The sequence below is a fragment of the Paenibacillus sp. FSL W7-1279 genome (assembly GCF_037969845.1).
GTDB lineage: Bacteria > Bacillota > Bacilli > Paenibacillales > Paenibacillaceae > Paenibacillus_AQ.
On the sequence record NZ_CP150215.1, the window covers coordinates 2,421,545 to 2,479,215 of the forward strand.

Sequence of the window (57,671 nt, forward strand, 5' to 3'; positions counted from 1 at the left end):
AACTAGAGCTGCCCGAGACCGGCGTGTGTGGAATTAGCAGTACTCCGAATGCCAACGATTGTTGTATGCCTGCTGCCTCATCTACTTCGGAATGCAATTAATATGAAGGGGTTATATACATGATGAATTTATTGAATCGTGAACTTATACAGGTTGTAATAGACCATGCACTTCAAAAGGATCTACTTCGGGGTCATTTCGGTTTAGAAAAAGAAAATGTACGGGTCGAACAAGATGGAAAACTTGCATTGACACCCCATCCAGAAGCCTTTGGGAATAAGACGGATAACCCTTATATTCAAACTGATTTTTCAGAGAGTCAAATCGAGCTGATAACCCCCGCGTTTGAGTCGATTGAAGAGACTTATTATTTCATGGAAGCCTTGCAAGACATTGTTTCTGTGGAATTAGAAGGGGAATATTTGTGGCCAAGCAGCAATCCTCCCATGCTGCCCGAAGAGAAAGAAATTCCTATTGCCAACATGAGCGATCCCATTGCGGACGACTATCGAAGTGAACTGGCGGATAAGTATGGTCGTAAAAGACAGTTGTTAAGCGGAATTCATTATAATTTCTCGTTTGATGAGAAATTTCTTGCAAAACTATATAATACCCAGGTGCTGCACAAAGACTTTAAGGAGTTCAAAGATGCAATTTACTTTAAAGTAGCCCGTAACTTGATGAGGTGCCGTTGGCTGCTTATTTATTTAACAGGGGCAAGTCCTGTTTTTGATAATACCTATATTGAGCAGTGTGTTAAATTAGCGAATACCCATGATAATAAAAGTTATTATTTTCCGATCATGAACTCACTTCGGAACAGTATGTGCGGCTATCGGAATGATAAATCGTATTATGTTTCTTTTAATTCGGCCAAAGAGTACGTTCATGACTTAAACAGGCTGATTCAACAGAATGAATTACTGAGCGTAAAGGAATTTTACAGCCCCGTCCGCATAAAAACCGAAAAGGGGATCAACCCCTGCCAGGAGCTTGTGGAAGATGGGGTAGCATACTTAGAGCTTCGATTTATGGATATCAATCCACTTCACAAGATTGGAATAAGTAAAGAAATGATGCACTTTATACATTTGTTTATTCTCTTTATGCTGCTTAAAGTAGATGAATCCTTCCATGAGGAAGATCAAAGGATAGCTGAAGAAAACCAAGATCAGGTGATTATGGAAGGTATTAAAGGTTATTTAAACGAGCCGGAATATAGTCAGTTCACGATGGAGGAAATGGCACTCGCTGTTATCGATGAGATGAAGGATATGGTGAAGCTCTTGTTTCCTAAGAATGAGGATTATCAGCACATTCTGGACAGTGAAAAGCAAAAGATTCTTCATACGGAGTTGAATGTTGCACATAGGGTGAAGTCTGACATTCAAAAATCATCCTATCTGACATACCATTTGGAAAAGGCGAAAACATACGCTCAGGACAGTATGCAAAACGGATACCGTTTTGCAGGGTATGAGGATCTCGAATTATCAACTCAACTGCTCTTAAAGGCAGCGGTGAAACGTGGCATACGCTTTAAATGGATGGATCGGGATGAGAATTTTGTATTACTATCAAAAGGTAATCATCAAGAGTATGTGAAGCAAGCTACGAAAACTTCCCTGGACTCCTATAGTACGGTGTTAATAATGGAAAATAAGGTGGTTACGAAAGAAGTCCTCAAACAACATGGAATTCGTGTACCGTCAGGGGAAGCGTTTCAGAGCTTGGATGAAGCCATGTCCACCTATGAAACCTACCACGGCACTCCCATCGTGATAAAGCCCAAATCAACCAATTTTGGATTGGGCATTACGATCTTCAATCGAGATTATTCGAGAGAGGATATGAAAAAAGCGTTTGAAATCGCATTTACTCACGATCAAACGGTTCTTCTTGAGGAATTTATGACAGGAAAAGAATATCGCTTTCTGGTCATGGGTGATCAAGTTGTAGGGGTCCTGCATCGTGTGCCTGCAAATGTCGTCGGTGACGGTGTTCACACGATCGAACAGCTTGTTCATGAGAAGAATAAAGACCCACTTCGAGGTAAAGGGTATAAGACGCCCCTTGAGAAAATTCAGTTAGGGGAAGCAGAAGCGATGTTTTTGAAAAATCATTCTATGAGTTGGAACGATATACCCCAACAAGGGGAGGTTATCTATCTGAGAGAAAATTCGAATATTAGTACGGGTGGAGACAGTATCGATTTTACGGATGAAATGCCAAATAGCTACAAGGAACTTGCCATTCAATCAGCTAAAGCTGCAGGAGCGACCCTATGTGGTGTGGATATGATGATTGATTCTTTGGAGGAAGAAGCAACCGATACCAATTACAGCATTATAGAAATCAACTTCAACCCAGCGATTCATATCCACTGCTACCCTTATATCGGAAAGAATAGAAGGGCAGATGAAAAGATTCTGGATTTATTGTTTGGTTAGTTTCGATTACGGCGATGTAAGTTGATTCCATCGGGAAACGTGTCGCAGGAAACCAGGGATGCACGCTGGTGTTGTTGAATGAGAAATTATTGGGAGTTGAGTTTACACACTTGAAATCAAGGGCGATTTCGATTAGCATATAAGCATTAACTTATATGGTTATGATTCGGTCGAAGTGATCTTTTAAGGAAGGAGGGGGCCTTATTGGAGCAAATGAACGAGATGGCCGAGAAACTCAAATTGCTTGGAGATAAAACTAGGCTTACCATGTTGACGCTCCTTAAGGAAAGAGAATGGTGCGTTTGCGAGTTTGTAGATATTTTTGATATGTCACAACCTGCAATCAGCCAGCACTTAAGAAAGCTTAAGTCTCAAGGGATCGTTAATGAAGCCAGACGAGGCCAATGGGTTTATTATTCATTGCATGTTGCGGATAAGCCATATATCCAAGCCGTGTTAAATGAGATGCCAAGTGCTCAAGAAGTACTGTCTTCCTTAAATAGGGAAATTAAGTGTGCTTGTGATTAATCATGCTAATAGGGATATTTAGCATAAAATTGAGGGATGTAAACTATTATCTCTGCTCATTATATAAGAATATAGTTATATATTGATTCTTGAAAAAACATTTATTCTAGTTCAGCGTGTAATTGGAGGGTTTGAACATTGGTTTCTGTTGTTCTGGCTAGCATCATTTTTCTGGTCACGTTAGTTTTTGTCATTTGGCAGCCTAAAAATCTATCCATTGGATGGTCGGCATGCGGGGGGGCAGTACTGGCACTGCTCGTTGGAGTCGTCGACTTTCAGGATGTATGGGATGTCACTCAGATCGTGTGGAATGCAACGCTCGCCTTTGTCGCGATCATTATCATTTCATTGATCTTGGATAAGATCGGTTTATTCGAGTGGGCCGCCTTACATATGGCGAATGCTGCTCGAGGAAACGGGATCCGGATGTTTGTGTACGTATCCGTTCTTGGAGCTGTTGTCGCCGCTTTTTTCGCAAATGACGGTGCGGCTCTGATCTTAACTCCGATTGTGCTGGCTATGGTACGAGCGCTGAATTTCGACGAAAAGAAGGTATTCCCCTTTATCATCGCAAGCGGCTTTATTGCGGACACGACCTCTCTTCCGCTTGTGGTCAGCAACCTGGTGAATATCGTATCGGCCGATTTCTTCGGAATTACGTTTACCGAATATGCGAGTCGTATGTTGGTTCCCAATCTGTTCTCTTTAGCAGCGAGTGTCCTGGTGCTGTATCTGTTTTTCCGCAAAAGCATTCCGCGAAAGTTTGACGGCACCCAGCTTAAGCATCCATCAACGGCAATTCAAGACCCTGCCATGTTCCGTTTATCCTGGATCGTGTTGAGTGTGCTCCTTATCGGTTACTTTGTGTGTGAATTTGTTGGTATTCCGGTATCGATCGTAGCTGGCGTTATCGCGATTTTCTTCCTCCTGATGGCAAGAAAAAGTCCGGCTGTGCAAACAAAGGAAGTACTCCAAGGTGCTCCTTGGGCCATCGTGTTTTTCTCCATCGGCATGTATGTGGTCGTATATGGCTTACGTAACGCGGGTCTTACGGATCTTCTGGCCAGTGTCATTCAGAGCATAGCGGACCAGGGACTGTTTGCGGCAACGATGGGGATGGGATTTATCGCTGCGATAATTTCCTCCATCATGAACAATATGCCAACGGTGATGATTGATGCACTCGCCATCGATGCGACAAACACGTCGGCTGCTATCAAAGAGGCATTAATTTATGCGAATGTTATTGGCGCCGATTTAGGTCCCAAAATCACGCCGATCGGTTCGCTGGCCACCCTGCTGTGGCTGCATGTCCTTTCGACCAAAGGCGTGAAGATTAGCTGGGGAACCTACTTTAAGACAGGGATCATATTAACCATCCCAACGTTATTTATAACCCTCCTAGGTTTATATATCTGGTTGACCATACTTTAATTCAAGCGATAGGGGAGAGACACGAATATGGAAAAAAAGACACTTTATTTCTTGTGCACAGGCAACTCATGCCGCAGCCAAATGGCGGAAGGATGGGCCAAGCAGCATCTGGGTGATGATTGGAATGTTTACAGCGCCGGCATCGAAGCTCACGGCCTGAACCCTAATGCCGTCAAAGCGATGAATGAGGTAGGTATTGATATTTCGAAACAAACGTCCGATGTCATTGATCCGGAGCTGTTAAATCAAGCCAACCTGGTGGTCACCTTATGCGGTGATGCTGCCGATCGTTGTCCGGTGACACCTCCGCATGTTCGCCGCGAGCATTGGGGATTCGACGATCCTGCCAAGGCACAGGGCACCGATGAAGAAAAATGGGCTGTTTTTCAGCGTGTTCGCGATCAAATCGGCGAGCGTATTCAAACATTCGCTGAAACCGGCGAGTAATATAACAGGATTTTGAGCCGGGAGCTTTCCCGGCTTTTTTCCATGAAGGCTCTTTGAAGGCCTATTGAATCACGGCGCGCAGAGCTTGAGCGAACTTGGATATTCCGGAGGGGATATTCTCAGCCCTGGCACGGCCATATGTGAATCGCACATATCCGGAAGCTGAACCGTACACGCTTCCCGGCGCAAAAATAACGCCATTTTGAATGGAGGTTTCCAGCAGCTTGCTGTCATTCACTTCCGGTACGATTTTGCACCAGAGATGCAAGCCGCCCTCCGGTACATGAAAATGAACCAGGCCTTGCAGTTCTTTCTGAAGGGCCTCTATCAGTAAATCCCGCTTGTATAGTAGGCTCGCTCTCAGCCTGTCCAGGTGGGGGGCAAAATAGGATGAGTTGAGAAATTGGCCGGCTAGGCTTTGGGGCACCACGCTCAGTCCGAAATCCATTTGCTGCCTGGCGTCTGCGAGCCGCTCCACAACCGTGTTCGGGGCAACCATCCAGCCTACTCGGAGGCCGGATGCAGCTATTTTCGAAAGTGACCCGATGTACAGCACCGACCCGACGGAATCGACGGATTTCAAAGGGGCAGGCGGCGGACATTGGTAGGCGGTTAAACTGTAGGGGTCATCCTCCACGATGGGGAGCCCGAGTTCACTTGCAACATCAAGCAGCTGCGACCTTCGTTCTTGGTCCATCACGGTGCCTGTCGGGTTCTGATAATTCGGATTAATGAAGATCATCTTAATCCGGTGTTTCTTGTACAGAGAGCGAAGGTCCTCCGGCTGCACCCCTCGTTCATCAACCGGGAGCCTGAACAATCGGAGCCCTGCGGATTGAAACATCGGCAGCGAATAACAATAGGATGGATCCTCGATGGCCACAGCGTCACCAGGTGACAGCAAGCACTGTGTAATGAGATACAGCGATTGCTGGGATCCTGACGTAATCAGTATGGACGATTCGGTAGTATGAATCCCGCGATACTTTTTGAGATAGGTAACCAATGCTTGTCTGAGTGGACCATATCCTTGCGGATTGTCATAACCGAAATAGGACAGACTGGGTTTCTGGCTCATCAACGTATTCATTTCTTGGATCGGTGCCAAATCCCCGGCGAGCTCCCCGCTGGCAAAATCAATCAAAGAAGGATCATGCGCCAACGCTTCCCGAATCCGGCGGAGAAAAGGGGGGTTAGGCAGAAAATTTCCTCCCTCAGCGTAACGGCGCCAGTTCGGCGTATGCTTCGGCGTGGCGCCCCACTTGGAACTGCTGACCCGCGTACCGCTCCCGGAACGGCTCTCTATGATTCCCAGCGCCCGAAGCTCCGAGTAAGCCAGAACCACGGTGCTTCGATTAACTCCGATTTGCTCCGCCAGTTTTCGCTCGGAGGGGAGTAAGCTGCCTGGAGGAAACTCACCGTAAGATATTCTTTGCTCCAAAGCATCAGCAATTTGCTGATATAGAGGTTGTGTGCTGTTGCGATCCGGCTTCCACACCTTCCTCATCCTTTCATGAACATATTCAGCTGTTTCTGTCTGTAATGTTAATCATATCACTATGCTTAAATGAAGGGTTTTCATAATTTCATCATTACGATGACAATCTTGATCCATTCATTTGATAAAATATGGATGGTATCTTCGATTATCAACACGCCAATTTCTTGACAAAGCACACAAACTGGAATAAAGTATAAGTTATCTAATCGTAATTATTACGATTTAATAATGGAAGAAAAGGGGGGGCTTAATATGCGAGTGACGGTAACACTGGCATGCACGGAAACCGGCGACCGTAACTATACAACGACCAAAAACAAGAGAAATCACCCGGAGCGGATGGAATTGCGCAAGTATTGTCCGCGCTTGAAGCGAGTGACGCTTCATCGGGAAACCCGTTAAAAAAGTATCCTAAGCCGGACTTATCGTCCGGCTTATTTGACTTCAAGCGAAATGAGACTACACTTAAAAGTAGCAGAATGTTGCCATGCGAGCGAGGGGGACGTATATGAACCAGGAACGACATGATTCCAGCGGTGAGCTGCTCCTGAGCACACATACCCCGGAACAGTGGAGGCGGAGAAGGCAGGAGCTTAACGAATGGATCAACAGACCCAAGGTGCGCAAACAGCCCAAACGGACGCGGTTATTCGGCGATACTTCTGTCGATGAGCAGTTATATCCGATATTGATCCAACTGCAAAAGGCAGGATTGGAGACCGAGTTTTCCTGCGCCGGCGTAAGCCCGCTGGATGAACCCGTTGATCATTCCCTGTATGCCTACCTGACGTTTTTCGCGAGTGGTCCTGCGGAGAAGTTCGCGAACATTCTGATGGGAAACATGAGACATCGAGCGCTGATTACCTATGAGCCTGCCCGTCAACGCTATGACGTGTCATCGTTTTTTATCGGACATAACCGTTCCTTCTGTCTGCTTCTGCAGCACAGTGCGGATCGGTTACTAATATAAGGAGTCGTGATCGAATGACGAGAAGCATCATTGAATGGGATGCGGGCGAATGGACAACCGAACCGGTATCGGTGACAAAAGAAGGGTACCATCTGAAGGTAGAGTCGAGAGAAGGCAGTGATTATTGGGAGAAAACCTTGTACGGATTTCAACGCGACAGCGGGCATTCACTGCTTACCTCGTGGGATCACGATGCGGCCATGGAGGTCACTTTTGAATTGGATTCCTTTACAGAACTTTACGACCAGGCTGGGATTATGCTTATGAACGCTCCGGGACAGTGGATCAAAGCAGGGATCGAGATTAATGACGGAATCCCGCAGCTTGCCACTGTCGTCACCGATGGATATTCGGATTGGTCGCTCGCGCCGGTGCCGGAGTGGGTTGGCGAGCGTGTCACGATCCGTGCCTCGAGGCTGAATGATGCAGTCATCATCAGGGCAAGAACCGGCAAGCATCCTTGGCGAACCGTCCGCGTTGCCCCATTCCCTACCGGGACAGAATGTCAGGCCGGACCTTTTGTTTGCTCGCCGACCCGTACCGGACTGAACGTAACATTCACGCATTGGGTGAGGACGGAACCGGATAGCGACATCCATGTCGACCCGCCTATTGAAGCTGAAGTGTAGGAATATGTGCGGGTTTTGGTCGAATCAAGGAACTGGAATAGCGATAAAGAGACTTCACCTGAATGTCGTTACCGGGTGAGGTCTCTTTTATATGCCGGTCCTCTGTATCAATTGCCACAGCGGGCATGCTGCGTGTATTGATATATTGAAGGTGGACACACGAACCTGCGAAATATTGATCACGTCCAGCAAAGGGGATACAACCATATGCCAAGCAAAGAAAGTGTTGCTATTAAAGAACGGTTGACCGCAGAGGGATTTCATCATAAATGGGAAAATGCCGGAACGATTCGGCAATATATCGAAACCTTGCCTCCGTATCCTGCACTTTCAGAGGAACAGGAAGGATTGGAAACCCGTTGTTTTCACAGCGGATCCGGCTTGAGTATGAATTATTATATATCGCATGCCGCGATGGAACAGGGGACCATCGTTTATATGCACGGCGGTGCTTATATCGAAGAGATTCTTCCACCCCATTTCGCTTTTGCCAAACAGTGGACGAAGCGAACCGGATTCACCGTCATCATACCGAATTATCCCACCGTCCCGGCTATAGATGCGAAGAAGCTGACGGGGCTGATGCGCGAATTTTACAAGTACATCTGCGCCCAGACGGGGAGTCCGGTATTTCTAATGGGTGATTCGGCAGGTGGAGCGCTGGCTCTCGATATGGCCCAATCGGTAAAAGGAACGCCGCTTGTCCCAAAGGGATTAATTCTGCTCTCGCCATGGGCGGATGCAGCCACGGACAACCCCCAGATTGCCGCACTCGCTATACCGCAGCGTGACGTCTTTCTACAGCCGGCCGGACTCGGAGAGGTCGGTAGGATGTATGCAGGAAGCCTTCCTGTGGACGACCCAGCGGTCAGTCCTTTGTTCGGCGAGATGGGAGGCCTTCCCCGCACGGTCATCCTTGTCGGAACCGATGACTCCTTGCTGCCGGACGCTCGTTTGCTGCGCGATAAACTGGTCCGAGAAGGTGTTAATGCCGAGTATTGGGAATACGAGAACATGATGCATGTGTGGCCTCTGTTTCCGATGCCTGAAGCCGAAGAAGCACTGGAGCGGATGCATCAATGGGTGGCGTGCAATGGAGGCAAGCCCTAATGGAGGGTGAAGGACCATCCAATTGGATGGTCACAACTGTCGCGCAATTGGATGGTGTGCATTAGTCGATTGTTCATTATAATGAGGCAGAAATGACAAATGAATGATTATTACGGTTGATCCTGATGCCTCAGGTTCTATAATAGAATGTATATAATGAATAATCGAATGGGGTTGTTTGTGGTTGGTTATGTATATTATCGTCATCGCACTGGCATTAATTGGAGGAGTTTCCACGCTTCTTGTAGGATTATCTCAGGAGAATAAGAAGGCAAACCCGAACTATGAGCGGAAAACAAAAACCAATCTCACGAAGCTGCTCATCATTTATCTTGTTTCGTTAATTGCGTTTATTGTGATATGGATGATGTTTAGATAATTGTAGAGGCCGTAACCTGGAATGATGACCGGGGAGCGGCCTTTTTTATTCCGATAAAGGACTTGCGGGTGAAGCCGACGAAACATGATGCTTGCCAGACTGTCCCGGTATTATGTTTTATTCATGATGATCATTGGAACCTGGGTCCATTTGATGTATTCTGGAGACATCAGCTCAACGGAAATTGTGATCATTGCTTACTTTCAGATGCGAGCTGTGTTCACTTCAGGATGGTTTATGAATGGATGAGAAGAAAGGACATCATCACTAATCGATAAGGGAGGTCTTAGGATTACATGGCATTAAACATAGGAATGATCGGCACAGGCTGGTTTAGCAAAGTACATGCGGATATTCTGTCCAATATGGATGGAGTGAATGTTGCGGCTTTTGTCGGGACGAGCCAAGAGAAAGCGGAAGCAGCGGTAAAGAACTACGCCACGGCCAGGGCATATAGTGATGTTGAGCAAATGCTGGATAAAACCAAGCCTGATGCGGTTTATATCTGCGTTCCCCCGTTTGCGCATGGCGATATCGAATCCCAGCTTGTGCAGAGGGGTATTCCATTTCTGGTAGAAAAGCCGCTTGGGACAAACCTGGCTACACCCAAACAGATTCTGCATGGGGTGAAGAAGGCTGGATTATTGACATCGGCCGGGTATCATTTTCGTTATACGGATGCAGCCATGAAGGCTGCCGAGATGCTGGATAGCCGGAAGATCGGGATGGCACTTGGCTACTGGATGGGAGACATGCCGCAGGTATACTGGTGGAGACAGCAGGAAGGCTCCGGAGGGCAATTTATCGAGCAAACCACCCATATGGTTGACCTGCTTCGCTGCCTGCTGGGAGAAGTGGATGAAGTGTATGCGGCGTTCGCCCATAGAGCCATGCAGGACATTCATGAGGGAGTAACGGTACACGACGTGGGTACCGCGACGCTGAAATTAAGGAGCGGGGCGGTGGCAACGATCTCCAACACCTGCATGCTGCCGGAATCGGATAAGGTAGGCTTGGCCATCTATACGGAGCAGGGAGTCATTGACATTCAACCCGATAAACTCATCGTCAAGGAAAAAGGAAGAATGACGGAAATCCGCAATGCAGCTAATCCTTATCTTCGAGAGAGTGAAGCTTTCATCCATGCGCTGCGCACAGGCGATGCTTCCGGAATCTTATCGACCTATGAGGATGCCGTCAAAACGATGGAAGTTACCTATGCGGCTTTGCGGTCAGCCGAAACGGGAGTACCGGTAAAGGTCGGGGAATGATCATCAACCCCTCACCGCGGTCTGTCTGAAAAGTACGTCGATCGACGTTGTTCTTATGTTCGTCGACCAGATTCATAATGATTGCATTAGGGATGTCCCATGAGATCTTCAGGTCTTATGGGACATTTTTTTTTTGTTCAAAAAGCGCTCCGTGCACGAATCGTTCCTTTCGAAGGGGTTTTTCGGGCGACAAGCCATCAACAAGGGAATTCTCTTAGGAATATAGGTGTTTCCCTAATAGGAACCGGGGAAGAAGCCACCCATAATAAAGCTATACGAAGGACGGCACATTGATTCCCCAATCATTGTCATTCAAGCAGAAGGAGTTGAACTGTCCTATGAAACGAAAGTCGGGGCTGAAGTTCTTCAAGAGGATGGAAAGCTATTCTGACAATTGGTCCGTTCTGGAGGAGAAAAGCAGGGAATGGGAGGATATGTACCGCAAGCGCTGGTCGCATGACAAAGTGGTGCGGACAACGCATGGCGTGAACTGTACAGGCTCCTGCAGCTGGAAGGTTTTTGTGAAGAACGGGATCATCACTTGGGAAAACCAGCAGATTGATTATCCTTCCTGCGGGCCGGATATGCCGGAATTCGAACCGCGCGGATGCCCGCGCGGAGCTTCATTTTCCTGGTATGAATACAGTCCGCTGCGAGTGAAATACCCTTATATGCGCGGCCGGCTATGGCATATGTGGAAAGAGGCCTTAAGCCAACACAGCGATCCGATCGCCGCTTGGGCCAGCATCGTCGAAGATCCGGAGAAATCGAAGTCCTATAAACAAGCACGGGGTAAAGGCGGTCATGTCCGTGTGTCCTGGCAGGAGGCCACGAAGCTGATCTCCGCGCAGCTCATTTATACGATCCGCAAATACGGGCCGGACCGCATTGCCGGTTTCACCCCGATTCCGGCCATGTCGATGATCAGCTATGCTTCAGGTGCCAGATTCATTTCTCTGCTCGGCGGCGAAATGCTCAGCTTCTATGACTGGTATGCGGACTTGCCGCCGGCATCTCCACAAATCTGGGGAGAGCAGACCGACGTGCCGGAATCCAGCGATTGGTACAATGCCGGTTACCTGATCATGTGGGGCTCAAACGTACCGTTAACGCGGACGCCGGATGCCCACTTCATGACGGAAGTGCGATATAAAGGCACCAAGGTTGTGTCGGTCGCGCCGGACTATGCCGAGAACGTCAAATTTGCCGATAACTGGCTGGCTCCGAATCCCGGAACGGATGCGGCCATTGCGCAGGCCATGACGCATGTCATTTTAAAAGAATTCTATCATGAGCGCCAGGAGCCGATGTTCCTGAATTATGCGAAACAATATACGGATATGCCTTTCCTGATTCTATTGGATGAGTTTGAGGGGGGCTACAAGGCGGGACGCTTCCTGCGGGCAAGCGATCTGGGCGATGCCTCTCAGCATGCCGAGTGGAAGCCGGTGATCATCGACGAGAATACCAATGAAATCACGGTTCCGAACGGCACAATGGGACAGCGCTGGGAGCAGGATAAGAAATGGAACCTGATCCTGGAGCGCGAGGACGGCTCGGTCATTGCGCCGGCGCTGTCCGTGGAGTCTCAGGGTGGGGAGTGGCAGACGATTTCCTTCCCGTTCTTTGACAACAACGCTAACGGTACCTTCAAACGCCTAATTCCGGCGAAGACCATTCAGCTGGCGGATGGAACGGAGCGTCTGGCGGCAACGGTATACGATCTGATGTTGAGCCAATATGGAATAGGGCGGGCAGACAGCGGGCTGGGTGTAGACGAATACAAGGATGCGGATTCCTTCTATACCCCGGCCTGGCAGGAAAAAATCACGGGTGTGAAACCATCGGTCGTCGTCCAGATTGCCCGGGAGTTTGCGCAGAATTCGCTGGAGACCGGGGGACGCTCGATGATCATCATGGGCGCCGGGATTAACCACTGGTTTAACAGTGACACGATCTACCGTTCCATTTTGAATCTGGTCATTCTAACGGCGTCTCAAGGCGTAAACGGCGGCGGCTGGGCGCATTACGTCGGCCAGGAAAAATGCCGCCCGATCGAGGGCTGGTCCACGGTCGCCTTCGCGAAAGATTGGCAGGGACCGCCGCGTCAGCAAAATGCGACCTCGTTCTTTTATTTTGCGACCGACCAATGGAAGTACGAAGAAATGGGGGCCGATTCGCTGAAATCGCCAACGGGCGGGGAAATCCGTTACCAGCACCCGGCGGATTACAACGTGCTTGCCGCGAGACTTGGGTGGCTTCCATCTTACCCGCAGTTTAACAAAAACAGCTTGAAGTTTGCGGAGGAGGCAGCACAGCTGGGGAAAACCACCCATGAGGACATTGTGAAGCATACGCTTGCGCAAATCGTCTCTGGAGATACCAAGTTTGCGGCCGAAGATCCCGATGCGCCTGAAAACTTCCCAAGATCCTTGTTCGTATGGCGCTCGAATCTGATCTCAAGCTCGGCCAAGGGTCAGGAATACTTCATGAAGCATTTATTGGGCGCCTCGGACAGCCTGCTCTCGACGCCGAATGAAGAGGATAAACCGGAAGAAATGGTGTGGCGCGAAGAAGTCGAAGGCAAGCTGGACCTGCTTGTTGCGCTGGACTTCCGGATGACATCAACGCCGATGTACGCAGATGTAGTCCTTCCTGCAGCGACCTGGTATGAAAAAACGGACTTGTCTTCAACCGATATGCATCCTTTCGTGCATCCGTTTAACCCGGCAGTAGATCCGCTCTGGGAATCACGGTCGGACTGGGATATATACAGAACGATTGCCGAGGTCTTCTCCGACATGGCAAAGACCCATCTTCCGGGAATATATAAGGACCTGGTCACCACTCCGCTCTCTCATGACTCCATAAGCGAGATCGCCCAGCCATACGGTGAGGTGAAGGATTGGCGCAAGGGTGAAATTGAGGCCGTACTTGGCAAAACAATGCCCAATCTGACGGTGGTTGAGCGGGACTATACGAAAATTCACGACAAATATATTACGCTCGGTCCGAACCTGGCTACAGGCAAAGTCGGAGCGCACGGCGTCAGCTTCTCGGTCGCCGAAGAGTATGAAGAGCTGAAGCGTTTGAACGGAACGTATTACGACGACACCATCAAAAACGGCCTGCCCAAACTTCATACGGCAAGAAATGCGGCGGACGCCATTTTGAATCTGTCTTCGGCCACGAATGGCAAGGTATCGCAGCGAGCCTGGGAATCGGCGGAGCAGGACACCGGCGTGCAGCTAAAAGACATTTCCGCGGACCGCGCTGCAGAGCGCATCACGTTCCAGAGCATTACGGCGCAGCCGCGGGAAGTCATTCCGACGCCGGTATTCAGCGGATCGAACAAAATGGGAAGACGATACTCCCCGTTCACGACGAATATTGAACGGCTCGTACCTTTCCGCACGCTGACCGGCAGACAGCATTTTTATATCGACCACGAAATTTTCCTGCAGTTCGGCGAAGCGCTGCCGGTGTATAAACCGACCCTTCCGCCAATGGTATTCGGGCCGCGCGACAAGCAGATTACCGGGGGAAAGGATACACTCGTGCTCCGATATCTGACGCCGCATGGCAAATGGAACATTCACAGCACCTACCAGGATAATCTGCACATGCTGACGCTGTTCCGCGGAGGCCCGACGGTATGGATTAACAATGATGACGCAGCGGCGAACGACATTCAGGACAATGATTGGCTGGAAGTATACAACCGCAACGGCGTTGTCACCGCCCGCGCCGTTGTCAGCCACCGGATGCCGAAAGGCACGATGTACATGTATCATGCGCAGGATAAACACATCAACGTGCCGGGCTCGGAGATTACGAAGGATCGCGGCGGCAGCCACAACGCGCCGACGAGAATCCATGTAAAGCCGACCCAGATGGTCGGGGGCTATGCCCAGCTCAGCTATGGTTTTAACTACTACGGACCGATCGGCAACCAGCGGGATGTGTACGTGGCTGTCCGCAAAATGAAAGAGGTGGATTGGCTTGAAGATTAAGGCACAAGTCGCCATGGTCATGAATTTGGATAAATGCATTGGCTGCCATACGTGCAGCGTCACCTGCAAGAGCACCTGGACCAACCGTCCGGGCGCGGAATACATGTGGTTCAACAACGTGGAAACGAAGCCGGGCATAGGCTATCCGATCCGCTGGGAAGACCAGGAGAAATACAAGGGAGGCTGGACGCTGAAAAAAGGCAAGCTGCAGCTGAAATCCGGCAGCAAGCTGTCCAAAATCGCGCTCGGCAAAATTTTCTACAATCCGGATATGCCGGAAATGAAAGATTACTATGAGCCGTGGACGTATAACTATGAGCATCTGACGAATGCCGGGGAGAAGAAGCATCAGCCGGTGGCCCGTCCGAAATCGGCAGTAACCGGCGAGACGATGAATCTGGAATGGGGTCCGAACTGGGAAGACGATCTGGCGGGAGCCCATGTCACCGGCCCGAAGGATCCGAATATCGAAAAAATCGAGGAAGAGATTAAATTCAACTTCGAGCAGGCGTTCATGATGTATTTGCCCCGCCTGTGCGAGCATTGCTTAAACCCGAGCTGCGTAGCGTCCTGTCCTTCCGGTGCGATGTACAAGCGGGATGAAGACGGCATCGTCTTGGTGGACCAGGAAGCCTGCCGCGGCTGGCGATACTGCATGACCGGCTGTCCGTACAAAAAGGTGTATTTCAACTGGAAAACGAACAAGGCCGAGAAATGCACCTTCTGTTTCCCGAGAATTGAAGCCGGTCTGCCTACGGTATGCTCCGAAACCTGTACAGGACGTATCCGGTATTTGGGCGTGCTGCTGTACGATGCCGACAAGGTACAGGAGGCAGCATCCACGCCGGACGAGAAGGATCTTTATCAGGCCCAGTGCGATCTGTTCCTGGATCCGCATGATCCGGCAGTGATCGAGCAGGCGCGGAAGGACGGATTAACCGAAGAATGGATCGAAGCTGCCCAAAATTCGCCTGTCTATAAACTAGCCATTGAATACAAGCTGGCCTTTCCGCTCCACCCGGAGTACCGGACGCTGCCGATGGTTTGGTACGTACCGCCGCTCAGTCCAATCATGAACTATTTTGAAGGCAGAGATTCGATCGAGAATCCGGACATGATTTTCCCGGCAATTGAGGAGATGCGCACACCGATTCAATATCTCGCGAATCTGCTCACGGCAGGGGACACGGTGACGGTGAAGGATGCCTTGCAAAAAATGGCGATGATGCGTTCTTATATGCGCGCGCAATCGTCGGGGGCTGAGTTTGATGAGACACGGTTAGCACGGGTTGGCTTGACCGCCTACCAAATGAAGCAGATGTACCGTCTGCTTGCCATCGCGAAATACGATGACCGGTTTGTTGTCCCGACTTCGCATAAGGAAAGCCATATGGATGTTTACCGTTCGCAGGGTTCCGAAGGTTTTAGCGCAAGCTGCGGCGGTTGCGGACCGGAAGGACTGCAGGGCAAAACGGGCAAAGAGCTGTACGAAGAAAACTTCTACGGGGGGATCTGGCGTGATTAATCTCGGAAAGCTGCATGATTATAAACATGTTTTCGGTTTTTTCGCTCAGCAGCTCACGTATCCGGAAAAGCTGGATTTCCACCCGTCGGTTATGGAGGAGTCGCTTGACTCCTCTGACCCGGCCTATGAATCCATCAGAACGTACTGGACGACCATGCATGAATACAGCATGGAAGAGATTGAAGAGCTGTACGTCCAGACCTTCGACTTTCAGGCGAAATCCACATTGTATATGACCTATTATAAATTTGAGGACGGCAGGGAACGTGGCCAGATGCTCGCCAAACTTAAAGAGACGTATGAGATGTTTGGTCTGGGCATCGCGGGCTCGGAACTATCGGATTATCTCCCGCTGATGTGCGAGTTTCTATATGCAGCGAATTGGCAGGGGCGCGAGAAGGAAGCTGGAGAGAGCCTGGATTTGATGCTGGCTGTCATGGAGGACGGCACTTATCATCTGCTGAAAGCTTTGGAGAAATATAAGAGTCCGTATCTTTATCTCATTCAAGGCCTTCGCGCGACGTTCAAAGCATGTTTCAATCAGGAGGAGGCGGCTCATGAGCATGATTAATCAGTTTCTGTGGGTCATTTTCCCCTATATCTGCCTTGCCGTGTTTATTGTCGGTCATATTTACCGTTACCGTACGGACCAGTTTAACTGGACGGCCAAATCCAGCGAGTTTATCGAGAAGAAACATCTCAAGCTGGGCAGTCTCATGTTTCATTTAGGCATCATTCCTGTTATCGGAGGGCATGTTGCAGGCTTAGCTATCCCTCAATCCTGGATGGAGTCACTGGGGATCAGCGACCATATGTATCATATCGGGGCGGTGTATATTGGAAGCGCATTTGGTTTTCTAACGCTGGGAGGCATGGTATTGTTAACCGCCAGGCGGTTCACCATTCGTAATGTCCGAAAACTCAGCACCGCTTCGGATATGCTGGTTAATGTCCTTCTGCTGTTTATCGTATTTATGGGGATGTACAGCACGCTGGTCACGAACGCGGTGCAGCCGGAATTCAATTATCGGGAAACGGTCTCCGTGTGGTTCCGTGGATTGTTTATGCTCCGTCCGGATGCTTCGTTGATGGTGAACGTGCCGCTGTCGTTTAAAATTCATATTCTGGCCGGATTCGGCATTTTTGGCTTATGGCCGTTTACCCGATTGGTGCATGTGTGGAGTGTTCCGTTGAATTATGTGGGGAGAAGATATATTCTGTATAGAAAGCACCGTAAATTTGAATCGTAGAGCGGAAGAAGGCTGTTGGGCCTTCTTTTCTACGTCAGAGGAGTAATGGAAATGAAGAATCAGCCGATCTTTAATTACCAAAGTGAAATGGATAAGCTTCGAGCCCGGTTTCAATTCGATTTCGTGTCCATGGCGTTGGTGCAGCCGGCTGAAGACCGATTTGTTTTGACCTGGCAGTATGCCTCGGGAAATATAAACGAGAGGTACAAGCGTATCGTTTTACATTCCGGCAAAGGCATCGCGGGAATGGTATTTAAGACCGGAAAACCGATGCTGATTCAAAACGTGAATGCCGATATTGAATCAAGGGACTTGTATAATTATCCAATTATCGTTGCAGAGCAGTTGAAAAGCCTTGCCGCAGTACCGCTGTGGGAAGGCTCTCGCGTCAAGGGGGTTTTGCTTGTGGGATATCGCAAGGAAAACGTGCTGGATCCAAGGTCCTTTGAGTCGTTTCAGGAAGGAATGGGAACGGAATTTGGTGCTTTTTATGCCAAGGAGGTATCACAGCCTTGATTCAGATGACGGATGAGCATTTAAGCGAATTGCTTAGAAGCATGTATCAGAATAGCATGGAGGCCATTTTTTTTATCGACGAAAAGGGCAGCGTGGTGGCTATGAATCCGGCTGCGGAGAACATCCTTGACATTGATGTGATTGAGAGGATGCAGTCCGGTGCGGATGGTTCCTTCTGCCAGACCTGCAAAGGCTATACCGATGAACAGGATCTTATAACCTGCTCCACATGCTATTTAGATTATCCGCATGGGGAGTTTTCATCGTTCCAGGTCTATCTTAAGACGCGCGGCGAAGGCATCGTTCCCTATGCGGCCAGTTACCATATCATCGATGAAGCCCGCGGCATCCGGGTGATGATGCTCCTTGACCTGACGAAGCAGCAGAAAACACAGGAAATGCTGCAGCGGACGAATATGCTGAAATATGTCATCAAGGCACAGGAGGACGAGCGTAAGCGGATATCCCGCGAGCTCCATGATAGCGTGGCTCAAGAGCTGCTCAGCTCGCTGGTCGACCTGCGTGTCGTTAAATATATGGATGTAGGCGAGGATGTGCTCAAGAAGCTGCATCAGACCGAGGTGTCTTTAACCCGGCTTCTGGATGATATCCGGCATTTATCCGTTGAACTCAGACCTGCTTCATTGGATGATTTGGGGCTTGAGGCTGCATTCCGCTCCCATTTTAAATGGATCGGGAAGAATTACGGAGTGCTTGTTGAGTTCTCTGCGGAGTTAGCGGCAGCCCGCTACGGCAGCGAGATTGAAACGGTTGTGTACCGGGTATGTCAGGAAGCGGTGCTGAATGCCATGAAATATTCAGGAACGGACGAGGTGCATGTACGATTATGCGAAGTGAACGGCTACCTTCAGCTAACCGTTCGTGACCGTGGAGTTGGGTTTAATATGGTCATTGATGAAGCCAAGGGAACCGGATTGGGGCTGTACGGGATGCGGGAACGCGCGGAGCTCGTCGGGGGTCAGTTTATTTTGCTGTCCGCTCCCGGTGAGGGTACGACGGTTCAGCTCAACATTCCGCTTACGAATGGTGACGACAAGCCGGAGGTGAGGGTTACGTGAAAATTGTGATTGCGGATGATCATGCCGTGGTCCGCAGCGGATTTTCCATGATTCTGAATTACCAGGAAGACATGGAGGTTGTCGCGACGGCGGCAGACGGTATGGAGGCTTACACCATGGTGGCGAAGCATCGGCCGAATGTGCTGTTGATGGATTTAAGCATGCCCCCCGGCGAAAGCGGACTGATTGCGACCGGCAAGATCAGCAGCGAATTTCCGGAAACGAAAATTCTGATTCTAACCATGTATGATGATGACGATTACCTGTTTCATGTTTTAAAAAACGGGGCTTCAGGTTATGTGCTCAAAAATGCGCCGGATGATGAATTAATCTCCGCCATCCGCATGGTGCATAAGGGAGGGACCTATATTCATCCCCAGATGGCGACTTCCCTGGTTCGGGAGTTTATTAAGAAAGATAGTGAGAGCGCGGAGCAGGATCCGTTTAACAGCCTGTCCAAAAGGGAGATTGAGATCCTGCCTCTAATCGCCAAGGGCTATGGCAATAAGGAGATCGCGGAAAAACTGTTCGTATCGGTCAAGACGGTGGAGGCGCACAAGGCCAAAATTATGGAAAAGCTGAATTTGAAAAGCCGTCCGGAGTTAGTGGAATATGCGCTGAAGAAAAAATTGCTGGATTTTTAGTCTTACCTATACAACAGGGCGCAATAAAGGGTCATTGCTTAAAGGAATAGGGAAGTTCCCCGGTGAGATTCAGGGAACTTCCCTATTAGCATTGTGAATAGGTGCACGTACAATAGGAGCTGGGGATCAATATGCCATTCATTACGCTTTAGAAAAGGTGATGGAAATGATCAAAAAGGTGCAGCTTCCGCTGCAAACAATGAATCTGGTGCTTGGCTTTATGGTATGGGTCATCATCTCCGCGCTCTTGCCGTTTATTCGCGAGGATATCTCCATTACGGCCGACCGCCTCGCTATTCTGACGGCTATTCCGGTGGTGCTGGGTTCGGTCCTCCGGATTCCGCTCGGCTATTACGCCAATGTGGTGGGAGCACGAATTGTTTTTATCGCCAGCTTTATCCTGCTGCTGTTTCCGGTTTATTTTATCAGCTCGGCTACCTCCTTTACGCATTTGGTAATCGGCGGCTTGTTCCTTGGGATCGGGGGGGCCGTATTCTCGGTCGGCGTGACCTCGCTGCCTAAATATTATGCGAAAGAGAAGCTCGGACTCGTAAATGGGATATACGGAATGGGCAACATCGGCACCGCCATTACCACGTTTGCTGCACCGGTCATCGCGACTCAGATCGGATGGTCCAAAACCGTCCAGCTGTATTTGGTTCTGCTGTTGATCTTTGCCGTGCTAAATGTAATCTTAGGCGACCGTAAAGAAATCAAAGTGAAAACACCGATCATGGAACAGATCAAGGGTGTATATAAAAATGAAAAATTGTGGTTTTTCTCTCTTTTTTATTTTATTACATTCGGTTCGTTCGTAGCCTTTACGGTGTACTTGCCGAACTTTCTGGTTACCCATTTCGAGCTTGCGAAGGTGGATGCCGGGATGCGGACGGCAGGGTTCATTTTGGTAGCAACAATATTACGCCCTGTAGGCGGCTGGCTTGCAGATAAGTTTAAACCGCTGTTCTTATTAATGGGCGTATTCATAGGGCTCACGGCTGCGGCCATCCTGTTGGCATTCTCTCCATCCATTGGCTTGTATACGGCCGGCTGCTTAACCATTGCCGTTGGTGCCGGGCTTGGAAACGGGGTTATTTTCAAACTCGTGCCCCTTTATTTCAACAAGCAGGCCGGCATTGTGAACGGTATCGTGTCCATGATGGGCGGTCTTGGCGGATTCTTCCCGCCGCTGATGCTTTCCTTCATCCATTCGGCTACGGGGCAATATTCCATTGGGTTCATGGCTTTATCGCAGGTTGCGCTGGCCAGTTTCGTTATTGTGGTATGGATGTACTATCAGGACAAACTCTCCGTACAATCCGAGGTGTTTAACTCCACCGGCCAGGGGATATTGGTTACGGATCGGAGCGGAAAGATCAATGCCGTCAATCCGGCATTCACGAAGTTAACGGGATATTCAGAGGAGGAAGTACTTGGCAAGAATCCGAGCGTATTGAAATCCGGAAGACAAACACCTGCGTTTTATCAGGCGATGTGGTCTGAAATCATGGAACACGGGAGCTGGCAGGGGGAGATTTGGAACCGCAGGAAGAACGGAGAAGAGTACTTGGAACTGCTAACGATTAACGCGGTAAAGGACGAATCGGGTGACATCGTTCAGTATGTGGGCACCTTCAGCGATATTACTTATCATCCGCCTGGCCGTTGTTCGAATGGCTGAAGTTATGGATCGTACCGGGTATGAGTCTATGGATTGGAGAGGGAGAGACACATGAAAAAGACGAGGTTTGTCATACCACGGGAGCATGGTGGCTGGGCCATGGTCAGCGTACCCTATATCATAGGAATGGCGGCCGCCAAGCCGGCGCTTCTGCACCTTCCGCTATTTTTGGCGTGGTTAGGTTTATATATGGCATCCTATCCGTTTCTGCAATCCTTAAAGAAAACATCCCAACGTAAAACATGGTTATCCTGGGGGATCGTTTATGCCCTTATCGCTATTGCGTTTCTCATTCCGGTGCTTGTCTTCAAACCGATGATGCTCTGGTTTGCACCTGTGCTGCTCATCCTGATCATGGTGAATGTTTGGCATGTCCTTCAGAAATCGGAGCGTGCGCTGTTAAATGATATTTGCGCGATTCTGCTGTTCTGTACCGGAGGCGCCGCTGCTTATATGCTGGGAGGCGGTGGTTTCGATCCGATCCTTGCCGCCGTCATTGGGTATAATTTCCTTTATTTTACGGGGACCGTGTTCTTTGTCAAATCGGTCTTCCGTGAACGCAAAAACAGCCGCTGGACCGTATACGCAAAATTGTATCATGCTGTGATGTTGGTTCTGCCGATCATCTTCGGGAATCCATGGATGTGTCTGCCATTCTTATTTCCGTTCATTAAGACGTTACTGTATTCCGGAAAAATAATGAAACCGATGAAGGTCGGAATCATCGAGATTGTAGGTTCCGTCCAGTTTTTATTGCTGTCCATCATTTTGATGTAGTCTGCCGTTTTCATAAAAATCGATTCCATCGTCCATTCTGTTATAATAAGTGAAGGTATACAGAAGGGAACGATGTTAATGACATATACAGCGCAGCAGGTGGCCGAATGGATGGTGGAGGAAATCCGGTTTACGGGTAATTTGTATCAGACGGAGGCCATCCGCTATGTACGCGAGAACTTCGGGGAAGAATTTGTTTTCGTGAACGAAAACGGAAACGCCTCGCTGTCCAAGGACGTGAAGAAGGCATTCCGCAAACTGCATGGCGGACGGATTGCTTGGGATCGCGACGGATTCATGTGGGCGTGGACGTAGTCTTGTTGAGAAAAAATAATAAGGACAGAGACCGCTTAACGGCCATCCTCCCTTTCATAATGAGAACAGCTGCCTTGAAACCAGGGCAGCTGTTTTTCTTCATGACTTATTTAATTCGGTGAACCGTGAATTGTCCGGTTGAAGCGTGCAGGGTCTTCGCAGCCTGCTCTGGGTCCAGCTGGCGATGCCGCTCTACCGCATAACGGAACTCATAGAAGCCGCCAAGCGTCGCTTTGAAGTTGGTTTCCCAGTAGTTGGTCAATATCCAGGCATACGTGGAAGGACGGCTGTCCGCCGGCTGCATGGTGTGGAGCTGACGAGGCGCATGCTCCAGCGTTCCCAGCTGTACGAGCGGCGTGTCCGTCATGGACAGGGCCAGCGCTTCCCGGTCTATAGCCGAGTGCCAGAATATTCCCTCTTGCACACTGGTGTAATCCAGGCAGCTTCCGGGAATTTGATCCTTCCAAGGCCGGAAATGACAACCGGCTTTTTCCACGTATAACTCGGCTTCAGTGCCCATGGAGAACGGCAAAGCCACATAGACATTTTCCGGCAGCCAGACGCTGTCCTTGTGGAAGCGGACGGACACCTCGACCCGAGGCTGGTTGGCAAACATCTTGATGTGGAGGGCATAATAGCTGAGTCCCTTCACGTCGAACACCAGCTCGACCAGGGCAAATAGCGGTCCGTTGTCCAGCACGGTGACTCGGGTCAAGCGTCCGGTATCCCGCTGGACGTTCGTGCCCTTCCGGTTGCGTCCCATGCGGCGGCGGGTTGAGCATATTTCGGACGGATTAAACTCATCCTGTGCCGGCGTTACCTCGTAGATGGGGGTGAAAGGCGCGTGCTCGCGTGCGCCGTCTAGCAGGTCTGCTGAGCGTGTCTTATCGATCCAGGCCGTAATGCCTTCGTTCATCTCCCATTCGATCCGGAAGGATTCGGATTCGATCGAACGCTTGCCCACCACAATCGGATAAGGAGTTATGGGCTGTGACTGGATGTCGGCGATTCCTTCGCACGCAATCGGTTCGGTGTTGCGCGCAGTCACCATGTTCCCGGAAGCGGAGAGTGCATCCGGTGTTTCGTGCGGATGGATGTACAAGATCCGGGACTCATCCGGTTCAAGCGAGAGCTGCGTAACAAGCGCCCCCGTGTGTGCCAATTGGTACGGTAGCGCCTGCCCGGTCGTTTCGTCGATGAGCTCGAACTTTTTCTTCAGGATCACGTGTTCCCAGCCATCCAACGGAATGGCGACCTGCAGCGTCGCTGCGGCCGGTTCCGTATTGATCACCTCGTAGCGCAGGGGACGATGGGGAGCGAGCAGCGCGCCTTGACGGGCTACGAGTGCTTTATCCAGCGCCCGGTAAGCCATCTTGCTGGCTTCCGCCGCATAGGCCTGCTTCCGCACCTCGAGCATTTGCACCTGCGGATGCCATGGCTCATACACGGAGGAATGATAGCCCCATGTATGCTCGGCATACATGGTCAGCGCCTGTGACGTTTCCTCGACCTCGGCCAAGCTTGCCGCACCATGGACCGGATCTAGCCGCTTGACTTTGCGAAGCGTGCGCTGGGCATCCCGGTAAATCTGGGTATGCATTGCTGTTGAAGCGACCCCATCAGTCCACCAGTCCGGCCAATCCCCCCGGTGTACCGGAAGCGCGGACAGGTCCTCCTGTTTCAATGCCGCAAAAAATTCGGACAGCGTAGCCATCTTAATGGTGATTTGGTCGCCGTATTGTTCATTCCATTTCGTAATCCACTCCGCGATATCCGCATTCGGGGATGCATTGTCCGTGCCCAGGCCGGAGACCATGACCGGAACGAAGGAATACGGATAGGACTCCTGCTCAAGATTCCATAAATACCGGTTAATCCGTATAGCAGCGATCTCGTTATGACGTTGTTCAGGCTCCATCAGGTTATGCTGAAGCTCGTCCTTGATGATATATTTGCCCAGTGCATCAGGGCAGAACCCGAGCTCGTTGCCAAACATATAATGTTCGCCGTTCCAGACAAGCAGCCTGCCGCCATTCGGACTTTCCCACCAGAACGGGGTTTGTTTGCGGCCCAGCGGATACATGCCGTGATGCGTATGGATACAGGAAAACAGATGCTCGATGTTATTTTGCAGCAGGCTTTCGGCATACCCCCAGCTGTATCCGTTAATGTCGGCGGTCATGGCGCTGTCGATCCGATGTCCGAAGGACTCCGCGAACTTTTGCGCCTTGCCGTGATTCCGCAGAAGGAGGTCGAAATCCGGGAGCTCGGTCATATTGAGATAGGTTCCGGACAGTTCGATGTCGCCACGCTTTACCGCTTGTTGAAAAGCTGCTTTTTCCGCCGGGGTCGCTGCTTCGAGAAATTTTTCTACGGCCCAGAAGGTCTCGCAAGTCCAGCGGAACGATTCCCATTCCGGGCGCTCCCCGCGTTGTGCGGCTTCCGTGATGTCTAGTGCCTGGCGGATAAAATCAACATGGTACTGCTCGATTCTCTCTTGGCGTTCCGTGTAGCCGATATCCGTGTGGGAATGATGGATGACATAGATCGTCCAGGGACGGGCGGGTCGATGACCGCCTTGGGTGGATAGGTTCATATATTAGTGACCTCCTATAGATTAAAATGGGGAGCGGATGCATGATGATCCGTATCCTCGAATAGCTTCTCAATGCCGTTAAACACAGCCGCCGTTCCGTCTGCGAGAGCGTGAACGGGAACGGCGTGCCTGCCCAAAGCGAGCATGATATCCTTTTCCCATAAGGGCAAGCTGCCCGAGATTTGCCCGCCCAGCACTAGGCGGCTCGGTTTGAACACGGATAAATAAGGTAGGAGCATTTCTCCCAGCTCGCTGCCATATTCGCGGAATACATCCTGAGCTTGCGCGTTACCGCTCTTTGCAGCTTCAGCGAGGTCGGCTACGTCGAACCCGTCAGCCAGGAGTCCCCGCTCCGAAGCCATGTTCAGAATGCCCCTTTTCCCGAAATAGCTGTCCACGATATGATCCCGGTAAGGCTCCGCAAACAGCATTCCGCTGCTTGGGATACCGTGCCTGCCGGCTACGATTTGACCATTCTCCACAAAGGCAGAGCCGAGGCCCGTACCGAGCGTAAGGCATAGGAGACGGCGTTCCGATGGGAACCGGGTGGAGGCCCCAAGGCCGAACATGAAGGCATCATTGCCGAACCGGATATCGGCGGCGGTCAGACGGTTCATCGTGACACCCGGGAAGGATGACTTGAGTCTCTGAAATTCGTAGCGGAGCAGATCCCGAACCGATTGCTTGAACAGAGCGTCATATTTGCCTAGGCCTTGAAGAAGCGCAATGCCTTTTGCATAATCGAAGGGCCCCGGAAAAGCGAAGCCGATCCGGATTGAATCATGATAATCCAACGGCCGGAAGGCCGAAGCGTGATAGTTGATCAGATCATGACAGGCTTGGGCGAAGCTGGAAATCGTATCCGCCGCGGCTCCGTGCGATTCCGAAGGCCGGGTTATGAACGAGCCGGGGATTGGCAGCCCGTTCACGATGAGCGCTCCCTTCAAAGCGGTGCCGCCGGCATCAAGCGCGATGGTGATGGGGGCAGGGGAGGGCACGCTTTCTGGATCGGCGCTATCCTTGCGGTTCATGCAAATTCCCCGCTTTCTGTTGGCCGGGAAGGCGGAAGCAGTGGAGAATCCCAATCGGGATTGACCCTCGCTGCAATCAATGCGCATGGGGATCCGGACAGATTCTCCAGTCGGTATTCGCCTAAACATGCCGGAACAATGTAAGATTCCGCATAGCCCCATTCAACGGCCGCACTCTCGTCCGCTGCCGGCACGAGGCGGACACGTTCGCCTTCCACGAGATTGTACATGACGAATTCTCCTTGGGTGTCCGCTTTCCACGTTTCCTGCAGATTCAGCCTGCTGACCTGGAACAGAAGATCTTCCCGTTGACCCAGCAGTTCCTCCGAGCTGCCCCCTTGACGGCTTACGACGGTTGGCCGGGCGATAAGCCCGCTTTCTACCGCAGGCGTATTCATGGCGTCATTAATATTGTGGCGCGCATGCTCAGGGTTCATCGGGCGCGGTTTGCCATCGGCGTCCAGGCGCAGATAATCGTAGATCTTGAACGTGAACCACCAGGTGGTCGAGGAAATTTCCAGCACCAGATTATCCCTGCCGGAGCAGTGGACCGTGCCCGGTGGAATGAGGTAGAGATCCCCTGTTTGCGAGTTGTACTCGTTAACGTAGTCGGAGAGCTCAAGCGGCTCTTCCCGAAGCTGGGCGTCTTCCACTGCTGCAAGCAGCCGTTCGCCGCTTATTCCTTCCTTCAGCCCGAGATACACCTTGGCTTCCGGGGCATTGCGCATGATGTAGTACGATTCTTGCTGCGTCATATGCTCATTGAACTGCGACTCTGCATATTCCTGCAGCGGATGCACCTGAAGCGACAGCTCGCCGCCCTGCATCGTATCCAGATAATCAAACCGGATCGGGAAGTAGTCGCCGAACAGCCGGACATTACGCCTTCCCATAATCTCTTGAGCCGCTGCTTCCATGAGCAATGTGAACGGAACCTCGAAGGTGATATCCTGCACGCGCAGCAGAAGCGTGTTCTCGGGAGCGATAGGCTCAAAGCTCCAGGCGCAGTTGGGCCATTCGTCGGGAAGACCGCATAATTCCTTAAGATATTGACCGCCCCATATTCCCGGGGCAAAAAACGGCTTGACCCGAAACGGCTGCCGACTTGCTTTGCGCAGTACGTTTGCCAAGGCGGCAGCCGGCAGCCACACCGGCTCTTCCGGACGATTTAAGTCCATGTAATACGCTTGGTTGTCGGAGTGTTGGGCATGGGTATGATGGGCTAACCAGTCGCGACGGTAGGTCTCCCAGACGGGCCATTCGAGAAATAAACAATTCTTGTAAGTCTCAACCTTGTCGAAGGAGCTGCCCAAGCCGAAGCTGCCCATATGCTGGGCATGGCGCCGCTGCTGGTTCTCGCGGGAGTAATCGGCGTAGAAACGAAGGTCGGGGGTCCGGCCTTGAAGCAGCGAAGCGCCGGGTCCGTGCAGGACGTATATGCCGCGCATCGCGTCAAATGCATGCGCATTTTTATTCAAGGCTGGCCGTGCGTCCTGTTGAAAATATTGAATGGGGCGGACATCGGTTGCTTTATAGCCGAATGCCCGGTTATCCGTAAGATAAGGAGCCATCTCGGCCCGGAGCTCGGCTTCGGGTTTGACGTAATCGGACGTGGAATCGCATGCGAAGGCGATGCCTTCTTGCTCACAGGCTTGCTGAAGCTTGGCCAGCAGTTTATCGAAATCGGCGCCGTGTGTTCCGTCAAGCGTAATGAAGATACTGCTTTTTTCCTGTGATTCATGCTGGGAATTTTTTTGTTTATAGGTCGACAGGATAAACGAGCACCATGCGTCGGTCCCATTCTTCATAAATTGGGGTTCGCTGCCAAAGTCCAAGTGGTTGATCGGGTGTGATTGAAAGGTCGTTGCAGGTTTCATGGATAAATGGTTCCTCCCTTCCGGAATGTCGGTTACGACTTCATTGTAGGAGGAAGGGGAGGATCCGTCTTTATAAAAAGAGGAAGTGTTTTTGTACGATCAGGACATCGACGTCTCTAGTCGCTAAAGCTCGGAGTCGTAACGGCCTTCTGAAAACTGGGAACGCCGGAAGCGGGCCGGGGTTACGCCGAGCTTGGACGTAAACACCCGGGTGAAGTAGTGCACGGACTCAAATCCGCAGGAGACGGCAATTTCTTTGATCTGCCGGTCTGTATTCAGAAGCAGGTGTTTCGCTTGCTGCACGCGCTGCTCCTGCACATAATGAACAAAGGATTGATGTCCGTATTTACGGAACAGCCGGGTTAAATGACGGGTCGTAACGTGAAGATGGCCAGCCACCCGCTCCAGCGAGAGCGGCTCGCCCAGATTATCCTGGATAAACAATTCGGCCTGATGAAACATCGAAGCTCCTTCTTCGCGTGCTCCAGGATCGGAAGGTTCTTGGTAGAAACCGGGACCGTGGGCAGCCAGAATCGATAATATGAGTGAAGCTGCCAAGCTGTTCAGCATATGCGGCGGGTGCTGCTTACCGCCAGAGCCCGACTGAAACATTGATAGCAGCGAAAGCCACAAGAGTCCGGACGCTTGCCCGGCATCTTCCTGAAGCACCGGAATGCCTTGGATGGCTAACCTTCGGAAAGCAGCCGTATGGAGATCGCTGTTTGCTGATTCATCCAGTTCAAAGGCAACATAACATAAGGCCAAGCCCTCCCTGCTCTTAATTTGGTGCTGGATGCCCGGCCTTGAGAGAAACAGGGTGCCTGGATGAAGATGGAACTCTGTCTCGTTTTCGATATACGAGCCGCAGCCTGTCAACACGTAACAAGCTTCAAAAAAAGAATGCTTATGCTCCGTATTGTCGTAGTGGCGCGGCATAAATCCCCAGTAGTGGATCCGGACGCTCAGTTCCTGCTGTTCAATGGAGTTCAGGGTTCGGTTTAATATGGAATTGGCCCGTTTGAATAACGGGATGAAAGTTTCGTCATCGATTTGCATGGGAGAGGGTGCTCCTTCTCGGAATTGGCATATATCTCTGCCAAGAATATAGGACAAAATGGGACTTCTAGTCACTCTCTATTTTATATCACAGATAGGTTTTATTGAAAAAATGGGTAAGTGATGTCATGCATAGACAGCTACACAAGTTCTTCATAAGTAGCTGCTATGCTATGAACATTCAATATAAGAGAGGAGTTCATCATATGTCAGCTAAGAAACGATGGAAGCCGCTTATTCTGGTTGCGTTGGCATCCCTCATCCTCATACTGGGTGCCTGCGGTAATACGAAGAGTGCAAACCCCGATAACAACGAAAACACGGAAGCCACCGGGAACATGGATGGCATGGATCATGGCAGCATGAACCATTCCGGCTCGGGCGAGATCCCGGAAGGGTTGAAGGCGGCAGAGAATCCGACCTATGCGGCCGAGACCCAAGCGATCATTGAATCCGATCACATGCCCGGAATGAAGGGGGCAAAGGCAACGATTGTCGGGGCGTACGATACGACGGTGTACACGATATCGTATACGCCGACGAGCGGCGGACCCGAAGAGAAGGATCATAAATGGGTGATTCATGAGGAGCTGAAGGATGCCGGGAAGGAGCCCTTGGAACCCGGAACGGAAGCTGTCGTGAATGCGGATCATATGGAGGGCATGAAGGGAGCCACTGCCGTTATCGATTCCGCCGAACAAACGACGGTCTATATGGTGGACTTCACGACGACAACCGGCGAAGAAGTCAAGAATCATAAGTGGGTGACGGAAAGCGAGCTGGCCCCCGTACAATAGAAGTTTTATGAAAAAAAGAAAACAATCGTTCTCTATATCATGAGAGCGATTGTTTTTTTATGCATATGGCCGTACGGCTCAGCTTTCTTTGATCTGCTTCAGAGCGTCCGTCACTTCCGGATATCGAAACTGGAAGCCGTGTCGCAGTGCCTTGGCCGGAAGGATACGCTGGCCCTTTAGCAGAATGAGCGACATTTCGCCCAGGATGGCTTGGAGCATGAAAGCAGGCAGGGGGAGCCAATGCGGACGGTGATAGACCTTGGCGATGCTCCTGCCGAGTTCATCATTCGTGACCGCATGCGGGGAAGCCGCATTCACGGCTCCGGATATGGCCTCGTGCCGGATGCAATAATCGATCAAATCCACGATATCGTCGATATGTATCCAGGAGAGCCATTGCTTGCCGCTGCCGATCTTACCGCCAACGCCTAGTTTGTAGGGCAGCAGCATTTTGGGAAGGGCTCCGCCTTTACCGCCCAGAACAACGCTGATGCGCAGCTTAATTAACCGGTCAACCGGGATGCGGTCGGCCGCTTGCTCCCATTCCTGCACAACCTCGGACGGGAAATCCATAATCGTGGCTGGGCTTTCCTCATCAAAGGTTTCAAACTCGGATGTGCCGTAAATGGCCATCGCCGAAGCTTGAATGACCACCGGAGGTTTAAACGCCAGGCGGTCCATTAGCTCGGCTACGGAGGAGACGGTTCGTTGTCTAGACTGAAGGATTCTCTGCTTGCCTTCCTGCGTCCAGCGCTGACTCAGGGAAGAGCCTGCAAGGTTAACGAGGGCATCCAGACCCTCAAACCGCTCGGGATGGGACTTCATCTCATCCCAGGTCAGATAGGATATAGACCTGCTGGGTTTGGGATTGTCCGGTTTCGATCTTGTGACGATGATCATGTCATGCCCGCCCTGCTGCCAACGCGTGCACAATGCCTCTCCAATGAAACCGGTGCCTCCGCAAATGGCTATTCTCATGGTCGAACCTCCTTGCAAAAGTTATCATCAACCCTGACAAAACAAGGCTAAGAATCGTTGCCCCTCATCGATTGAAATGAGCGGAGAAGGATACTGGGATGCGTTTCTTACCTGATGCTAAATCCAGTATTATACAATCCATTATACTGGAAATGCGGTATGATACCATTAGATGATATTTCTTTAGTTTGTTCATAATTCGAATCGGTAAGGAGTGCGGGATGGGACTTATAGAGAAATTTCAAACCTTGATCATTATGGGCGCGGTGGCGATTGGGCTGGCAGTGGGACAGCTGCCGTTCGCCGCAGAGTATGCGGAATACACGATCGTTCCTTTTTTGCTGCTGATGTTATATGGATTGTTTCTGACGATACCGCTGCGGCAGCTGCGAAAGGCGTTTAAGAACATCAGGTTTCTGGGAGCGAGCACGCTCATTAATTTTATATGGACACCGCTGCTAGCCTGGGGACTCGGTGCTGTCTTTCTGTCGGACCACCCGGCGCTTTGGATCGGATTCATCATGCTGATGGTGACCCCCTGTACAGACTGGTATTTGGTCTTTACCTCGATTGCCAAGGGAAACGTACCCTTGGGTGCTTCGGTGCTTCCTATAAACCTGATCCTACAGGTGCTGCTGCTTCCGCTGTATTTGCTCTTGTTCTCCGGCACGATCGAAACGATTTCGATGGCAACGCTGATCGAAAGCGTGCTGCTTGTGCTCGTCGTTCCGTTCACGCTTGCGCATCTCACCCGTTTCATTCTGAGAACCAGGAAAGAGGTGCTGGAGCACAAGGTGATGCCGTTCTTCGGCAGGGCCCAGATTGTCTTTCTGAGTCTCGCCATTGTTGCGATGTTTGCGTCTCAAGGGTCATACTTATTGAATAATATGGACATGGTATATATCCTCATTGTTCCGATCCTGATTTATTTCACGATGAATTATATGCTGGGCAGTGTGGTGGGCAGCATGCTGCGTTTCACCTATGAGGATTCGGTCAGCCTCCATTTAACGATCATTGCCCGGAATTCCCCGGTAGCCCTCGCGATCGCCGTGACGGCCTTTCCGGACCAGCCGGTGATTGCCCTTGCCTTGGTCATCGGACCGCTGATCGAACTGCCTGTGCTTGCCGTTGTATCCCAGCTGCTGTTAGTAACAAGAAGAATGAAACAGAAGTCGGTTACCTGACGGTGCTCAGAGCCGCACGATCAAAGTTGCGCGGCGGCTCGCAGTGTCAGGATAAGCTGCAGGGCTTGGAATAGAGAAGAACCGGAAAAACAGTTTGTTGCACCCTCATGCTGGAGTCAGGGGTGAACAAACTGTTTTTTTGTGCACATGCCATCGGTATCGATTCCTCATGCAAACGCCTGCCTTACGATCTCGACGGCCTGGTCCAGTTCCGCTTTGGTGATGATGAGCGGAGGGGCGAAGCGGATAATGGATTCATGGGTTTCTTTGCAGAGCAAGCCGAGATCCTTTAATTTCTCGCAGTAGGTTCTGGCTGGGACGTTAAGCTCCATGCCGATAAATAGGCCTCTGCCGCGCACTTCCTTGATATCGGGGTGCCGGATGGTTCGAAGCTGCTGAAGGAAATATTCGCCGAACTCCTTGGAGTTGCCTTCCAGCCCTTCCTCCAGGAATACATCCATGGAGGCAATGGCCACCGCGCAGCCGAGGGGATTCCCGCCGAAGGTAGAGCCGTGGGACCCCGGCTCGAATACACCGAGGATATCGGCGTCCGCCGCCACGGCAGAGACGGGGAAGACGCCGCCGCCAAGCGCTTTTCCGAGGATGTACATATCCGGCACGACATCCTCCCAGTCGCAGGCAAACCGTTTCCCCGTCCTGCCGAAGCCGGTCTGGATTTCGTCCGCGAGCAGAAGGATACGATGCTGCTTGCACAGCTCCATTGCGCCGCTCAGGTATCCGTCAGGAGGGATGACAATACCGGATTCTCCCTGGATCGGCTCTACAAGAAAGGCGGCCGTATTCGGTGAAATCGTCTGCTTGAGCGCTTCCAGGTCGCCATAGGGGATGACTTTGAAGCCCGGCGTGAACGGGCCGAAGCCTTCCCGATATTCGCTGGAGGAGGAGAAGGACGTGATGGTGATCGTGCGTCCGTGAAAATTGCCTTCGCAGACGATAATTTCGGCCTGATTGGCCGGCAAACCTTTCTTCCGGTAAGCATAGCGGCGTGCTGCCTTGAGCGCCGTTTCAACAGCCTCGGCTCCCGTATTCATGGGAAGGATCATATCTTTGCAGGTGATAGCAGCCAGCTTCTCGTAAAACTCGCCCAATCGGTCATGATGGAATGCGCGCGAGGTCAGAGTCACCTTATCTGCTTGTTCCTTTAAAGCCCCGATAATACGGGGGTGACAATGTCCTGCGTTCAGCGCCGAGTAGGCGCTTAACATGTCGATATACCGCTTGCCGTCCGAATCCGTCACATGGATGCCTGCCGCTTCGGCAATGACGATGGGGAGGGGATGGTAGTTTCTCGCACCGTACTTTTCGGCTTTCTCGATATGCGGGTTTGAAGGGTCCATAGCGTTACCTCCTTGGGAGTCTAAAGAAACCTAAACGGCAATGGCACTGTATACCGCGCAAAAAAAGGCCTTTCTTCATCAAGCATGAGGACGCATCACAAGATGCTCTCGCCAAGCATGGAGCCGATTAAGCCGACAAGCAGCCGGGACGTTGTCTGTCCGCGGTCCAGCAGCGGGTTGTTCTCCACGAATTCGGCCGAGGTCAGAATGCCGGATTCCGACAGCATCTCCATGGCCAGATGCGCTTCCCGGTAACTGAGTCCGCCTTGAACCGGCGTTCCCGTTCCGGGCGCGATTTTCGGATCGACACTATCGATATCGAAGGAGAGGTGTACGCCATCCGTGCCCGTTGACGCGATGCGGATGGCTTCCTTCATGACGCTGAACATGCCCATGCGGTCGATATCCTGCATCGTGAAGCAGGAAATGCCTTCCCGGCGGATGAAATCCCGTTCGCCTTGGTCGAGGGAGCGCGCGCCAATGAGCACCACATGTTCGGGCTTGATCGTTGATTTTGCGCCGCCGATCGATGTTAGCCGCGCATCGCCTCTTCCCAAGCTGACAGCCAGCGACATGCCGTGGATATTGCCGCTTGGGGTCGTATCGGGTGTGTTGAGATCGGAGTGGGCATCGATCCAGATGACGCCCAGGCTTCGGTAGTGCCGGGTAAGCCCGGCAAGCGTGCCAATTGCAATGCTATGGTCACCGCCAAGGACTAGCGGGAAGACACCCGATTCTGCCAGGGCAGAAACATGAGCGGCGAGCTGCTCGTTAATCGTTAGGACTTCTTTCAGATGTTTTAATTGAGGATGGTGCGTTCCACCCTTATGTTCGGGGAGTCCAGCAAGCTCATCAACCTGATAGGATATTCCGAGTGCGTCAAGCTTGCGCTTCAGGCCGGCTCCGAAAATCGCGTCTGGTCCCTGGCTTGCGCCGCGGCGGGTAGCACCCCGGTCAAACGGCACCGGGACGATGGTTACGGTGGACGGAAGATTGTTCATCATAGGCTCACCTCCACTTTGTATCAGTGTATTCAGGAGCCGGCTGCGTGACTTGGGCAAACCCCTATACAAGCTGATCAATATGGAAGGTTTTGGATCTAAAAAAACACCCTTAATGCATGATTCATGGATTGTCCGCAGAGGGCCCCATGATTCAGCATGAAGGGTGTGGAATAGGTGCAATTCGATTTATGATTCAGCGCATGCTTACGCGGCATGCGCGACGTTTATTTTACCGTCTTATTATAAGTCTCGATCTTGGAGCTAATTTCCTGAGCGGCTTTGTCCAGTGCTTCCTGCGCCGTTTTTTGACCATTCAGCACTTCCTCGATGGCCGTTTCCGTCAGCTGGCGGGCTTCAGGGAATACGCCCATGACAGCCCCCTGCGTTGCGAGATTGGCCGTCGTTTGATGCAATTGATCAACGGCCGTCTGGAATTGCGGATATTTCTCCAGGTTTTCTTTTACGAGGGTCTCTTCGTAAGCTTTGGTCGTGACCGGGAAGTAACCCGTGTTGACATGCCAGTAAGCTTGCGTTTGCGGCTCGGCCAAATACTTCATGAATTCCCAGGCGGCCTGCTGCTCTTCTTCCGATTTGTTGTTCATCAGCCACAGGCTTGCACCGCCGATGATAACGCCGCCTTCGCCGCCGTCAGCCGGTTTAGGGAGGAAAGCCGTACCGACTTCGAATTTGCCTTCCGCTGCGCTGACGATCCCGCGGAGGGAAGCCGTCGAGTCCAGCGTCATGGCGATTTGACCCGCTGCGAATGCTTTTTTGGTATCGTCCGTTTTACGTCCCAGGTTCAGCAGGACCTTATCGTCCAGCAATTGCTTCCACCATTCCAGCGTCTTCACGGCAGCGGCGTTGTTGACTTGCGAAGCGGTGGCCGGGGACGTGCGTCCGTTGCCGTTGTTCAGCAGTTCAACACCTTGGTTCGCGAGGAATTGCTCCATGAACCAGCCGTAGATCGCAAAGGATGCGCCGGTTTGGCCGTCTTTCGTTAGCGTCTTGGCCGCTTCCGCTACCTCTTCGTAGGTTTTTGGAGGATTTTCCGGATCCAGTCCCGCCGCTTTAAAGGCATCTTTGTTGTAGTAAAGGATCGGGTTGGAGGAGTTAAATGGCATCGAGTACAATTTGTTGTCGAATGTATAATAATTTTTAATGTTCGGTTCCAAGGAGGAAATGTCGTATGCTTCAGCATCCATGAAGTCCTGAACCGGACGGATCGCCTTGGTATCCATCATGAAACGACTGCCGATCTCGTACACCTGAATCATGGTCGGGCCGCTGTTCGATCCCAAGGAGGCCTTCAGCTTGTTCAAGCTTTCATCGTACGTTCCTTGAAACACGCCCTCAACCTGAATATCCTTGTGGGCGGCATTAAAATCGGAGATCAGCTTGTCCGCGACGGTCCCGAGCTCACCGCTCATGGAATGCCACCATACGACCTTAACGGGCTCTTTGGCTGGCTCGCTGCCGGCGGCAACGGTCGTTTCTCCAGCAGCTGGCGTATTGCTGCAAGCGGCGCTGAGCAGCATGAAGCAGGAAAGCAGGAGCAGCGCGAAGGACCTTTTACCAAAACGTTTCATGATCGGTTAATCTCTCCCTTTTGAAAATATAGTATGGTTTTGATCTATCAGAAATTGCGCGGCCCGTTTCTTACCAGATAACCGGCACGCAAGGCTGATCCATTAAAGCCCTGGCATATGGGCCAGTTAGCCCTTCAACGCACCTGCCGTAATGCCGCGGACTAGCGGCTTCAAACCGAGTGCAAGCAGCAGCAGGGAAGGCAGCAGCAAGAGGAGCACGCCGGACAGTATCAGATTCCATGAGTTCATCTCTTCGAACTGCAGCATCCCGATCCCGATCTGGACGGTTCGCATCTCGACGCGGTTTGTTGTCAGGAGCGGCCACAGGTACATGTTCCAATGGTTCAGGAACGAGTACACGCCCAGCGTGGCGATTCCGGGGATGGATAACGGCAGGACCATGCTCAGGAAAATGCGGACATGTCCGCAGCCGTCCACGCGGGCCGCTTCAAACAGCTCCTTTGGCAGCTGAAGGAAAGCTTGTCTGAGCAGGAAGGTTCCGAAGGCCGTTGCCAGGAATGGAATGATAAGCCCTTGGTAGGTATCCAGCCAGTTCAGGCTTTTGACCGTCAAATAGTTCGGAATCATGATCACTTCCCACGGAATCATCATCGTGGCGAGAAAGAGACTGAACAGCAGCGTTTTTCCCGGGAACCGCAGGAAGGCGAAGGCGTATGCCGCCAGACTTGCGGTCACGATCTGACCTGCCATGATGGCAATGGAGACGACAAGGCTGTTCCCGATAAAGGTAAGGACAGGGATCGTATCGACCACCTTGGCGAAATTGGACAGATTGATGGCTTCCGGAAGAAGAGGCGGCGGATAAACAGCCGATTCAGCCTCGCTCATCAGCGATGTTGACAAGGTGTACAGGAGCGGAAAGGCAATGACCAGCGAACAGAGAAGCAGCGCGATGTAGATGAAGCTTTTGGGCATGAGTCGCATGTTCATTGGTAATGCACCTTCTTCTCCACGAATTTAAATTGAAAGATGGTCAGCAGCAGAATGATCGCAAACAGGATGAGCGCTTGCGCACTGCCGATGCCAAAGCGGAAATTGACGAAGGCATCCTGATAAATGTTGAACACGATGACGTTGGTGCTGTTCATCGGACCTCCCTTGGTCAGGATGTTGATCTGTCCGAACGCTTGGAAAGCGCCGATGACCGACACGACGGATGTAAAGAATAACGTAGGGGAGATCAGCGGCATCGTAATCCGGAAGAAAGTTCTCAGCGGACCGGAGCCGTCGATCTTGGTGCTGTCGTAGATATCCTCGGATACGCCCTGCATGCCGCTCAGCATGAGGATGTAATTAAAACCAAGATTCATCCAGACGGTCATGATCGCGACGGAGATCATGGCCCATTTCGGATCGGTCAGCCATTGAATGGGCTGAGTGCCGAGTTGCGACAGAAAGTAATTCAGTACGCCCAATGTCGGATGATACAGAATCATCCAGATCATCGAGCCGGTGCCGACGGACACGGCCATCGGCAGCGAGAATATGAAGCGGAATATTTTCATGCCTTTCAGCTTATTGTGCGTCAGGGCTGCGAGCAGTATGGCGGCCGCCATCCCGGTCGGGACCGTCAGCACGATAAACAGCAGTGTGTTGCCGAAGCTGGTATAAAACATCTCGGAGGTCAGTATTTCCTTAAAGTTATCGAACCCCACGAATTCGGCTACCCGGCCTTGAGGATCGGTCAGGAACAAGCTCAGATAAACCGATTTAAGCAGCGGATAGAACAGAAACAGACCGAAAATGAGCAGCGAAGGTGCCAGACATGCATAGGCGAGCATGATTTCCCTGCGTTTTGATTTCTTGATGGAGATCGTTTTCGCCGCTGTTGAAGGTTCAGCTTCGCTGACCGGCGGCGTCAGAGAGTGACCCGGAGAAGGAAGCGTAAATTCTTTTTCCATCATCATGTTTACCTCACTTTCCTGCTTGGCCTTACAGGTATTGAGTATAGGAGCCGGATGTAAAATCCAGTAATGGGTTTTGTAAGAATACCGTAATTTATTGCTGGATATGTTAGATGCTGAATTTGCGCTGGACAGCGACGGTACATAAATATTCCAATCCTCAAACGCTTGCACGTTAAAAAAAGATGTGATATGTTATAGCTGTAACCGGTTACACATGAATGAGGTGATGACGGTAATGGCAACGATCAAGGATGTGGCAAATCGGGCCGGCGTGTCCGTGGCCACGGTTTCACGGGTTTTAAATGGAAACGGTTACGTGCATGAGGACACCAGGTCCAAGGTAGAACAAAGCATTCGCGAGCTGAATTATACGCCGAATGAAGTAGCGCGTTCTTTATATAAAAGAAAGTCGAAATTAATTGGACTTTTACTTCCGGATATTATGAACCCTTATTTCCCGCAGCTAGCCCGCGGAGTTGAGGATGAGATGCAGGAGAATGATTATCGGCTGATATTCGGGAACAGCGACGAGAGCAAGAAAAAGGAAATGGAATATATCCAAACCTTTGTCCAAAATAATGTGGTTGGTGTCATATCATCGACCAATGATCCGGATGCCGACATGTATACAGGGCTCAAGATTCCGGTAGTATTTCTGGATCGCACCTCATCGGATCGTCCTTCCGTCTATGCGGATGGCCGGCAGGGCGGAAGAATTGCGGCGCAGGAGATCATTAGGCGAGGCAGTAAAGCTATAACCGTGATTCAGGGCCCGGCGGATGTCCGTCCTGCTCAAGAGCGTTTTGAAGGAGCCGTCGAGGTTCTGGAAGGACAGGCGGCAGCGTATCAAGTGCTGAAGACGACATCGTTTTCTTTAATCGAAGCGGAAGAATTCGCCCAGCAAGTGTTCATCGAGTTTCCGGACACGGACGGCGTAATCGCCAGTAACGATATTATGGCATCCGCCGTAGTCAAGGAAGCGTTTCGGCTGGGGAAAAGGGTGCCGGAAGACGTACAGATTATAGGGTTTGACGATATTCTGCTCAGCCGGCTGCTGGCACCGCCCCTGTCTACGATTCATCAGCCGGCATATGAAATGGGCCGGGAGGCGGCCAGATTGCTTATCGGACTTATTGAAGGGCATCACATAGAGAGAAGCAGCATCGAATTCTCGGTAGAATTTATAGAGCGGCAGACAACGAGAAAGGTGGAATCATAATGGCGAAAATCGTGGTAATCGGAAGCGCGTCGATGGACTTGGTGGTCACCTCCACCAAGCGCCCCGGCGCGGGAGAGACGGTGCTTGGCGACAGCTTTAAGACGGTACCCGGAGGGAAGGGGGCCAATCAGGCCGTCGCGGCGGCGCGTCTGGGTGCAGAGGTGAACATGATTGGCTGTGTCGGTGAAGATTCCTTCGGCGAAATGATTTTGAGCAATCTGAAGTCAAATGGCGTTTTGACAGACCATGTGGAACCGGTTACAGGTATGGAAAGCGGAACCGCGCACATCATTTTGGCAGAGGGAGACAACAGCATCGTGGTGGTAAAAGCTGCCAACGACCGGGTCACTCCGGAATATGTTGATCAGGCAGCGGAGGTTATCCAGGCTGCGGATATCGTGTTGATACAGCAGGAGATTCCGGAGGAAACGGTGATCCATGTTAGTGAATTGTGCGCAAAATATCAGGTGCCGTTGATGCTGAACCCGGCTCCTGCCCGCCCGGTGCCAAGCAGCGTTATTGAACGGGCGGCTTATATTACGCCAAACGAACATGAAGCGGCTATCTTGTTCGGCGATGAGCCATTAGGCGACGTGCTGCGCCGTTATCCGAACAAACTGATCGTGACGGAAGGCAAGAGGGGAGTTCGTTATTTCGACGGCCTGCAAGAGGTTGTCGTTCCCGGCTACAAGGTTGAAGCCGTGGATACGACGGGAGCCGGCGATACATTCAACGGCGCTTTCGCCGTGGCTCTGTCCGAAGGCATGAGCATAGCAGACAGCCTGAGATTTGCGAACCGCGCAGCGTCCTTGTCGGTCATGAAGTTCGGAGCGCAGGGCGGAATGCCATCGCGCCTCGAAGTAGAAGGGAGTCTTTGATCATGAAGAAGAACGGCATGCTAAACAGTCACATTGCGAAAGTGCTGGCAGATCTGGGGCACACCGATACCATCGTAGTTGGAGACGTCGGTCTTCCGATTCCCCCAGGCGTTCCGAAGATCGACCTGGCTCTCACGCTGGGGACGCCAAGCTTTACCGAGGTGGTGGAAGCGATCGCCGACGATATGGTGATTGAAAAAATCGTGATTGCTGAAGAAATGAAGCTAGATAATAAGGAAACACTGCATTATATACAGGAGAACTTTCAGGATTGCGAGATCGAGGCTTGCTCGCACGAGTTGTTCAAAGCACGGACGCAAAACGCCAAGGCGGTTATCCGTACAGGAGAAGCCAAGCCCTATGCGAACTGCATTTTGCAGGCCGGTGTTCATTTCGGTTAAAAAGGAGGAAGCACCATGAACATTGAGATGACCAATATCCATAAATCCTTTGGCACAAACCGCGTACTGGCAGGCGTAGACTTTGATCTCCGGGAAGGAGAGGTTCACGCCCTGATGGGAGAGAACGGCGCGGGCAAATCGACGCTGATGAATATATTGACCGGTCTTCACAGCCGGGATGAGGGCAAGATTGTCATCGACGGCAAGGAAACTTATTTTGCTAATCCGAAGGAAGCGGAAGAAAGAGGCGTTGCCTTCATCCATCAAGAGCTTAACATCTGGCCGGAAATGACGGTTCTGGATAACTTGTTTATCGGCAAGGAGATGACATCCGGCCTGGGTTTCCTCAACATGAAGCAGATGAAGGCGCTTGCGAAGGAACAGTTCGGCAAACTGGCGGTGAAGATACCACTAACGCAGGAGGCGGGGGAATGCTCCGTCGGCCAGCAGCAGATGATTGAGATCGCCAAGGCCCTCATGACCCAAGCAAAAGTCATCATTATGGACGAGCCGACGGCGGCGCTGACCGAAAGAGAAATCGAGAAGCTGTTTGACGTCATTCGTTCATTGAAAAAACAAGGCGTATCCATCGTCTACATCTCTCACCGGATGGAGGAGATCTTTACGATCTGCGACCGGATTACGGTCATGCGGGATGGTAAATCCGTCGATACCAAAGCTATTCCGGACACGGACTTTGATGAAGTCGTCAAAAAGATGGTCGGCCGGGAGCTGACCGAGCGATATCCGGCACGCCATCCCTCTCCGGGCGAGCCTGTGCTGGAAGTGAAGAATATTAGCAGCAAAGGCCGGTTCGAGAATGTGAGCTTTTCGGTTCGTGCCGGCGAAATCGTTGGCGTATCCGGCCTGATGGGGGCTGGGCGCACCGAGATGATGAGAGCGATCTTCGGATTGGACCCGCTGGATAGCGGCGAAATCTGGGTACGCGGAAAGAAAGTTACGATCAAGAAGCCGGATGATGCCGTGAAACACGGCATTGGATTCATCACAGAGGACCGCAAGGATGAAGGGTTGGTCCTGGATTTCTCGGTCCGTGAAAATATGGCGCTGCCCAATCTGTTCAGCTTCTCTTCCAGAGGGTTCATCTCCGGGAAGAAGGAACAGGATTTCGTGGATACGTTGAGGAAGCGGCTGCAGATCAAGACGCATACATCCGAGACGCTGGCACGCAATCTGTCTGGTGGTAACCAACAGAAGGTCGTTATTGCCAAGTGGATCGGCATTGGGCCGAGCGTGCTCATCCTAGATGAGCCGACACGCGGCGTAGACGTTGGTGCAAAGCGGGAAATTTATCAGTTGATGAATGAGCTGACCGAACGGGGCGTGGCGATTCTGATGGTGTCGTCGGAGCTGCCGGAGGTGCTCGGAATGAGCGACCGGATTCTCGTTGTTCACGAAGGCAGAATTTCCGGTGAATTGGATCGCGAACAAGCCACGCAGGAACACATCATGACTCTAGCTACAGGAGGTCAGTAATATGACAACTATTAACGATGCCAAGGCGGAAAAAGGGTTTAAGGTCTCAGGTTTGACGCAAAAGCTCGGTCCGCTGCTCGGACTGATCATTCTTATCGTTATCGTATCCGTCCTAAATCCAAGCTTCTTGGAACCGCTTAACATTCTGAACCTGCTGCGTCAGGTATCGATTAATGCATTGATTGCATTCGGTATGACGTTTGTAATCCTGACAGGCGGCATTGACCTGTCGGTCGGTTCGATTCTCGCGCTGTCCAGCGCATTTGTCGCCAATATGATGGTGGCCGGGTTTGACCCGATCCTCTCGATTATCATCGGCGTTGCGCTTGGCGGTGTCATGGGGATGATCAATGGTCTCATGATTACCAAGGGGAAAATGGCGCCGTTTATCGCCACCCTGGCTACCATGACGATATTCCGAGGCCTTACGCTCGTTTATACGAACGGTAACCCGATTACGGGTCTCGGCGACAGCCTTGTATTTCAATTGTTCGGCCGCGGATACCTGCTGGGTATTCCGGTACCCGCCATTACGATGATTATCACGTTTGCGGTGTTATGGGTCATCCTGCATAAAACGTCTTTTGGCCGCAAAACGTATGCCATCGGCGGTAACGAAAAAGCATCGCTTGTATCCGGTATTAAAGTACCGCGCGTCAAGATTATGATCTACTCCCTGGCAGGGATGCTGTCCGCGCTGGCGGGCGCGATTCTGACCTCCCGTTTGAATTCGGCACAGCCGACAGCGGGTACGTCCTATGAATTGGATGCCATCGCAGCCGTTGTTCTCGGCGGTACGAGCCTGACCGGCGGTCGCGGCCGGATTGTCGGTACGTTAATCGGTGTGCTGATCATAGGCATACTGAACAACGGGCTCAACCTGCTCGGTGTGAACTCTTTCTATCAGATGGTTGTCAAAGGCGTCGTGATTGCGATTGCCGTACTGCTCGACCGTAGAAAATCGGCTTAAGGGGGAGAATGAACGATGAAAAAAACAACTTTGCTGCTCGTATCGCTTATGCTGATCTTCATAACAGGCTGTTCTCTGGAGCCGCCGGAATGGGCGAAGCCCAAGGCTAGCGGCGATGTCAAAGACATCAAAATCGGTCTTTCCATCTCGACCTTGAATAACCCGTTCTTTGTATCCCTGAAGGATGGCGTCGTCGCCGAAGCGACCAAGCAAGGAATGGAGGTCGTTGTCGTAGACGCACAGAATGACTCGGCCAAGCAGAGCAACGACGTCGACGACCTGATTCAACAGGGCGTCAATGCACTGCTGATTAACCCGACGGACTCGTCCGCGATTTCAACCGTAGTGCAAACGGCAAACAGCTTGGGCATTCCGGTCATTACACTCGACCGTTCCGCAGATCAAGGCGAGGTCGCTGCGCTGGTTGCCTCCGATAACGTCAAGGGCGGTCAGATGGCAGCCGAGTACATCGTGGATCAGCTGGGCAAAGATACGAAAGTCATTGAGCTCGAAGGCGTTCCGGGTGCTTCCGCGACCCGCGAACGCGGCCAGGGCTTCCATGATATCGCAGATGAGCAGCTGAACGTGGTTGCGAAGCAGGCAGCGGATTTTGACCGGACGAAGGGTCTTACCGTCACGGAAAATCTGCTGCAAGGTAATCCGGACGCCAAAGCGATTTTTGCCCACAATGACGAAATGGCCCTGGGCGCAATCGAAGCGATCCAAAGCTCGGGCAAAGACATCATGGTCATCGGCTTTGACGGTAACGACGATGCGCTGAAGTCCATCGAAGCCGGCAACCTGACGGCTACCGTAGCCCAGCAGCCGGAGCTGATCGGTCAGCTTGCCGTCGGGGCAGCGAAAGACGTGCTGCAAGGCAAAGAGGTAGAGAAGAATATCGCCGCGCCGCTGAAATTGGTAGTGAAGGAGTAGTCCAGCAAGATCAAGAAGCGTTACCTTTTGCGATAGAAGCAGGGTAACGCTTTTTTTTGGGACATATTTTGCTCATTTCTTCCGGGCTGCGAAGTAACTCACAGCCTTGCGATAACGGCGGGAATACAATATCGTTACAAGAGGACAGTTATTTCGCATATGGTATTATAATGGATGTGTATGCGTTTACTGCTTAGATGTGATAAAGGAGCTATGTAACTATGACGATGGAGAAAAGAAAACATGCGATCGTGATCGTGGGGTATGGCGGAATGGGCAGCTACCACGCCAAGCTGATTAAGGACAATGCATATCTCGAGGTTACGGGAACCTTCGATGTTTTGAAAGATCGCCGGGAAGTATCCCGGCAGGACGGGTATCCTGCCTATGAGAGTTATGAGCAGGTACTAAACGATGCTGCGGTTGACGTGGTGCTCATTGCTACGCCTAATGACGTGCACAAGGAACTGGCGCTGCAGGCGTTTAATGCCGGCAAACATGTCATCTGCGAGAAGCCGGTAACATTGTCCGTCAGTGACTTCAAAGAGATGGTGTCTGCGGCCGATGCTGCCGGCCGGGTGCTGATGGTCCACCAGAACCGCCGCTGGGACGAGGATTTCCTGACGATTAAGCAAATGTACAACGAAAAGACGATTGGCGATTTGTTCCGTATCGAATCCAGGGTACACGGGGCGAACGGCATTCCGGGCGACTGGCGCCATCTGGAAGCGCACGGCGGCGGCATGCTGCTGGACTGGGGCGTGCATCTTCTTGACCAGGTCCTGTTCATGGTGGACAGCCGGATTACGAGCCTGAGCAGCCGCTTAAGCTTTATTCTCGGCGATGAGGTGGATGACGGCTTTGAATCGGTCATTGAATTCGAGAACGGCGTATCCGTTCTGATTGAAGTGGGAACGACCAATTTCATAACGCTGCCTCGCTGGTACGTCAAAGGAACCGAGGGAACCGGCATTATTGAGGATTGGTCGTTAAACGGAAGAGTGGTTACACGGAACCAGGATGCGGTGAAAGTGGAGCCGAAGCCAATTCAAGCCGGGGTAGGATTGACCAAAACGATGGCTCCTCCTTCTGAAGAAGCTACCATTACGGGAGCTCTGCCGGAGCCATACCGTCAATCCAGCAGCTTCTTCGATAACTTTGCGGCCGTGATCCAAGGCGAAGCTGAGCCGATTGTGAAGAACGAGGAAGTGCTGCGCGTTCTGAACCTGATCGAAGCCGTGTTTGAATCGGCCCGGACGGGAGAAACGCTGAAGGATTTCGATATTTACCCTGCGTAATCTATATCGATTAGCTCTCATTCTTATTATAGAAAAAGTACCGCGGTGCCAAGCAGATGAAGCTTGAGGCTGCGGTACTTTTTATGTTCAAGATGTGGTTGCGGACAGCTCATGCTCAATGCCTAAGTTGAAAGTGTAATGTTATTTTGCATGATTCACCTGAACGCTCTGTCCCTTCTGCAGCAACCGCCTGTAGTCACTGGGCGACCAGCCCGTATCCTGCTTGAACAGCTTGGAGAAATAGGAATAGTTGGCGTATCCCACCTTAGCCGCAATCTGGTACACCGACAATGGTGTTGTCTCCAGCAGATGCTTGGCCGCCTTGATGCGGGACTGAATGATGTAAGTACCTAAAGACACGCCCGTTTCCTTCTTGAACACGCGGGCCAAATAATCCGGGTTGAGGTAGACGAGTTCAGCCAGGCTCGTTCGCGTCAGCTCATCCCCGTAATGGCAATGAATATAATGCTTAATCTCCTCCACCACGGTATGCGAATGGTCGGCGTAGGCATGATATTCTGCTGCCGTGCTGACGAGATACTCCGTATATTTCTCCATATCTTCAATCGAGTTCAATGATTGCAGAAACAACTGGTCATTGGTTTTGCCGGTATACAGCTTGTGTGCCTGGATTTCTTTGCCCTTCAGATAGGAATAGACCAGCTGCACGATATCCAAGCGGAATAAACGCAGCACCGAGGCGTTGTAGACGCCATTCCTGGCTAGGTTTTGCAAGTATTTGCGGGTTTCAACCAGAAACCCAGCCGGATCGTTCCCGCTGAGAAGCGCTTCCCAGTCTTGCAGTTGGGGAGGGGTATACGCGACTTCTTGCAGGGAATGGTGTTCCAGAAAAATAATCTGATTCCGCTTCTTGATCATATCCTCATTCATTTGCAGCAGAATCCGAATGGACTTGTTGATTTCCTCCAACGCCACCGAAATCGATACGCTGCATGAAGCATCGCTCCGAAGGAATTGATTGGCTTTTTCAATGAACGACGTGCAGATGTTTTCCATGACGCGGGAGTCAGGAGGATGATTCCATTTCAGCATGACCATCCAATTGTAATCCTTATATTCTATAGCGGCTTCAACCGTGAAGAGCGGGTCCTGGAACAATTCGGACAGCACGTTGAGAAACGCATAGTCAAACAGATCCTTGTCTTCTCTCCCCAAACTTTGATCATGCGGAAAAATGGTGATGAGCACAGGAAGAAATAGATCCGACATCTTATAGGACAAATTCTGCTCCGCGATATATCCTGCGATGGCGGCCCGGTCCGAAGAAGCTTTCCTTTCTTTGATCAGCTTGCTCCAAAAATGCTCCTGGAGCTTTTTTTGATTTTTTTTCCACAGCTGTCCGTCCTGGATCGCTTCCTGATCGCTTTGCTGTTCCTTTGCTTTATAGGCGGCTTTGGAGATGATGAGGCTTAGCTTATCGAATTCGATCGGCTTCAGAAAATAGTCAAAGCTTTGCAGCTCAATGGCTTTCTGCGCATAATTGAAATCAGCGTAATTCGTCAGAAATATCGTCTGAATGCTGTATTGTTCCTCGCGAATCCAGGCGAGAAGCTCGAGTCCGCTGCCTTGCGGCATTTCGATATCGCAGATGAGGATGTGGACCGAATGCTGCTGCAAAATATCCCTTGCTTGCGCAACGCTGTAAGCAGTATAGACCTGTTCGATTGAAAGTGCCTTCCAATCGATTTTCTTCTCCAGCGCGGCCACGACAAAATAGTCATCATCCACTAGCAATATGTTCATTGAATTTCTCCTCTCCGTTCCTGTATGGGTTGTGGAATCGTTAATGTGACGCAAGCGCCGCCTTCCTCCGGGTTTGAAAATTCCACAAACGCCCGGCGATGATAGAGCAGCTCCAGCCGCTGAAGGGTGTTCATGATTCCGATGTGTTTTCCTTCGCTTTGATCAAGCGGTTTGCCGGCTGATAATTTCTCCAATACTTCGGCGGGAAACCCGGGTCCGGTATCGGATATCCGGATGACCATAGTAGGTTTCTCCCCCTCCATCCGCATGCTAACGGATAATCGGATTTGCAGCTCTTGATCTCGGGAAACAGCGTATTTTACCGCGTTTTCGATAAAGGTCTGTAACACGAGGGGCGGAATGGTGAGACCGGAAAGCTCCTCTTCAACATCAATGCGATATGAAAAGGCATCACGGTAGCGGTGCTTCTGAATTTCCAGGTAAATGCGGACATGCTCGATTTCATCTTGCAGCCGTACGACATTATCTCCGCTTTGAAAGATGTAACGAAAGTATTTGGATGTGGACAGCGACATATATTCGATTTCCTTAAACATCTGCATTTGCGCCATGCTGTAGATGTTCGTCAAGCAGTTCAGGAAAAAATGGGGGTTAATTTGCAGCTTCATATAATCCAGCTGGATTCTCTGCTTATCCAGCTGCTGCTCGTAAATATCGATTTTAAACTTCTTAATCTGTTCGATCAGATGTTTGAATTGGGAGTTGACTTGCTCCAGCTCGATAATCTCGCTGCTCATGAAATCCAGATTCTCGCTGTCCTCGTGGATGCGCCTTACATTTTCTGAAAAATTCTGAATCGGCTTTAACACCTTCTTCTTGAAATACAGCATAACTACGCTGAGCGTGCACGTCAGAACAACAAATAACAGCATAATGAGAAGCTGGGCGATCATGATCGTCTCAAATATGCCGAATTGGATCACCAACTGCACGTTGAAGGAGGCGTTCGAGAATCCCTCCGTAACCGTAGTCCGCGGCTGGGACAGGCTCAGCAGGGATGCCTTGGCTCCTTGAAGACGGTTGGCATCCATCACGCCTGTACCCGGGCTCGTAAGGGCTGCCCCCTGAGCATTCACCAGAGAGACGTAACCGTCCTCGCCCAAATCCAGCTGCTGGAGCGGCCGGATCAGATCGTTGGCGGAGATGAGGCAGATCAGATACCGGTTGTGGTAAGGAACGATGTTGATGATGTAATGGGTGTCCTGAACAAGGATCGGGTTCCAGTTGGAGTAGAACGTTTCGTATACGTTTTTGGAATCCGTGAGGGATACGATCTGTTCCTTAAGTTCCAGGAACTCTGTATATGACAGGGACATGGGTCCATAGTTCTGGAAGAAGTCCTGTTCCTTTAAATAGAAGAAGAAGTTGTATTCCTGGCCGTAGTTTTTCTGAAGCTCGTTAAACTGCTTATGCACTCTTTCGTTCGATTTAATATAATCCACGTAATCGGTGCCGGGGGTATCCATCATCTTAACGCTCTCATCATTCGCGAGTGTCCAGCCCATATAGTGGTTGATGTAGGAGAAGTCATGATTGATCTGCCGGATGTACAGATTCGCCGTATCCTGCAAATATCGGGTGGACTGCTGCTTTACGATGAAGATGGAGGCGAAGCTGATCACCAGATCCACTACAAGGGCAAAGATCGAGATAAAGAGCATGATTTTCACATAGTGACGGATGGGATAAGGCTTGTTATTCAATGCTTTAACCATACGGATGCCTTGGTTCCTTTCAGTCCGCTTCCACATGAAAGCGTTTTTATGGTGGTAAAAACATTATAAATGGAAATCACGAAAAAAGCAGGAGTGAACGCTCGGGCATCTATCATAAAGTCCGGATACCACATCGTAAAGTCCGGATAATGGCATGCTTCCAACAGGGGACTCGAGGATTCCTTGAAGGGGGATAAGGAGAAGGTCCGAATAGCGCATGATGAGGTCCAAATAACGATTCCGGGCAGAAGTATACTTAAGTTGCTTACGCGACATGCCGGTTTCACGACGACGCGAACAGAAAGGGGAATCGATTTGAAAGCAGGCCAACTGAATAGAACCACGCACCCAACCCTCGGGCGGATCAGAAAAAATTGGGGCCTGTATTTGCTGCTGCTGCCTGCGGTTGTGCTGGTTCTGTTGTTTTCTTACGTACCGATGTACGGCATCCTCATCGCATTCAAGGACTACAGTCCCGCTCTCGGCATTATGGATAGTCCATGGGCGGGTCTAAAGTATTTCGAGAAATTTTTTAACTCTTATCAATTCTCGACAACGATCACCAACACGCTCGTAATCAGCTTATACAGCGTTGCGACGTTCCCGATTCCGATCATGCTTGCCCTGATGGTCAATCAGATGCGCCAGAATGGGTTCAAGCGTTTCTTCCAGACGGTAACCTATATGCCGCATTTTATATCCACGGTCGTGATGGTGGGACTCATGCTGATTCTGTTCTCGCCAGGCTCGGGATTGATCGGGAATATTTTCCGGCTCTTTGGTGCCGAAGCGCCGAACCTGATGGGATCGGCCGGCTTGTTCAGCAGCGTGTACGTATGGTCGGATGTGTGGCAGCATACGGGCTGGGACAGCATTATCTATATCGCGGCGTTATCCGCCGTGAGCCCCAGCTTGTACGAAGCGGCTACGATGGACGGGGCAAGCCGGTGGCAGAAAATCCGGTTTATCGATATCCCGATGCTGATGCCTACGGTCGTAACCTTGCTTATATTGCGGATCGGCAGCTTGCTTGGCGTCGGCTTCGAGAAGGTTTACCTTATGCAAAACAGTCTCAATATTACCTCCAGCGAGGTCATCTCCACCTATGTGTACAAAATCGGGATGCTGAGCAGCCAATACAGCTTCTCGTCGGCGATCAGTCTGTTTAATACAATCATTAATTTTGTTCTGTTGATTCTGGTTAACCAGATTTCGAAAAAATACAGCGAAAACAGTTTGTGGTAACACAAGAGAGGAAGGGTTCTATGGGCGTTGTGGAAATAAAAGAGAAGACAGCGCCAAGGCGGAGGAATACCCGATCTTCCGACAGGGTGCTGGAGATCGGCCTGTATGTATTCGCTGTCTTGATGCTGATCGTGTTGATTTACCCGCTGTACTTCATCATCATTGCTTCGTTCAGCGAGCCGGCCGCGGTTGCGAATGGACAGGTATGGCTGTGGCCCAAGGATTTTACGCTGGCAGGCTATCAAGAATTGCTGAAGCACTCTAATATATGGATTGGGTACCGAAATACGATTGTGTATACGATTGTAGGTACCGCCATCGGCTTGGTGGTTAACATATCGGCAGCTTACGCGCTCTCGCGAAAAGACCTCGTAGGCCGCAAGTATATATCGCTGCTCTTTATTTTTACGATGTTTTTTAATGGCGGTTTGATTCCGACTTTTATGACGATCCGCGATTTTCAGTTGTACGATACGTTTCTTGTTATGGTGCTGCCGTTTTCGGTAGCCGCCTTTAACATCATTGTGGCACGGACTTTTTTCCAGAGCAGCATTCCGGAGGATTTATGGGAGGCGGCCCAGCTTGATGGCTGCGGAAATCTGAGATATTTCGTGACCATCGTGATTCCGCTTTCGAAAGCGGTCATCTCGGTCATTGCCTTGTGGACGGCAGTGGGTCATTGGAACTCCTATTTCAATGCCCTGATCTATTTAAAAGATACGAACCTGTACCCGCTGCAGCTCATCCTGCGAAATATTCTGGTCACCAACCAGATGCAGTCCGCCATGGGTACCGGAGAAGCCGCGGCCATTGCGCTGCGACTCGCCAATATTATGCGTTATGCAGTCATTATCGTCGCAACGGTGCCGATCATGTGCATCTACCCGTTTGTACAGAAGTATTTCAATCAGGGGGTGATGATCGGAGCCGTGAAGTCGTAAAGCCGGATGGATCTATTAAAAATAATAATTGGGGGAATGGTTAAATGGGAACAAACCATGCAAAGAGGAGACATCGCTTCAAACTGGCTGGCGTCATCATGCTGGCCGCAATCCTGCTGTTGAGCCTGGCGGGCTGCAGCGGCGGCAAGAAGGAGGACGCCAAGACGGATGCCGAAACCGCGTTTAACAAAGAAGGCCTGCCGATTGTCAATGAGCCGATAACGCTGGACGTGCTGACCGTTCGCTGGGGCAACATGGGGGATACGTTCCTTCAGAACCAGTGGCTCAAGGATTTGGAGAAGGAGACGAATGTCAAAATCAATTGGCAAATCATGTCTTCCAATGATTGGGGCGAACAAAAGTCGATCATGCTGGCGAGCGGTACGCTGCCGGATATTATTTTCGGCGATATCGTATTCAGCGATTCCGACATCGTGAACAACCTGTCTTATTTCCGTCCGCTCGACGACTATATCGATCAATACATGCCAAACCTGAAAGCGGCACTGGAAGAAACACCCGAAATGAAGAAGATGAGCACATTCCCGGATGGTAAAATCTACTCTTTGCCGGCGCGGCTGCCGTCAAGGCCGAAAGCATCGATCCAGCCGATTATCAACAAAACATGGCTGGATCAGCTCGGCCTTGATATTCCGGACAACACAGACGAGCTGTACGAGGTATTCAAAGCGTTCAAAGAAGGAGATCCGAACGGCAACGGCAAGGCCGACGAAATTCCGGTCAGCGGATCGGGGAACATCAGCATCGATCTGTTGAACCCGTTCGGCATTACGGACATCAACGGAAACAGCATGATGGTCATCGATAACGAGCCCGTGTTCTACCCGGTCACGGAGAATTATAAAGAAGCGATCAAGTGGGCGCATAAGCTGTACGCCGAGGGCCTCATAGACCAAGAGATCTTTACGCAGGACAGCACCATGTCCACGGCGAAGCATCAGAACCCGGATGCGGCGCTGATCGGCTTCTCGAACCAGTGGGTGCCGGACGCGGTGTTCGGGAAGTGGAAGGATCAATATATTGCGATTCCGTCCATCGCCGGACCTGACGGAAAAAGGTATCAGGGCGGCGAGCCGCAGGGCATGAGCCTCCGCAGAAACGAATTCCTCATTACCACGTCGAACAAGTACCCGGAAATTTCGGCTCGTTGGGCGGACCAGTTCTATACCAATGAAGCGAGCATCCAAAATTTCTGGGGAGCCATCGGCACGGTGATTCAGAAGAACGACGAAGGAACGTTTACGCTGATGAGTCCGCCGGAGGGAACGAGTGCGGATGCCTGGTATTGGGAGCAATCCGTAAGGGATTTTGGACCGAAGTACGTAAGCCCGAGCTTCGAGAAAAACATCATTCTGGATGAGACCACGGGCGACGGTTTGAAGCTGGTCATCGACAAGCTGGGCAGCGATTACGTAACGACGCCGTTCCCGAACGTCATGTACAGCGCCGAAGAATTCCAGGAGCTGCCTACGCTGACAACGGATATCGATGGTTATGTCGGTACGACCCGGGCGAAGTGGATATCCGAAGGCAATATCGATGCGGAATGGGATGCGTACGTCAAGAAGCTGAACGATATGGGTCTTGAGCGGTTGGTACAAATCCGCAAGGAAGCCTATCAGCGGTATATCAGCGTCAAATAGGGATTGACGGCAATCGTCATGAGCTGCCCCGCAGATTGATATGCTGCGGGGCAGTAACGTTTCGAACGATGACGAAACTGTGATTTATTTATGCGATCAGCTTCAACGGAGAAGGCGGAATTGTTTTGGAGAAGCGAAGCGTACCCCCGAAAGCTTTCCAACGGAAAGCTCGCATCGAAAGCATATACGATCCCCGGATTTTAACATTATTAAATTTCATTACGAGAAAATCCGGGGGTAACAGGGATCGGAAAAACAATCTGAATTCGTAGTGATGAATGGGCAATGTTATCAATCTACAGGTGGCAACCATGCGAAACATAAGTCACGGTGTGGAATGAATATCGGCATGAGAGACATAATGACCTGGTAGCCAGCATATATCCGAACGGCATAATCAATACCAGTGAGAGATAAGATATATATACAAGGAGGGTATCGATGATGAATCAATTTCGAATCGGATTAATTGGATTGGGCGGGATGGCGCAGGAGCACATCCGCTGGATGAATGCAGAGAATGTCTATCAGTTCGTGGCCGTGAGCGACGTCAATGGAGAAGCGGTGGCCCGAGTAGGCGATCAGCTGGGAATTGAGGATGGCAAGCGATATGCAGACTTTAAGGATTTAATTGAAGATCCGGACGTCGATGCCGTCATTTCGGTTACGCCTAACAACGTGCACGCGGATATTATTAGAGCATGCCTGCAAGCGGGCAAACCTTTTTTGGCGGAAAAACCATTTACGCGGGTGTTCGAAGAAGCAATCCCGTTGCTGGAGCTCTACGAGAAACAGCCGGTTCAGGCCATGATAGGCTTTACATACCGTTACACGCCGGCTTTTCGTTATGCCAGGGAACTTGTCCGAACGGGCAAACTCGGGACGATCCGTCACTTCTCCATTCAGTATTTGCAAGGGTTTGGCGTGCCGAGCCAGCAGGTTCCCTACATGTGGAGATATAACAAAGCCGTCACGGGAACGGGGACGCTTGGAGATCTGGGATCGCATATGATCGATATGGCCCGATTTCTGTTTGGTGAATTTGAAGAAATTACGGCCCAGCTGCATACCATCATTCCGGAACGCAGGGACCCGGTAACGGGAGCGATGGCCAAGATCGAAGTCGATGATTTTGCCAGCTTCCAGGCTCGGATGACAGATGGCATGATGGGCGTATTCCAGACGTCGCGCAATGCCTTCGGTTCAGGCAATCAGCATGAAGTATCCATTTACGGCGACCACGGCACGGTCCACGCCAGCACATTGGATCCGGAACGGGTGATATGGATTCGCGAAGAAGAGCCCGGGCAGCTCGCGAAAACGACAATGGAGGTGCCGCAGCATTGCAAAGTCAAGCAGTATGCCGATTTTGCCGGGCTATTACGGGGAACGCCTGCCGACGGGATCCCAGAGTTTATGGACGGGTACCGGAATCAAGAGGTGCTGGAAGCAGTCGTTAGGGCACATGAGACCAAAGCGGTGGTAGAGCTTCGGAATCATGGCCAACGGATCCAGAGCAAGTCATAACGTCTTGCCAATCCAGATATACAGCGCCATCAATGTGAACAGAAAGAGACAAAAGTTAACGCTTACAAATAACCCGCGAAGTAACGCGGAGCGGTGGAATTGAAATGGAGTCTTAAGCTCCCCCGTCCCTTCGATCAGGAACAGGATCAGCACTGTATGAATGATCGTATGGCCTATGACTTCCTTGTAACCGAATACAAGGCTTGTCATAATAAAAATGCCGATTACCAGGAGGGCGGTGAATCGGTTCATGATACCCACGATAAATGCCCACGCCAGCCCTATTTCGATAAAAGCGGTGATCAGGACGAAATTCTCAATGGTAAAACCGAAGGTAGGAAGCCCGTAGCTGCCCATTACCGAGCAAGCCAGTTCGGGAATGGTCAGTTTTTCCATGGCAAGCCAAGCGAGGGACATGCCCGTGCATATATACATGACGGGGGCAGCCGTTCTTTTTATTGGAGTGCCGCTCACAAACAGATAATACACAATACCGAGATAAATCAAATAATCGATGGAATGAAACATACCGTAGGTTAATGAAGCTTGCAGATAGAGCAAGAATAAGATGGCACCACTCACCGGCAATGTGCGCTTATAGAGCAAGCAAGCTGCGGCGGCGGAGAGACCGAGGATAATCCACATGGAATTGGTTCTGAACTCGGGCGCCAGATACGAGCCGCTCAGTAGCTGCAGCACCAAGCCGATGGCCAGCCCAATGCGCAGGATGACTTCGGTATGGGGCCTTAGCCTGTGCAGCCATTGATGAACTTTCATGACCGGCCGCATCTTCCCCAGCGGATCGTGGAAGACGCATGTGAGCAATAAGATCAACAATGTAAACGCTAACCAAAACAGGAATGTCAGCGTAACGATCCGGGGAAAGGGCAGGGGGACCCATTCAAAGTTATCCGTAAACCATTTGACATGATTATAGATGTTGCTAATCTTGGAGAAATGCATTATCATTCAATCAGCTCCTCCCTTAACCAACTCTAGTCACTTATCCAAGATAATACAATATTAGATAAAAAAGTATATTATTGGATAAATATATCCCTCATTATGAAAATATTATCCCTTAAGAGCATTTAAAGACAGCGTTTGAACTTATAGTTATAAGCTTCACTAAACAAGCCGATCCATCCGGATCGGCTTGTTGTTATGTCTCATGCTACGAGTTCTTATTACTGCTGAAAACGACTGAAAGACAGGCTCAGCCCAGCTAAGGAAGCTGTGTTCCGCCAGCATAACGTTCAATGGTTTCGTAAGGCAGATGATCGGTAATCAGGCGACTGTAATACGCGATTCGTAGGATGCCGTCCTCGTCCAACACAAACTCTGCCGGAATCCGATTGAAATTTGAACCTTCTTCCGGCGTCAGCTTGAAACCTGCCGCTTCTGCTTCATCCGTGAACTGATGCACATTCGGTTGAGCTAAGGTGGCTTGTGTCTTGGCTACCGAGGTCTCGACCCCATAGAGAGAGTAGAGCTCCGCATTCGGATCGGCAATAAGTGGAAACGGCGCATTTTGCTGACCGACATGCTGCTGAAGTGCTGCATCCGGTGATTCAAAAACGCAAATGACATCCAGATGCTGCTGCTGCCACAGAGGATATCGCTGAATAAACTGGTGCACCCTCAGATTGCATAGGGCACAGGCAGCGTTGCGGAAAAAGGCGAGAAGTAATTTACGTCCGCGATAATCTTCCAGTGAAACCATATTTCCATGTTGATCTACGCTTTGGAATAATGGAGCATAATCTCCGGGTTGAAGCATGTTGTTCATTTTGGATTTCCTCCTGGCTTAACGGTATATAGGCGCGAGGCCTATTACCAATGTAGCAGGGAGGACTCCATTGCTCTGTGACTAGGTCACATAGCAGCTTCTGTTAGACAGGCCCGGTTGATTATTTTCACCCAGCCTCTTCCTGTCTCCAGCCATCCTTTCTTTTGGAACTGGCCCAGCGTACGGGAAACGACCTCTCTTACGGAGCCAATGTCATCCGCAAGCTCTTGGTGGGTTGTGCGCACTAGTGGATGTTCATCCGAGCTGATGCGCAGCAGGGTCCTGGCAAGGCGCTGCTCCAGCGGTAATGTCTGTCTCTCCTGCAGCATGTTTGCCATCCGCAGTGTTCCATCAAGCAGACCGCCAAAAATAGCGCTGCGGATGGGTTCATACACCTGCAGCCAGCGGAGGAAGCTGTTTTTCAGCACATACAAGACCTCGACCTTGGACTCGGCAATCAGAGTGCCCGGATAGTCCTGCCCGCTTAGCCCGCTAAGTACGAGGAGCGAACAGACTTCTCCGGCTGATAGAATGTTTAATACCGATTCGTTGCCATCTTCGTGGATGATCGTGATACGTGCCGATCCGCTGATGAGGAACATGCCATAGATCGCGGCATCCTCTCGTTGAAAGATTCTCGATTTGGCTTCAAAATGTTTGGTAAACGGATTAGCTTGAATCCATTCTTCCGGTGGTACGACTTTCAAATAAGGGAAAATGTCGGTTATCTGCTTATCATTCAATTCAGGCTTCATGATGGGTTTCCGCCTTTCGGTAATCATGCAAGGACATGCGAAACTGCTATTCTATATAGTTAACATTTCGGCCTGACAAAGTTCAAGCGAATTTATCCGGATTTCATGCGGAAGGACTCCTTTGGGACGGTTTGCTATAATGATATAAGCAAGCGGTATAGGTCAGGGAAAAGGGTGAGGAAGATGAATGAAACAGAATACATAAGGGATACACCCATGAATATCAGGAAGAGGCAAGGAGCGGTACTCATGCTGCAGGGCACCGCTTCGGATGTAGGTAAAAGCATCGTCACAACAGCGCTATGCCGCATATTTCTACAGGATGGTTATCGCACGGCTCCATACAAATCGCAAAATATGGCTCTTAATTCCTATGTGACCCTGGATGGCAAAGAGATCGGCCGAGCACAGGGCGTACAGGCTGAAGCCTGCGGCATTGCCGCAACTACGGACATGAATCCGATCCTGATCAAGCCGATAAAGGACATGCATTCGCAAATCGTGATCCACGGCGTACCTCAAATGCAGATGAGTGCAATGGATTACCGGACTCTGTTCCTGCCGAAGGCTAAAGAGATTGTGCTGGATGCACTGGATCGACTGCGGGAGAGCTACGACATCGTTGTTATGGAGGGGGCGGGAAGTCCGGCGGAGATCAATCTTAAGGACCGGGACATTGTTAACATGAATTTGGCAGGATGGGCGGATTCACCGGTTATTCTGGTTGCCGATATCGATCGCGGAGGTGTGTTCGCTTCCATAGTAGGTACGCTTGAACTGCTTGAGGCCCATGAGGTGGCCAGGGTCAAAGGATTTATCATTAACAAATTCCGCGGGGATCTGGCGCTGCTTCAGCCGGGACTGGACTGGCTTGAAGAGCGGACAGGTATTCCCGTGCTGGGCGTACTCCCTTATATACAGGACATGCGGATCGAGGCCGAGGATTCGGTTGTGCTGGATGAGCTTCAGAATCAAAGACTGGAACAACGAGACCTCGATATTGTCGTGATCCGGTATCCGCGTATTTCGAACTTTACGGATGTTGATGCGCTGCGCATGGAACCGGATGTTGTCGTTCGCTTCGTCCAATCGGCGGATGAACTTGGAATGCCGGACGTCATTATTTTGCCTGGTACC

The 57,671-nt window shown here is 51.0% G+C and carries 51 protein-coding genes (2 of these 51 running past the window's edge); 35 read left to right on the plus strand and 16 right to left on the minus strand.

Features of this window, described 5'->3' with window-relative positions; genetic code table 11:
• The 5 genes from MKY82_RS10550 to arsC form a co-directional block, all read left to right on the plus strand.
• A protein-coding gene (locus tag MKY82_RS10550) for an FAD-dependent oxidoreductase (protein WP_339296064.1) crosses the window boundary here: on the plus strand, positions 1-101 show its 3' end. The gene continues 1,306 nt to the left of window position 1, outside the view; the window shows 101 of its 1,407 coding nt (coding positions 1,307-1,407); the start codon falls outside the window, past its left edge; its stop codon occupies positions 99-101.
• Positions 102-119: 18 nt separating this feature from the next.
• Entirely contained in the window at positions 120-2,450 is a 2,331-nt protein-coding gene (gene gshAB, locus MKY82_RS10555; protein WP_259445351.1) for a bifunctional glutamate--cysteine ligase GshA/glutathione synthetase GshB, read from the plus strand.
• A gap of 204 nt (positions 2,451-2,654) precedes the next feature.
• Positions 2,655-2,978 (plus strand): metalloregulator ArsR/SmtB family transcription factor, encoded by a 324-nt coding sequence (locus MKY82_RS10560; RefSeq protein ID WP_339296065.1) that lies wholly within the window; start codon positions 2,655-2,657, stop codon positions 2,976-2,978.
• A 138-nt stretch (positions 2,979-3,116) separates the two neighbouring features.
• On the plus strand, positions 3,117-4,412 hold the full coding sequence (locus MKY82_RS10565; protein ID WP_339296066.1) for an arsenic transporter: 1,296 nt from the start codon (positions 3,117-3,119) through the stop codon (positions 4,410-4,412).
• Positions 4,413-4,439: 27 nt separating this feature from the next.
• Positions 4,440-4,859, plus strand: a complete 420-nt coding sequence (gene arsC / locus MKY82_RS10570) for an arsenate reductase (thioredoxin) (protein WP_220685968.1) — start codon at positions 4,440-4,442, stop codon at positions 4,857-4,859.
• A gap of 61 nt (positions 4,860-4,920) precedes the next feature.
• Here arsC and MKY82_RS10575 read toward each other — a convergent pair whose 3' ends face one another.
• Entirely contained in the window at positions 4,921-6,357 is a 1,437-nt protein-coding gene (locus tag MKY82_RS10575; RefSeq protein ID WP_339296067.1) for a PLP-dependent aminotransferase family protein, read from the minus strand.
• A 255-nt stretch (positions 6,358-6,612) separates the two neighbouring features.
• Between MKY82_RS10575 and rpmG the strand changes: the two genes are divergently transcribed.
• The 16 genes from rpmG to MKY82_RS10655 all read left to right on the plus strand — a co-directional run bounded on the left by rpmG (position 6,613) and on the right by MKY82_RS10655 (position 22,519).
• Complete coding sequence (gene rpmG, locus MKY82_RS10580; protein WP_098742858.1) at positions 6,613-6,762, plus strand: 50S ribosomal protein L33; 150 nt, start codon at positions 6,613-6,615, stop codon at positions 6,760-6,762.
• A 106-nt stretch (positions 6,763-6,868) separates the two neighbouring features.
• On the plus strand, positions 6,869-7,330 hold the full coding sequence (locus MKY82_RS10585) for a hypothetical protein (RefSeq protein ID WP_194541771.1): 462 nt from the start codon (positions 6,869-6,871) through the stop codon (positions 7,328-7,330).
• A gap of 14 nt (positions 7,331-7,344) precedes the next feature.
• Positions 7,345-7,959, plus strand: coding sequence for a DUF1349 domain-containing protein (locus MKY82_RS10590; protein WP_339296068.1), 615 nt, complete (start codon positions 7,345-7,347; stop codon positions 7,957-7,959).
• Positions 7,960-8,166: 207 nt separating this feature from the next.
• The gene (locus tag MKY82_RS10595) at positions 8,167-9,069 is read left to right on the plus strand and encodes an alpha/beta hydrolase (protein WP_339296069.1); all 903 of its coding nucleotides are present in this window, start codon (positions 8,167-8,169) and stop codon (positions 9,067-9,069) included.
• A gap of 190 nt (positions 9,070-9,259) precedes the next feature.
• Positions 9,260-9,448, plus strand: coding sequence for a hypothetical protein (locus tag MKY82_RS10600; protein ID WP_194545116.1), 189 nt, complete (start codon positions 9,260-9,262; stop codon positions 9,446-9,448).
• A 296-nt stretch (positions 9,449-9,744) separates the two neighbouring features.
• A complete protein-coding gene (locus tag MKY82_RS10605) occupies positions 9,745-10,719 on the plus strand; it encodes a Gfo/Idh/MocA family oxidoreductase (RefSeq protein ID WP_339296070.1) in 975 nt (324 codons plus the stop codon).
• Positions 10,720-11,057: 338 nt separating this feature from the next.
• A complete protein-coding gene (locus MKY82_RS10610; protein WP_339296071.1) occupies positions 11,058-14,732 on the plus strand; it encodes a nitrate reductase subunit alpha in 3,675 nt (1,224 codons plus the stop codon).
• Positions 14,722-16,257, plus strand: coding sequence for a nitrate reductase subunit beta (gene narH / locus MKY82_RS10615; protein WP_071223729.1), 1,536 nt, complete (start codon positions 14,722-14,724; stop codon positions 16,255-16,257). The genes MKY82_RS10610 and narH overlap by 11 nt, the downstream gene beginning before the upstream one ends.
• Positions 16,250-16,828: a nitrate reductase molybdenum cofactor assembly chaperone gene (narJ, locus tag MKY82_RS10620; protein WP_194541776.1), complete on the plus strand. Its 579-nt coding sequence runs from the start codon at positions 16,250-16,252 to the stop codon at positions 16,826-16,828. Before narH ends, narJ begins: the two co-directional genes overlap by 8 nt.
• Positions 16,815-17,507: a respiratory nitrate reductase subunit gamma gene (narI, locus tag MKY82_RS10625; RefSeq protein WP_194541777.1), complete on the plus strand. Its 693-nt coding sequence runs from the start codon at positions 16,815-16,817 to the stop codon at positions 17,505-17,507. Before narJ ends, narI begins: the two co-directional genes overlap by 14 nt.
• 51 nt (positions 17,508-17,558) lie before the next feature.
• Positions 17,559-18,023, plus strand: a complete 465-nt coding sequence (locus tag MKY82_RS10630; RefSeq protein ID WP_339296072.1) for a GAF domain-containing protein — start codon at positions 17,559-17,561, stop codon at positions 18,021-18,023.
• The gene (locus tag MKY82_RS10635) at positions 18,020-19,102 is read left to right on the plus strand and encodes an ATP-binding protein (protein WP_194541779.1); all 1,083 of its coding nucleotides are present in this window, start codon (positions 18,020-18,022) and stop codon (positions 19,100-19,102) included. The genes MKY82_RS10630 and MKY82_RS10635 overlap by 4 nt, the downstream gene beginning before the upstream one ends.
• On the plus strand, positions 19,099-19,746 hold the full coding sequence (locus MKY82_RS10640; RefSeq protein WP_071223733.1) for a response regulator transcription factor: 648 nt from the start codon (positions 19,099-19,101) through the stop codon (positions 19,744-19,746). Before MKY82_RS10635 ends, MKY82_RS10640 begins: the two co-directional genes overlap by 4 nt.
• A 166-nt stretch (positions 19,747-19,912) precedes the next feature.
• The gene (locus MKY82_RS10645; RefSeq protein WP_071223961.1) at positions 19,913-21,427 is read left to right on the plus strand and encodes a nitrate/nitrite transporter; all 1,515 of its coding nucleotides are present in this window, start codon (positions 19,913-19,915) and stop codon (positions 21,425-21,427) included.
• Between the two features lie 51 nt (positions 21,428-21,478).
• Entirely contained in the window at positions 21,479-22,204 is a 726-nt protein-coding gene (locus MKY82_RS10650) for a YwiC-like family protein (protein ID WP_194541780.1), read from the plus strand.
• A gap of 78 nt (positions 22,205-22,282) precedes the next feature.
• Positions 22,283-22,519, plus strand: coding sequence for a hypothetical protein (locus MKY82_RS10655; RefSeq protein WP_041621962.1), 237 nt, complete (start codon positions 22,283-22,285; stop codon positions 22,517-22,519).
• 106 nt (positions 22,520-22,625) lie between these two features.
• Here MKY82_RS10655 and MKY82_RS10660 read toward each other — a convergent pair whose 3' ends face one another.
• From MKY82_RS10660 to MKY82_RS10675, 4 genes are all read right to left on the minus strand, one after another.
• Entirely contained in the window at positions 22,626-25,115 is a 2,490-nt protein-coding gene (locus MKY82_RS10660) for a glycoside hydrolase (RefSeq protein WP_339296073.1), read from the minus strand.
• Positions 25,116-25,129: 14 nt separating this feature from the next.
• Positions 25,130-26,146, minus strand: a complete 1,017-nt coding sequence (locus MKY82_RS10665; protein WP_339296074.1) for an ROK family protein — start codon at positions 26,144-26,146, stop codon at positions 25,130-25,132.
• Positions 26,143-28,023, minus strand: coding sequence for a class I mannose-6-phosphate isomerase (locus tag MKY82_RS10670; RefSeq protein WP_339296075.1), 1,881 nt, complete (start codon positions 28,021-28,023; stop codon positions 26,143-26,145). The genes MKY82_RS10665 and MKY82_RS10670 overlap by 4 nt, the downstream gene beginning before the upstream one ends.
• Before the next feature lie 123 nt (positions 28,024-28,146).
• Positions 28,147-29,079: an AraC family transcriptional regulator gene (locus MKY82_RS10675; protein ID WP_194541784.1), complete on the minus strand. Its 933-nt coding sequence runs from the start codon at positions 29,077-29,079 to the stop codon at positions 28,147-28,149.
• Between the two features lie 206 nt (positions 29,080-29,285).
• Here MKY82_RS10675 and MKY82_RS10680 point away from each other — a divergent pair, with 206 nt between their 5' ends.
• Positions 29,286-29,876, plus strand: coding sequence for a YdhK family protein (locus tag MKY82_RS10680; protein WP_194541785.1), 591 nt, complete (start codon positions 29,286-29,288; stop codon positions 29,874-29,876).
• Between the two features lie 78 nt (positions 29,877-29,954).
• Here the strand turns inward: MKY82_RS10680 and MKY82_RS10685 are convergent, their stop codons facing one another.
• Positions 29,955-30,854 carry a TIGR01777 family oxidoreductase gene (locus MKY82_RS10685; RefSeq protein WP_339296076.1) on the minus strand — a complete coding sequence of 300 codons (900 nt, stop codon included), beginning with the start codon at positions 30,852-30,854 and terminating at the stop codon, positions 29,955-29,957.
• A gap of 221 nt (positions 30,855-31,075) precedes the next feature.
• Here MKY82_RS10685 and MKY82_RS10690 point away from each other — a divergent pair, with 221 nt between their 5' ends.
• Positions 31,076-32,041, plus strand: a complete 966-nt coding sequence (locus tag MKY82_RS10690) for an arsenic resistance protein (protein WP_339296077.1) — start codon at positions 31,076-31,078, stop codon at positions 32,039-32,041.
• Between the two features lie 167 nt (positions 32,042-32,208).
• Here the strand turns inward: MKY82_RS10690 and MKY82_RS10695 are convergent, their stop codons facing one another.
• From MKY82_RS10695 to MKY82_RS10715, 5 genes are all read right to left on the minus strand, one after another.
• Complete coding sequence (locus MKY82_RS10695) at positions 32,209-33,399, minus strand: ornithine--oxo-acid transaminase (RefSeq protein ID WP_339296078.1); 1,191 nt, start codon at positions 33,397-33,399, stop codon at positions 32,209-32,211.
• 95 nt (positions 33,400-33,494) lie between these two features.
• Positions 33,495-34,403: an arginase gene (rocF, locus tag MKY82_RS10700; protein ID WP_220685956.1), complete on the minus strand. Its 909-nt coding sequence runs from the start codon at positions 34,401-34,403 to the stop codon at positions 33,495-33,497.
• A 224-nt stretch (positions 34,404-34,627) separates the two neighbouring features.
• Positions 34,628-35,989: an ABC transporter substrate-binding protein gene (locus MKY82_RS10705; protein ID WP_194541791.1), complete on the minus strand. Its 1,362-nt coding sequence runs from the start codon at positions 35,987-35,989 to the stop codon at positions 34,628-34,630.
• Between the two features lie 126 nt (positions 35,990-36,115).
• Entirely contained in the window at positions 36,116-36,940 is an 825-nt protein-coding gene (locus MKY82_RS10710; protein WP_194541792.1) for a carbohydrate ABC transporter permease, read from the minus strand.
• Positions 36,937-37,917 carry a sugar ABC transporter permease gene (locus tag MKY82_RS10715; protein WP_339296079.1) on the minus strand — a complete coding sequence of 327 codons (981 nt, stop codon included), beginning with the start codon at positions 37,915-37,917 and terminating at the stop codon, positions 36,937-36,939. The genes MKY82_RS10710 and MKY82_RS10715 overlap by 4 nt, the downstream gene beginning before the upstream one ends.
• Positions 37,918-38,152: 235 nt before the next feature.
• On the opposite strand from MKY82_RS10715, the gene MKY82_RS10720 reads away from it, so the two are divergent.
• The 7 genes from MKY82_RS10720 (at position 38,153) to MKY82_RS10750 (ending at position 45,113) form a co-directional block, all read left to right on the plus strand.
• Entirely contained in the window at positions 38,153-39,136 is a 984-nt protein-coding gene (locus tag MKY82_RS10720) for a LacI family DNA-binding transcriptional regulator (RefSeq protein WP_220687475.1), read from the plus strand.
• The gene (rbsK, locus tag MKY82_RS10725; RefSeq protein WP_194541794.1) at positions 39,136-40,014 is read left to right on the plus strand and encodes a ribokinase; all 879 of its coding nucleotides are present in this window, start codon (positions 39,136-39,138) and stop codon (positions 40,012-40,014) included. Before MKY82_RS10720 ends, rbsK begins: the two co-directional genes overlap by 1 nt.
• A gap of 2 nt (positions 40,015-40,016) precedes the next feature.
• The gene (rbsD, locus tag MKY82_RS10730) at positions 40,017-40,415 is read left to right on the plus strand and encodes a D-ribose pyranase (RefSeq protein ID WP_194541795.1); all 399 of its coding nucleotides are present in this window, start codon (positions 40,017-40,019) and stop codon (positions 40,413-40,415) included.
• A gap of 15 nt (positions 40,416-40,430) precedes the next feature.
• On the plus strand, positions 40,431-41,912 hold the full coding sequence (locus MKY82_RS10735; RefSeq protein ID WP_339296080.1) for a sugar ABC transporter ATP-binding protein: 1,482 nt from the start codon (positions 40,431-40,433) through the stop codon (positions 41,910-41,912).
• Between the two features lies 1 nt (position 41,913).
• Positions 41,914-42,882 (plus strand): ribose ABC transporter permease RbsC, encoded by a 969-nt coding sequence (gene rbsC, locus MKY82_RS10740; protein ID WP_009592570.1) that lies wholly within the window; start codon positions 41,914-41,916, stop codon positions 42,880-42,882.
• A gap of 15 nt (positions 42,883-42,897) precedes the next feature.
• Positions 42,898-43,815: a ribose ABC transporter substrate-binding protein RbsB gene (gene rbsB, locus MKY82_RS10745; protein ID WP_194541797.1), complete on the plus strand. Its 918-nt coding sequence runs from the start codon at positions 42,898-42,900 to the stop codon at positions 43,813-43,815.
• 221 nt (positions 43,816-44,036) lie between these two features.
• Positions 44,037-45,113 (plus strand): Gfo/Idh/MocA family oxidoreductase, encoded by a 1,077-nt coding sequence (locus MKY82_RS10750; protein ID WP_339296081.1) that lies wholly within the window; start codon positions 44,037-44,039, stop codon positions 45,111-45,113.
• A gap of 141 nt (positions 45,114-45,254) precedes the next feature.
• On the opposite strand, the gene MKY82_RS10755 is transcribed toward MKY82_RS10750, so the two are convergent.
• Complete coding sequence (locus MKY82_RS10755; RefSeq protein ID WP_339296082.1) at positions 45,255-46,877, minus strand: response regulator; 1,623 nt, start codon at positions 46,875-46,877, stop codon at positions 45,255-45,257.
• Positions 46,874-48,613: a histidine kinase gene (locus MKY82_RS10760; protein ID WP_220685952.1), complete on the minus strand. Its 1,740-nt coding sequence runs from the start codon at positions 48,611-48,613 to the stop codon at positions 46,874-46,876. Before MKY82_RS10760 ends, MKY82_RS10755 begins: the two co-directional genes overlap by 4 nt.
• A 315-nt stretch (positions 48,614-48,928) precedes the next feature.
• Here MKY82_RS10760 and MKY82_RS10765 point away from each other — a divergent pair, with 315 nt between their 5' ends.
• The 4 genes from MKY82_RS10765 (at position 48,929) to MKY82_RS10780 (ending at position 53,990) form a co-directional block, all read left to right on the plus strand.
• Positions 48,929-49,858 (plus strand): ABC transporter permease subunit, encoded by a 930-nt coding sequence (locus MKY82_RS10765; protein ID WP_220685951.1) that lies wholly within the window; start codon positions 48,929-48,931, stop codon positions 49,856-49,858.
• A 20-nt stretch (positions 49,859-49,878) separates the two neighbouring features.
• On the plus strand, positions 49,879-50,799 hold the full coding sequence (locus tag MKY82_RS10770; protein ID WP_194541802.1) for a carbohydrate ABC transporter permease: 921 nt from the start codon (positions 49,879-49,881) through the stop codon (positions 50,797-50,799).
• Positions 50,800-50,843: 44 nt separating this feature from the next.
• A complete protein-coding gene (locus MKY82_RS10775; RefSeq protein WP_339296083.1) occupies positions 50,844-52,463 on the plus strand; it encodes an extracellular solute-binding protein in 1,620 nt (539 codons plus the stop codon).
• Positions 52,464-52,907: 444 nt separating this feature from the next.
• The gene (locus tag MKY82_RS10780) at positions 52,908-53,990 is read left to right on the plus strand and encodes a Gfo/Idh/MocA family oxidoreductase (protein WP_339296661.1); all 1,083 of its coding nucleotides are present in this window, start codon (positions 52,908-52,910) and stop codon (positions 53,988-53,990) included.
• Here MKY82_RS10780 and MKY82_RS10785 read toward each other — a convergent pair.
• From MKY82_RS10785 to MKY82_RS10795, 3 genes are all read right to left on the minus strand, one after another.
• Entirely contained in the window at positions 53,985-54,959 is a 975-nt protein-coding gene (locus MKY82_RS10785) for a hypothetical protein (RefSeq protein ID WP_339296084.1), read from the minus strand. The genes MKY82_RS10780 and MKY82_RS10785 overlap by 6 nt on opposite strands.
• Before the next feature lie 256 nt (positions 54,960-55,215).
• Complete coding sequence (locus tag MKY82_RS10790) at positions 55,216-55,779, minus strand: redoxin domain-containing protein (RefSeq protein ID WP_339296085.1); 564 nt, start codon at positions 55,777-55,779, stop codon at positions 55,216-55,218.
• A gap of 86 nt (positions 55,780-55,865) precedes the next feature.
• Complete coding sequence (locus MKY82_RS10795) at positions 55,866-56,534, minus strand: Crp/Fnr family transcriptional regulator (protein ID WP_339296086.1); 669 nt, start codon at positions 56,532-56,534, stop codon at positions 55,866-55,868.
• A 216-nt stretch (positions 56,535-56,750) separates the two neighbouring features.
• Between MKY82_RS10795 and MKY82_RS10800 the strand changes: the two genes are divergently transcribed.
• Positions 56,751-57,671, plus strand: partial view of a cobyric acid synthase gene (locus tag MKY82_RS10800; protein WP_339296087.1) — the 5' portion only. 678 nt of this gene lie beyond the right edge of the window; only the first 921 of its 1,599 coding nucleotides appear in the window; it begins with the start codon at positions 56,751-56,753; its stop codon lies beyond the right edge, outside the window.

Bases quoted from the DNA above. Each gene is read 5' to 3' on its own strand.
- gshAB (WP_259445351.1), top strand. From the start codon at position 120: ATGATGAATTTATTGAATCGTGAACTTATACAGGTTGTAATAGACCAT.
- arsC (WP_220685968.1), top strand. From the start codon at position 4,440: ATGGAAAAAAAGACACTTTATTTCTTGTGCACAGGCAACTCATGCCGC.
- rpmG (WP_098742858.1), top strand. From the start codon at position 6,613: ATGCGAGTGACGGTAACACTGGCATGCACGGAAACCGGCGACCGTAAC.
- MKY82_RS10585 (WP_194541771.1), top strand. From the start codon at position 6,869: ATGAACCAGGAACGACATGATTCCAGCGGTGAGCTGCTCCTGAGCACA.
- MKY82_RS10590 (WP_339296068.1), top strand. From the start codon at position 7,345: ATGACGAGAAGCATCATTGAATGGGATGCGGGCGAATGGACAACCGAA.
- MKY82_RS10595 (WP_339296069.1), top strand. From the start codon at position 8,167: ATGCCAAGCAAAGAAAGTGTTGCTATTAAAGAACGGTTGACCGCAGAG.
- MKY82_RS10600 (WP_194545116.1), top strand. From the start codon at position 9,260: ATGTATATTATCGTCATCGCACTGGCATTAATTGGAGGAGTTTCCACG.
- MKY82_RS10605 (WP_339296070.1), top strand. From the start codon at position 9,745: ATGGCATTAAACATAGGAATGATCGGCACAGGCTGGTTTAGCAAAGTA.
- MKY82_RS10610 (WP_339296071.1), top strand. From the start codon at position 11,058: ATGAAACGAAAGTCGGGGCTGAAGTTCTTCAAGAGGATGGAAAGCTAT.
- narI (WP_194541777.1), top strand. From the start codon at position 16,815: ATGAGCATGATTAATCAGTTTCTGTGGGTCATTTTCCCCTATATCTGC.
- MKY82_RS10630 (WP_339296072.1), top strand. From the start codon at position 17,559: ATGAAGAATCAGCCGATCTTTAATTACCAAAGTGAAATGGATAAGCTT.
- MKY82_RS10645 (WP_071223961.1), top strand. From the start codon at position 19,913: ATGATCAAAAAGGTGCAGCTTCCGCTGCAAACAATGAATCTGGTGCTT.
- MKY82_RS10650 (WP_194541780.1), top strand. From the start codon at position 21,479: ATGAAAAAGACGAGGTTTGTCATACCACGGGAGCATGGTGGCTGGGCC.
- MKY82_RS10655 (WP_041621962.1), top strand. From the start codon at position 22,283: ATGACATATACAGCGCAGCAGGTGGCCGAATGGATGGTGGAGGAAATC.
- MKY82_RS10660 (WP_339296073.1), bottom strand. From the start codon at position 25,115: ATGAACCTATCCACCCAAGGCGGTCATCGACCCGCCCGTCCCTGGACG.
- MKY82_RS10665 (WP_339296074.1), bottom strand. From the start codon at position 26,146: ATGAACCGCAAGGATAGCGCCGATCCAGAAAGCGTGCCCTCCCCTGCC.
- MKY82_RS10670 (WP_339296075.1), bottom strand. From the start codon at position 28,023: ATGAAACCTGCAACGACCTTTCAATCACACCCGATCAACCACTTGGAC.
- MKY82_RS10675 (WP_194541784.1), bottom strand. From the start codon at position 29,079: ATGCAAATCGATGACGAAACTTTCATCCCGTTATTCAAACGGGCCAAT.
- MKY82_RS10680 (WP_194541785.1), top strand. From the start codon at position 29,286: ATGTCAGCTAAGAAACGATGGAAGCCGCTTATTCTGGTTGCGTTGGCA.
- MKY82_RS10685 (WP_339296076.1), bottom strand. From the start codon at position 30,854: ATGAGAATAGCCATTTGCGGAGGCACCGGTTTCATTGGAGAGGCATTG.
- MKY82_RS10690 (WP_339296077.1), top strand. From the start codon at position 31,076: ATGGGACTTATAGAGAAATTTCAAACCTTGATCATTATGGGCGCGGTG.
- MKY82_RS10695 (WP_339296078.1), bottom strand. From the start codon at position 33,399: ATGGACCCTTCAAACCCGCATATCGAGAAAGCCGAAAAGTACGGTGCG.
- rocF (WP_220685956.1), bottom strand. From the start codon at position 34,403: ATGATGAACAATCTTCCGTCCACCGTAACCATCGTCCCGGTGCCGTTT.
- MKY82_RS10705 (WP_194541791.1), bottom strand. From the start codon at position 35,989: ATGAAACGTTTTGGTAAAAGGTCCTTCGCGCTGCTCCTGCTTTCCTGC.
- MKY82_RS10710 (WP_194541792.1), bottom strand. From the start codon at position 36,940: ATGAACATGCGACTCATGCCCAAAAGCTTCATCTACATCGCGCTGCTT.
- MKY82_RS10715 (WP_339296079.1), bottom strand. From the start codon at position 37,917: ATGATGATGGAAAAAGAATTTACGCTTCCTTCTCCGGGTCACTCTCTG.
- MKY82_RS10720 (WP_220687475.1), top strand. From the start codon at position 38,153: ATGGCAACGATCAAGGATGTGGCAAATCGGGCCGGCGTGTCCGTGGCC.
- rbsK (WP_194541794.1), top strand. From the start codon at position 39,136: ATGGCGAAAATCGTGGTAATCGGAAGCGCGTCGATGGACTTGGTGGTC.
- rbsD (WP_194541795.1), top strand. From the start codon at position 40,017: ATGAAGAAGAACGGCATGCTAAACAGTCACATTGCGAAAGTGCTGGCA.
- MKY82_RS10735 (WP_339296080.1), top strand. From the start codon at position 40,431: ATGAACATTGAGATGACCAATATCCATAAATCCTTTGGCACAAACCGC.
- rbsC (WP_009592570.1), top strand. From the start codon at position 41,914: ATGACAACTATTAACGATGCCAAGGCGGAAAAAGGGTTTAAGGTCTCA.
- rbsB (WP_194541797.1), top strand. From the start codon at position 42,898: ATGAAAAAAACAACTTTGCTGCTCGTATCGCTTATGCTGATCTTCATA.
- MKY82_RS10750 (WP_339296081.1), top strand. From the start codon at position 44,037: ATGACGATGGAGAAAAGAAAACATGCGATCGTGATCGTGGGGTATGGC.
- MKY82_RS10755 (WP_339296082.1), bottom strand. From the start codon at position 46,877: ATGAACATATTGCTAGTGGATGATGACTATTTTGTCGTGGCCGCGCTG.
- MKY82_RS10760 (WP_220685952.1), bottom strand. From the start codon at position 48,613: ATGGTTAAAGCATTGAATAACAAGCCTTATCCCATCCGTCACTATGTG.
- MKY82_RS10770 (WP_194541802.1), top strand. From the start codon at position 49,879: ATGGGCGTTGTGGAAATAAAAGAGAAGACAGCGCCAAGGCGGAGGAAT.
- MKY82_RS10775 (WP_339296083.1), top strand. From the start codon at position 50,844: ATGGGAACAAACCATGCAAAGAGGAGACATCGCTTCAAACTGGCTGGC.
- MKY82_RS10780 (WP_339296661.1), top strand. From the start codon at position 52,908: ATGAATCAATTTCGAATCGGATTAATTGGATTGGGCGGGATGGCGCAG.
- MKY82_RS10785 (WP_339296084.1), bottom strand. From the start codon at position 54,959: ATGATAATGCATTTCTCCAAGATTAGCAACATCTATAATCATGTCAAA.
- MKY82_RS10790 (WP_339296085.1), bottom strand. From the start codon at position 55,779: ATGAACAACATGCTTCAACCCGGAGATTATGCTCCATTATTCCAAAGC.
- MKY82_RS10795 (WP_339296086.1), bottom strand. From the start codon at position 56,534: ATGAAGCCTGAATTGAATGATAAGCAGATAACCGACATTTTCCCTTAT.